This is a genomic window from Brachybacterium phenoliresistens (genome assembly GCF_039530785.1).
GTDB lineage: Bacteria > Actinomycetota > Actinomycetes > Actinomycetales > Dermabacteraceae > Brachybacterium > Brachybacterium phenoliresistens.
On sequence record NZ_BAAAOW010000004.1, the window covers coordinates 53,462 to 110,944 of the forward strand.

Annotated in this window: 45 protein-coding genes, 1 tRNA gene and 1 riboswitch (2 of these 47 only partly in view); of the genes, 23 read left to right on the forward strand and 23 right to left on the reverse strand. The window is 72.5% G+C overall.

Annotated elements, in window-relative coordinates; translation table 11 throughout:
* Window positions 1–628 carry the 5' portion of a phytanoyl-CoA dioxygenase family protein gene (locus tag ABD234_RS10605; protein WP_344355965.1) on the reverse strand. Its footprint begins 224 nt before the window's first position, so the window shows 628 of its 852 coding nt (coding positions 1–628); it begins with the start codon at window positions 626–628; its stop codon lies beyond the left edge, outside the window.
* A gap of 75 nt (window positions 629–703) precedes the next feature.
* Here ABD234_RS10605 and ABD234_RS10610 point away from each other — a divergent pair, with 75 nt between their 5' ends.
* Window positions 704–1,564, forward strand: coding sequence for a helix-turn-helix domain-containing protein (locus ABD234_RS10610; RefSeq protein ID WP_344355967.1), 861 nt, complete (start codon window positions 704–706; stop codon window positions 1,562–1,564).
* 86 nt (window positions 1,565–1,650) lie between these two features.
* Here ABD234_RS10610 and ABD234_RS10615 read toward each other — a convergent pair whose 3' ends face one another.
* From ABD234_RS10615 to dnaA, 11 genes are all read right to left on the reverse strand, one after another.
* Window positions 1,651–2,178, reverse strand: coding sequence for a DUF3566 domain-containing protein (locus tag ABD234_RS10615; protein ID WP_038373778.1), 528 nt, complete (start codon window positions 2,176–2,178; stop codon window positions 1,651–1,653).
* Between the two features lie 3 nt (window positions 2,179–2,181).
* Complete coding sequence (gene gyrA, locus ABD234_RS10620) at window positions 2,182–5,049, reverse strand: DNA gyrase subunit A (protein ID WP_344355970.1); 2,868 nt, start codon at window positions 5,047–5,049, stop codon at window positions 2,182–2,184.
* 80 nt (window positions 5,050–5,129) lie between these two features.
* The gene (gene gyrB, locus ABD234_RS10625) at window positions 5,130–7,160 is read right to left on the reverse strand and encodes a DNA topoisomerase (ATP-hydrolyzing) subunit B (protein ID WP_344355972.1); all 2,031 of its coding nucleotides are present in this window, start codon (window positions 7,158–7,160) and stop codon (window positions 5,130–5,132) included.
* 348 nt (window positions 7,161–7,508) lie between these two features.
* Window positions 7,509–7,985, reverse strand: a complete 477-nt coding sequence (ribH, locus tag ABD234_RS10630) for a 6,7-dimethyl-8-ribityllumazine synthase (protein WP_038373782.1) — start codon at window positions 7,983–7,985, stop codon at window positions 7,509–7,511.
* Window positions 7,982–9,334, reverse strand: coding sequence for a 3,4-dihydroxy-2-butanone-4-phosphate synthase (ribB, locus tag ABD234_RS10635; protein ID WP_344355974.1), 1,353 nt, complete (start codon window positions 9,332–9,334; stop codon window positions 7,982–7,984). The genes ribH and ribB overlap by 4 nt, the downstream gene beginning before the upstream one ends.
* On the reverse strand, window positions 9,331–9,975 hold the full coding sequence (locus ABD234_RS10640; RefSeq protein WP_344355976.1) for a riboflavin synthase: 645 nt from the start codon (window positions 9,973–9,975) through the stop codon (window positions 9,331–9,333). Before ABD234_RS10640 ends, ribB begins: the two co-directional genes overlap by 4 nt.
* A gap of 39 nt (window positions 9,976–10,014) precedes the next feature.
* On the reverse strand, window positions 10,015–11,124 hold the full coding sequence (gene ribD / locus ABD234_RS10645; RefSeq protein ID WP_344355978.1) for a bifunctional diaminohydroxyphosphoribosylaminopyrimidine deaminase/5-amino-6-(5-phosphoribosylamino)uracil reductase RibD: 1,110 nt from the start codon (window positions 11,122–11,124) through the stop codon (window positions 10,015–10,017).
* A 126-nt stretch (window positions 11,125–11,250) separates the two neighbouring features.
* Window positions 11,251–11,380: riboswitch (FMN riboswitch) on the reverse strand.
* Between the two features lie 74 nt (window positions 11,381–11,454).
* Complete coding sequence (locus tag ABD234_RS10650) at window positions 11,455–12,270, reverse strand: DciA family protein (protein ID WP_344355980.1); 816 nt, start codon at window positions 12,268–12,270, stop codon at window positions 11,455–11,457.
* Window positions 12,264–13,550, reverse strand: a complete 1,287-nt coding sequence (gene recF / locus ABD234_RS10655; RefSeq protein WP_344355982.1) for a DNA replication/repair protein RecF — start codon at window positions 13,548–13,550, stop codon at window positions 12,264–12,266. Before recF ends, ABD234_RS10650 begins: the two co-directional genes overlap by 7 nt.
* A gap of 16 nt (window positions 13,551–13,566) precedes the next feature.
* Window positions 13,567–14,691, reverse strand: coding sequence for a DNA polymerase III subunit beta (gene dnaN / locus ABD234_RS10660; RefSeq protein WP_038373786.1), 1,125 nt, complete (start codon window positions 14,689–14,691; stop codon window positions 13,567–13,569).
* 461 nt (window positions 14,692–15,152) lie between these two features.
* On the reverse strand, window positions 15,153–16,838 hold the full coding sequence (gene dnaA, locus ABD234_RS10665) for a chromosomal replication initiator protein DnaA (protein ID WP_038373834.1): 1,686 nt from the start codon (window positions 16,836–16,838) through the stop codon (window positions 15,153–15,155).
* A gap of 363 nt (window positions 16,839–17,201) precedes the next feature.
* Between dnaA and rpmH the strand changes: the two genes are divergently transcribed.
* The 8 genes from rpmH (at window position 17,202) to ABD234_RS10705 (ending at window position 23,697) form a co-directional block, all read left to right on the forward strand.
* Complete coding sequence (gene rpmH, locus ABD234_RS10670) at window positions 17,202–17,339, forward strand: 50S ribosomal protein L34 (RefSeq protein WP_038373787.1); 138 nt, start codon at window positions 17,202–17,204, stop codon at window positions 17,337–17,339.
* 28 nt (window positions 17,340–17,367) lie between these two features.
* On the forward strand, window positions 17,368–17,748 hold the full coding sequence (gene rnpA, locus ABD234_RS10675) for a ribonuclease P protein component (RefSeq protein WP_344355986.1): 381 nt from the start codon (window positions 17,368–17,370) through the stop codon (window positions 17,746–17,748).
* Window positions 17,745–18,032 carry a membrane protein insertion efficiency factor YidD gene (gene yidD, locus ABD234_RS10680; protein WP_344355988.1) on the forward strand — a complete coding sequence of 96 codons (288 nt, stop codon included), beginning with the start codon at window positions 17,745–17,747 and terminating at the stop codon, window positions 18,030–18,032. The genes rnpA and yidD overlap by 4 nt, the downstream gene beginning before the upstream one ends.
* 103 nt (window positions 18,033–18,135) lie before the next feature.
* Entirely contained in the window at window positions 18,136–19,242 is a 1,107-nt protein-coding gene (gene yidC / locus ABD234_RS10685) for a membrane protein insertase YidC (RefSeq protein ID WP_038373789.1), read from the forward strand.
* A gap of 83 nt (window positions 19,243–19,325) precedes the next feature.
* The gene (locus ABD234_RS10690; protein ID WP_425546789.1) at window positions 19,326–19,970 is read left to right on the forward strand and encodes a Jag family protein; all 645 of its coding nucleotides are present in this window, start codon (window positions 19,326–19,328) and stop codon (window positions 19,968–19,970) included.
* A 17-nt stretch (window positions 19,971–19,987) separates the two neighbouring features.
* Complete coding sequence (gene rsmG, locus ABD234_RS10695; RefSeq protein WP_038373791.1) at window positions 19,988–20,656, forward strand: 16S rRNA (guanine(527)-N(7))-methyltransferase RsmG; 669 nt, start codon at window positions 19,988–19,990, stop codon at window positions 20,654–20,656.
* A 52-nt stretch (window positions 20,657–20,708) separates the two neighbouring features.
* Entirely contained in the window at window positions 20,709–21,572 is an 864-nt protein-coding gene (locus ABD234_RS10700; protein WP_232226458.1) for a ParA family protein, read from the forward strand.
* A 64-nt stretch (window positions 21,573–21,636) separates the two neighbouring features.
* The gene (locus ABD234_RS10705; protein WP_344355992.1) at window positions 21,637–23,697 is read left to right on the forward strand and encodes a ParB/RepB/Spo0J family partition protein; all 2,061 of its coding nucleotides are present in this window, start codon (window positions 21,637–21,639) and stop codon (window positions 23,695–23,697) included.
* 3,601 nt (window positions 23,698–27,298) lie between these two features.
* On the opposite strand, the gene ABD234_RS10710 is transcribed toward ABD234_RS10705, so the two are convergent.
* The 6 genes from ABD234_RS10710 to ABD234_RS10735 all read right to left on the reverse strand — a co-directional run bounded on the left by ABD234_RS10710 (window position 27,299) and on the right by ABD234_RS10735 (window position 36,644).
* Window positions 27,299–27,784, reverse strand: a complete 486-nt coding sequence (locus ABD234_RS10710) for a hypothetical protein (protein ID WP_344355994.1) — start codon at window positions 27,782–27,784, stop codon at window positions 27,299–27,301.
* A gap of 181 nt (window positions 27,785–27,965) precedes the next feature.
* On the reverse strand, window positions 27,966–29,051 hold the full coding sequence (gene trxB / locus ABD234_RS10715) for a thioredoxin-disulfide reductase (protein WP_344355996.1): 1,086 nt from the start codon (window positions 29,049–29,051) through the stop codon (window positions 27,966–27,968).
* 141 nt (window positions 29,052–29,192) lie between these two features.
* The gene (locus ABD234_RS10720; RefSeq protein WP_232226459.1) at window positions 29,193–29,687 is read right to left on the reverse strand and encodes a hypothetical protein; all 495 of its coding nucleotides are present in this window, start codon (window positions 29,685–29,687) and stop codon (window positions 29,193–29,195) included.
* 47 nt (window positions 29,688–29,734) lie between these two features.
* Complete coding sequence (locus ABD234_RS10725) at window positions 29,735–32,446, reverse strand: protein kinase family protein (RefSeq protein ID WP_344355999.1); 2,712 nt, start codon at window positions 32,444–32,446, stop codon at window positions 29,735–29,737.
* A gap of 38 nt (window positions 32,447–32,484) precedes the next feature.
* Window positions 32,485–34,293: a murein biosynthesis integral membrane protein MurJ gene (murJ, locus tag ABD234_RS10730; RefSeq protein WP_344356001.1), complete on the reverse strand. Its 1,809-nt coding sequence runs from the start codon at window positions 34,291–34,293 to the stop codon at window positions 32,485–32,487.
* Complete coding sequence (locus ABD234_RS10735; protein WP_344356003.1) at window positions 34,290–36,644, reverse strand: DUF6049 family protein; 2,355 nt, start codon at window positions 36,642–36,644, stop codon at window positions 34,290–34,292. Before ABD234_RS10735 ends, murJ begins: the two co-directional genes overlap by 4 nt.
* An 11-nt stretch (window positions 36,645–36,655) precedes the next feature.
* Between ABD234_RS10735 and ABD234_RS10740 the strand changes: the two genes are divergently transcribed.
* On the forward strand, window positions 36,656–38,158 hold the full coding sequence (locus ABD234_RS10740; protein WP_425546790.1) for a CCA tRNA nucleotidyltransferase: 1,503 nt from the start codon (window positions 36,656–36,658) through the stop codon (window positions 38,156–38,158).
* Between the two features lie 217 nt (window positions 38,159–38,375).
* Window positions 38,376–40,985, forward strand: coding sequence for a transglycosylase domain-containing protein (locus tag ABD234_RS10745; RefSeq protein ID WP_344356005.1), 2,610 nt, complete (start codon window positions 38,376–38,378; stop codon window positions 40,983–40,985).
* Window positions 40,986–41,046: 61 nt separating this feature from the next.
* On the opposite strand, the gene ABD234_RS10750 is transcribed toward ABD234_RS10745, so the two are convergent.
* A complete protein-coding gene (locus tag ABD234_RS10750; RefSeq protein ID WP_344356007.1) occupies window positions 41,047–41,691 on the reverse strand; it encodes a TetR/AcrR family transcriptional regulator in 645 nt (214 codons plus the stop codon).
* Between the two features lie 172 nt (window positions 41,692–41,863).
* Here ABD234_RS10750 and ABD234_RS10755 point away from each other — a divergent pair, with 172 nt between their 5' ends.
* On the forward strand, window positions 41,864–42,484 hold the full coding sequence (locus tag ABD234_RS10755; RefSeq protein WP_344356009.1) for a hypothetical protein: 621 nt from the start codon (window positions 41,864–41,866) through the stop codon (window positions 42,482–42,484).
* A 134-nt stretch (window positions 42,485–42,618) separates the two neighbouring features.
* Here the strand turns inward: ABD234_RS10755 and ABD234_RS10760 are convergent, their stop codons facing one another.
* Complete coding sequence (locus ABD234_RS10760) at window positions 42,619–44,826, reverse strand: prolyl oligopeptidase family serine peptidase (RefSeq protein ID WP_344356011.1); 2,208 nt, start codon at window positions 44,824–44,826, stop codon at window positions 42,619–42,621.
* A gap of 232 nt (window positions 44,827–45,058) precedes the next feature.
* Here ABD234_RS10760 and rpsF point away from each other — a divergent pair, with 232 nt between their 5' ends.
* The 5 genes from rpsF (at window position 45,059) to ABD234_RS10785 (ending at window position 47,354) form a co-directional block, all read left to right on the forward strand.
* Window positions 45,059–45,349, forward strand: coding sequence for a 30S ribosomal protein S6 (rpsF, locus tag ABD234_RS10765; protein ID WP_038374515.1), 291 nt, complete (start codon window positions 45,059–45,061; stop codon window positions 45,347–45,349).
* A gap of 89 nt (window positions 45,350–45,438) precedes the next feature.
* A complete protein-coding gene (locus tag ABD234_RS10770) occupies window positions 45,439–46,023 on the forward strand; it encodes a single-stranded DNA-binding protein (RefSeq protein WP_038374513.1) in 585 nt (194 codons plus the stop codon).
* A 75-nt stretch (window positions 46,024–46,098) separates the two neighbouring features.
* Window positions 46,099–46,335, forward strand: a complete 237-nt coding sequence (rpsR, locus tag ABD234_RS10775; RefSeq protein WP_038374512.1) for a 30S ribosomal protein S18 — start codon at window positions 46,099–46,101, stop codon at window positions 46,333–46,335.
* Between the two features lie 17 nt (window positions 46,336–46,352).
* Window positions 46,353–46,820, forward strand: a complete 468-nt coding sequence (gene rplI, locus ABD234_RS10780; RefSeq protein ID WP_038374511.1) for a 50S ribosomal protein L9 — start codon at window positions 46,353–46,355, stop codon at window positions 46,818–46,820.
* A gap of 300 nt (window positions 46,821–47,120) precedes the next feature.
* Complete coding sequence (locus ABD234_RS10785) at window positions 47,121–47,354, forward strand: hypothetical protein (RefSeq protein ID WP_344356015.1); 234 nt, start codon at window positions 47,121–47,123, stop codon at window positions 47,352–47,354.
* Window positions 47,355–47,525: 171 nt separating this feature from the next.
* Here the strand turns inward: ABD234_RS10785 and ABD234_RS10790 are convergent, their stop codons facing one another.
* Both ABD234_RS10790 and ABD234_RS10795 read right to left on the reverse strand, forming a co-directional pair.
* Window positions 47,526–48,827 carry an MFS transporter gene (locus tag ABD234_RS10790; RefSeq protein ID WP_344356017.1) on the reverse strand — a complete coding sequence of 434 codons (1,302 nt, stop codon included), beginning with the start codon at window positions 48,825–48,827 and terminating at the stop codon, window positions 47,526–47,528.
* The gene (locus ABD234_RS10795) at window positions 48,824–49,264 is read right to left on the reverse strand and encodes a MarR family winged helix-turn-helix transcriptional regulator (RefSeq protein WP_344356018.1); all 441 of its coding nucleotides are present in this window, start codon (window positions 49,262–49,264) and stop codon (window positions 48,824–48,826) included. The genes ABD234_RS10790 and ABD234_RS10795 overlap by 4 nt, the downstream gene beginning before the upstream one ends.
* Before the next feature lie 67 nt (window positions 49,265–49,331).
* Between ABD234_RS10795 and ABD234_RS10800 the strand changes: the two genes are divergently transcribed.
* Both ABD234_RS10800 and ABD234_RS10805 read left to right on the forward strand, forming a co-directional pair.
* Window positions 49,332–50,792, forward strand: coding sequence for an amino acid permease (locus ABD234_RS10800; RefSeq protein WP_344356020.1), 1,461 nt, complete (start codon window positions 49,332–49,334; stop codon window positions 50,790–50,792).
* Between the two features lie 207 nt (window positions 50,793–50,999).
* Window positions 51,000–51,083: transfer RNA gene (locus ABD234_RS10805), tRNA-Leu, on the forward strand.
* A gap of 181 nt (window positions 51,084–51,264) precedes the next feature.
* Here ABD234_RS10805 and ABD234_RS10810 read toward each other — a convergent pair.
* On the reverse strand, window positions 51,265–51,768 hold the full coding sequence (locus ABD234_RS10810; RefSeq protein WP_344356022.1) for a heme-degrading domain-containing protein: 504 nt from the start codon (window positions 51,766–51,768) through the stop codon (window positions 51,265–51,267).
* Between the two features lie 150 nt (window positions 51,769–51,918).
* Between ABD234_RS10810 and ABD234_RS10815 the strand changes: the two genes are divergently transcribed.
* The 4 genes from ABD234_RS10815 to ABD234_RS10830 all read left to right on the forward strand — a co-directional run.
* Window positions 51,919–52,386 (forward strand): GNAT family N-acetyltransferase, encoded by a 468-nt coding sequence (locus ABD234_RS10815; RefSeq protein WP_344356024.1) that lies wholly within the window; start codon window positions 51,919–51,921, stop codon window positions 52,384–52,386.
* Between the two features lie 160 nt (window positions 52,387–52,546).
* Window positions 52,547–53,860 carry a mechanosensitive ion channel gene (locus ABD234_RS10820; RefSeq protein WP_344356026.1) on the forward strand — a complete coding sequence of 438 codons (1,314 nt, stop codon included), beginning with the start codon at window positions 52,547–52,549 and terminating at the stop codon, window positions 53,858–53,860.
* A 114-nt stretch (window positions 53,861–53,974) separates the two neighbouring features.
* The gene (locus tag ABD234_RS10825) at window positions 53,975–54,604 is read left to right on the forward strand and encodes a hypothetical protein (RefSeq protein ID WP_344356028.1); all 630 of its coding nucleotides are present in this window, start codon (window positions 53,975–53,977) and stop codon (window positions 54,602–54,604) included.
* 361 nt (window positions 54,605–54,965) lie between these two features.
* On the forward strand, window positions 54,966–57,483 hold the 5' end (the start) of the coding sequence (locus ABD234_RS10830) for a hypothetical protein (protein ID WP_344356030.1). It continues 4,517 nt past the right edge of the window; 2,518 of the gene's 7,035 nt are visible here — the first part of the coding sequence; it begins with the start codon at window positions 54,966–54,968; its stop codon lies off the right edge, out of view.

Genomic DNA, 57,483 nt, shown 5'->3' on the forward strand with positions numbered 1-57,483 from the left:
CCGTGATCGAGGCCGCCGGGCGCCGCAGCCGCCCCTGCGCCTCCTCGCGCAGCACGCGGCGGTGGCTGCCCTCGAGATAGGTGAGACCGCCCCGCTGCCGCGGGCAGTCCCCGAGGGGGATCCACAGGGAGAGCACCCGATCGGTCCCCTCCCGCAGGTAGACCAGGTCGTAGTGCGCCTGCGTCGCCGTGCCGATCCCGGACTCGCCGGGGCGGGTGTGCCGGATGATCCGGCGCCGATGCAGGTGGACGCGATCCCCGAGCAGCCAGGCGAACCAGTTCCGGATCCGCGGCAGCGTGCACAGGCGCTCGTACTGCGCCGAGGGCACGATCTCCTCGAACAGCCGGCGGCGCAGCAGGGCCCGGTCGATCTCCTCGCCGGCGTCGATCCCCGCGGGAGCCCGGTCATCGTCCGGGACCAGGCCCGTGCCGCGCATCGCGGAGAAGTAGAAGCGACGGAAGTCGAGGACCTCCCGGGCGGGGAGGTGTCCGGGCAGGTACAGATACCCGTCCCGTCGCAGGCGGTGCCAGAGGGCGTCCCGGTCCTGGCGTTCGTCCGCCGGCACCGGCTCCAGCGGGCCCAGCCGCTCCGGTCGCTCGTCGAGGACATATCCGTTCGAGGTGAGCATGCATCCAGCCTCCGCGCCGCCGACGGGCATGTCCCGGACTTCTCGCGACAGAGAACCAGGACTATCCTCACGGGCATGCCGCAGCCCGAGGCCAGGCCGTGGGCGCACTACGCCCCGATATCGCACATCCTGCGCGATTCCGGTCTGTGCTGCCTGGGTGCCGGGGAGCAGCAGGGCACCCCCGCGCCGGTGCGGCGCCGCGTGCTCGGCCACCACGCGATCCTCGTCATCACCGCGGGGACGGGCCGCTTCGAGGACACCGCGGGGAGCCACCGGATCGACGGCCCGTCCTGGCTGTGGCTGGATGCCGGCCGATGGCACAGCTACCGCCCCGATCCGGCCGGCTGGAGCGAGCACTGGGTCCTCCTGGACGGGATCGGTGCTCGGGCCTATCGCCCAGCCGTGCGCGGCCCCGGAGACGCCGTGGTCCGGCCGCTGCGGATGCCCGAGGGGCAGGTCGCGACCGTGTTCGAGCAGCTGCGCTCCGCGACCGGCACCCCGGGTCGCACGGCCGCGCTGCGGGCCTCGGCCCTGGTGCACCGCCTCCTCGGGGAGCTGCTCCCCGCCGACGGGGACGATGCCGCGGCCTCCGTGGTCGACGAGGTGGTGCGATCGGCGGCCGAGCACCTCACGGTCCTGCAGCGAGCCGCGCGCGCCGGGATCAGCCCTGCGCAGCTGCGCGAGGAGATCCACGGGCGCACCGGGATGACGCCGCACGAGCTGGTCCTGGCCGTGCGGCTGCGCAGCGCCCAATCTCTCCTGGCGGGCACCGATCTGAGCATCACCCGGGTCGCCGCGGACGTCGGCTTCGAGGACGCCTCGTACTTCGCCCGTCTGTTCCGCCGTCGCATCGGCCTGACGCCGCGGGAGTTCCGGGCGCAGCACCGCCGTCCGGACGTGCCGCCGGACCCCGCGCCGGGGACGCCCTCGCCCTGACGCGCATCACGGCAGCTCGGCATCGGGCCGGAACGGCAGCGGGCCCCGTGGATGTCCACGGGGCCCGCTGCGCGACGACGAGGTTCTCAGTCGTCGGTGAAGGTCATGGTCAGGCCGCCCAGCAGCGCCGCCACGATGTTGTAGAGGAACGCCAGCAGCGTGCCCAGGGCGGTGATGATGACGACGTTGACCGCCGCGATCACCGTGCCGTAGCTGACGAACTTGGAGAAGGTGAAGAACTCCATGAACGGCAGCGGATCGCCGCCGGTGAGGTCGCGGCCCAGGCTGTCGATCGAGGCCCAGATGCCCATGGCGTTGACGATGTTCCACAGCAGGATGATCGCCACCACCGTCGCGATGCCGATCGCGATCGCGATGAGGAAGCTGAGCTTCATCACCGAGAACGGGTCCACGCTGGACAGGGTCAGCCGGACGCGGCGCACCACCCGGGCGTCGGCGTCGTCCGCCGCCGCCTTCTTGGCGGGGCTGCGGCTCGAGCCCTTGGACGCATCGCCCGATCCCTGAAGGGACTCGCCCGTCCCCTCCGCCGGGGAGGCGGCGGACGGCGCCGCCTCGGCCTCCGGCGTCGAGGTCTGCTGATCATTGCTCGCCACGGGTCACTCCTCGGGATCTTCGTCGCCTGCGCGCAGGGCGTCGGACTCGTCAGAGCCTAGAGCATCGGCCTGGTCCTCCGGCGCCTGTGCTCCCCCGGCGTCCGGCGCCTCGTCGATGGCGCCCTGCTCCTCCACGCTACCGCCCGGCTCCTGGGAGCCCGGCGCCGGCGCGCCCTCGGGGCTGCCGTCGCCGGCGCCCTCGGCCTCGTCCTCGTCGACCTCCGACTCGGCCGAGGTGGTCACGAGCATGATGCGGTCGCCCTTGTCGGGCTTGGCGAAGATGACGCCCATGGTGGTGCGGCCCTTGGCCGGGACCTCGGCGACCTTCGAGCGGACCACCTTGCCCTTCTCCATCACCACGAGCAGCTCGTCGGACTCGGTGACCACGGCCGCGCCCACCAGGTGGCCGCGGTCGTCGGGCAGCTTGGCCACGCGGATGCCGAGGCCTCCGCGGCCCTGCAGGCGGTACTCGTCGATCGGGGAGCGCTTGGCGTAGCCGCCGTCGGTCACGGTCACCACGAAGGTGTCGGGACGGACCACGTCCAGGGCCAGCACCTCGTCGTCGCCGCGGAACTTCATGCCGGTGACGCCGCTGGTGGCGCGGCCCATCGGCCGCAGGACCGCGTCCTCCGCGGGGAAGCGGACGGACTGCCCGCCGGTGGAGACCAGCAGCAGGTGGTCGTCGCTGTTGACCACGCGGGCGCCGACCACCTCGTCGGTGCGCAGCCCCTCGGGGCCCTGCACCTCGCGCAGGTTGATGGCGATGATGCCGCCCTGGCGGCTGGAGTCGAAGGCCGTCAGCGGCGTCTTCTTGACCAGGCCGGACTTCGTGGCCAGCACCAGGTACTCGGCGTCCTCGTAGGAGGAGATCGCCAGCACCGAGGCGATGCCCTCGTCGGGCTGGAAGGCCATCAGGTTCGCCACGTGCTGGCCCTTGGCGTCGCGCGGCGCCTCGGGGATCTCGTAGCCCTTGGCCCGGTACACGCGCCCGGCGGTGGTGAAGAACAGCAGCCACTGATGGGTGGTGGTGGTGAAGAAGTGCTCGACCACGTCGTCGGCGCGCAGCGTCGCCCCGCGCACGCCCTTGCCGCCGCGCTTCTGCGCCCGGTACTGGTCGGTGCGGGTGCGCTTGACGTAGCCGCCGCGGGTGATCGTGACGACCACGTCCTCCTCGGGGATCAGGTCCTCCATCGACATGTCGCTGTCGAAGGGGAGGATCTGGGTGCGCCGGTCGTCGCCGAAGCGGTCGACGATCTCGGCGAGCTCCTCGGAGACGATCTCGCGCTGGCGCTGCGGGGAGGCGAGGATCGCGGTGTACTCGATGATCAGCGCCTCGAGCCGGTCGTGCTCCTCGATGATCTTCTGGCGCTCCAGGGCGGCCAGGCGGCGCAGCTGCATCGACAGGATGGCGTTGGCCTGGATCTCGTCGATCTCCAGCAGCTCCATCAGGCCGGTGCGCGCCTCATCGGCATCGGGAGAGCGGCGGATCAGGGCGATGACCTCGTCCAGGGCGTCCAGGGCCTTGAGGTAGCCGCGGTAGACGTGGATCTGGCGCTCGGCCTCGGCGAGCAGGTACTGGGTGCGCCGCACGATCACGGTGATCTGGTGCTTGGTCCACTCGCGCACGAAGGAGTCGATCGACAGGGTGCGCGGCACCCCGTTGACCAGCGCCAGCATGTTCGCGGAGAAGTTCTCCTGCAGCGACGTGTGCTTGTACAGGTTGTTCAGCACGACCTTGGCGACGGCGTCGCGCTTGAGGGTGAGGACCAGGCGCTGGCCGGTGCGGCCGGAGGTCTCGTCGTTGATGTCGGCGATGCCCTGCAGCTTGCCGAGCTTGACGAGCTCGGCGATCTTCCGGGCGAGGGTGTCGGGGTTGACCTGGTAGGGCAGCTCGGTGATCACCAGCGCCATGCGCCCGTTGATCTCCTCGGTGGAGACGACCGCGCGCTGGGTGATCGAGCCGCGCCCGGTGCGGTACGCCTCCTCGATGCCCTTGGTGCCCACGATGGTCGCGCCGGAGGGGAAGTCGGGGCCCTTGATGCGCGCCAGGCACGCGTCGAGCAGCTCCTCCTTGGTGGCCTCGTAGTTGGTCAGCAGCCACTGCACGGCGTCGGCGACCTCGCGCAGGTTGTGCGGCGGGATGTTGGTGGCCATGCCCACCGCGATGCCGGCCGAGCCGTTGCACAGCAGGTTCGGGAAGCGGGCCGGCAGGATCTCCGGCTCCTGGAGGGTGCCGTCGTAGTTGTCCCGCATGTCGACGGTGTTCTTGTCGATGTCGCGGACCAGCTCCAGGGCCAGCGGCGCCATCTTGCACTCGGTGTACCGCGCGGCGGCGGCGCCGTCGTCGCCGGCCGAGCCGAAGTTGCCCTGCCCGAGGATCAGCGGGTAGCGCATGTTCCACGGCTGCACCAGACGCACCATGGCGTCGTAGATCGCGGAGTCGCCGTGGGGGTGGTACCCGCCCATGACCTCGCCGACGACCTTCGCGCACTTGGAGAAGGAGCGGTCGGGGCGGTAGCCGCCGTCGTACATCGCATAGGTGATGCGGCGGTGCACGGGCTTGAGGCCGTCGCGGACGTCCGGCAGGGCGCGGTCGACGATCACGCTCATGGCGTAGTCGAGGAAGGAGCGCTGCATCTCGTGGTTGAGGTCGACCTGCGTGATGAGGTCGCCCTCGCCCTCGTCGAGGGGGTCGACCAGGGTCACGGTGCGGTGCTCGGCCTCGGCGGCGCTGACCTCGTGGCCACCGGCGGGCGCGCTGTCGGGGCCGACGGGGGCGCCGGAGCCGGTGGCGTCCAGGGCGGGGTCGGGCAGGTCGCCGGGCAGGTCCTCCTGGCCGGGGTTCTCGGGGGTCTGGGGGGTGTCGCTCATGCGGAGCCACCTTTCACGCGAAGACGGAGGTCACGGGTGCACGTCTCGGGGCGGCCGGGCGGGGCCGCGCGCCGAGCAGGTCAGATGTCCAGGAAGCGCACGTCCTTCGCGTTCTCCTGGATGAAGCGGCGGCGGGACTCGACGTCATCGCCCATGAGCACGGAGAAGATCGCGTCGGCATCGGCGGCCTCGTCCACGGTGACCTGCTTGAGGGTGCGGGTGGCGCGGTCCATCGTGGTGTTCTGGAGCTCCTTCCAGTCCATCTCGCCGAGACCCTTGTAGCGCTGGATGCCGTTGTCCTTGGGGATCCGCTTGCCGGCCGCGCGGCCCTCGACCAGGCGGGTGTCGCGCTCCTCGTCGCTGAAGACGTAGTCGTGAGGGGCGTTGGACCACTTCAGGCGGTACAGCGGCGGCATCGCGATGAACACGTGGCCCAGCTCGATCAGCGGGCGCATGTAGCGGAAAAGCAGCGTGAGCAGCAGGGTGCAGATGTGCTGGCCGTCGACGTCGGCATCGGCCATCAGGATGATCTTGTGGTACCGCAGCTTGGAGGCGTCGAAGTCGTCGCCGATGCCCGTGCCGAAGGCCGTGATCAGCGAGCGGACCTCCTGGTTGTCCAGCGCGCGGTCCAGGCGGGCCTTCTCCACGTTGAGGATCTTGCCGCGGATGGGCAGGATCGCCTGGGTGCGGGGGTCGCGGCCCTGCACGGCGGAGCCGCCGGCGCTGTCGCCCTCGACGATGAAGATCTCCGACTCGCCGGGGTTGCGGGAGGCGCAGTCGCGCAGCTTGCCCGGCATGCCGCCGCTCTCCAGCGGGGACTTGCGGCGGGTCGCATCGCGCGCCTTGCGGGCGGCCTCGCGGGCCATCGCCGCGGACTGCGCCTTGCGGACGATGTCGCGGGCCTCGTTCGGGTGGGACTCGAACCAGGCGCCGAGCTCCTCGGTCATCACCTTGGAGACGAAGGTGCGGGCGATGGTGTTGCCGAGCTTCGTCTTGGTCTGGCCCTCGAACTGGGGCTCGCCGAGCTTGACGGAGACGACGGCGGTCAGGCCCTCGCGGATGTCCTCGCCGGTGAGGTTGGCGTCCTTCTCCTTGAGCACGCCCTGCGCCCGGCCGTACCGGTTGACGATGCCGGTCAGAGCGGAGCGGAAGCCCTCCTCGTGGGTGCCGCCCTCATGGGTGTTGATGGTGTTGGCGTAGGTGTGCACGGACTCGGAGTACGCGCCGGTCCACTGCATGGCGATCTCCACCGAGATCATCGCCGTGGTGTCCTCGGCCTCGAAGCCGATGATGTCGGGGTGGATGACCTCGGCGCGCTTGGCCTTGTTGATGAAGTCGACGAAGTCCGCCAGGCCCCGCTCGTAGCGGTAGGAGACCGTCTTGGGGCCGACCGGCTCGCCGGCGTGCTCCGCCTCGCGCTCGACGTCGAGGGCCTCGTCCTCGTCCTGCTCCGGGAGCCGCTCGTCGGTGAGGGAGATGCGCAGGCCCTTGTTGAGGAAGGCCATCTGCTGGAAGCGCTTGCGGAGGGTCTCGAAGTCGTAGACGGTGGACTCGAAGATCTCCGGGTCCGCCCAGAAGGTGATGGTGGTGCCGGTCTCCTCGGTGGCCTCGCCCTTGTCCAGGGGCGCGGCGGGCACGCCGCGGTGGTAGGCCTGGCGCCACACGTGGCCCTCGCGGCGGATCTCGACCTCCATGCGGCGCGAGAGCGCGTTGACCACGGAGGAGCCCACGCCGTGCAGGCCGCCGGAGACCGCGTAGCCGCCGCCGCCGAACTTGCCGCCGGCGTGCAGGACCGTGAGCACGACCTCGACGGCGGGGCGGCCCTCGGTGGGGTGCATCTCCACCGGGATGCCGCGGGCGTGGTCGACCACGCTCACGCCGCCGTCCTCCAGCAGCGTGACCTCGATGGAGTCGCCGTGCCCGGCCATCGCCTCGTCGACAGAGTTGTCGACGATCTCCTGGACCATGTGGTGCAGGCCGCGCTCACCCGTGGAGCCGATGTACATGCCCGGCCTCTTGCGGACGGCCTCGAGGCCCTCCAGGACGGTGATGTCCGAGGCCTCGTAGTGCTCAGGGGAATGGGCGGCGGTCTGGGCTGCGCTCTGGCTCACGGAAGGATCCGCTCCTCGGGGTCCGGCGTCCCCGGCGAGGTGCCGCGCCGGGGTGGTCCGCGCCGCCGCCGGGGGCGCCGCCGGATGCCGGTGCGAGACGGCGTCCGCGGCCGCGCGAGAGCGGTGGCCGAACCTTCTCGATCCTACCGGAAACCGGTCCCGAAATCACGTCGACGGGCCGTCGACGCGGGGTCTCTGAGACGCACCAGATGCCCCTGAGAGCCGCGCAAGGGCCGCTGCGAGCGATTCGCGCCCCGGGAGACGAGGGCCTGTACGTCTCCCCGGGCGCTCGGCCCTCACAAGGCCGCTGGCGCGCTCGGGCCGGCGGCCGATGGGGCCGGCGGCCGCTCAGCCGAGGCCGGCGAGCACGCGGGCGGTCGCGATCGCGGCCGCCGCGGCCTCGTGGCCCTTGTCCTCCCGGGAGCCCTCCAGCCCCGCGCGGTCCAGCGCCTGAGCATCGTCGTCGCAGGTCAGAAGCCCGAAGCCGACGGGGACGCCGTGCTCCAGGGCGACCCGGGAGAGCCCGTCGGTGGCGGCGTGGCACACGTAGTCGAAGTGCGGGGTGCCGCCGCGGATCACGACGCCGAGCGCGACGACCGCGTCGTGGCTCGCCGCGAGGCGGTCCGCGATCACCGGCAGCTCGAAGGATCCGGGGGCCCGCACCAGCAGCGGCTCGACGCCGGCCTCGGCGCAGGCGCGCTGCGCGCCGGCGATGAGGCCGTCCATCACCTGCTCGTGCCAGGACGAGGCGACGATCGCGACCGACAGCGCGGGGGCGTCGGCGGCGGGGGCGAGGTCGAGGGTGGGGCTTCCGTGTCCGCTCATGCGGTCTCTCCGTTCATGCGGTGCGCGCCCGGGAGGGCGGCAGGTGTGGTGGCAGGGGTGATGGGGGCAGGGGTGGTGGGGGCAGGGGTGCTGGCGGGGGACGCGGTGCCCGGCAGGCCCACCAGGTGGTGGCCCAGCCGGTCGCGCTTGGTGGTGAGGTAGACGAGGTTCTCCGCGGTGGGGTGCACGTCGAGGTCGACGATCTCGGCGATCTCGACGCCGCCCTCGCGCAGGGCCTCCGCCTTGACGGGGTTGTGGCTGAGCAGCGCGATCCGCTCCACGCCCAGGTGGGAGAGGATCCGCGGGACCACCGCGAAGGAGCGGGCATCGGCCGGCAGCCCCAGCTCGAGGTTCGCCTCGACGGTGTCGCGGCCCTGGTCCTGCAGCGCGTAGGCGCGCAGCTTCTCCACCAGGCCGATGCCGCGGCCCTCGTGCCCGCGCAGCAGCACCAGCACGCCGCGCCCGGCGGCGGCGATCCGGGCCAGGGACTCCTCCAGCTGGGGGCCGCAGTCGCAGCGCCGGCTGCCGAAGACGTCGCCGGTCACGCACTCGGAGTGCACGCGGGTGAGGACGGGATCGGCGGTGGTGACGTCCCCGCGCACCAGCACCAGGTGCTCCGCGGTGCCCTCGCGCACCGCGAAGGCCGAGAAGGTGCCGTGGGGGGTGGGCAGCTCCACCGGCGCGGTCGCCTCGAACGCCACCGAGGCCGGGATGCGCGCGGACGCCGCCCCCCGCACCTCGGAGCGCCGGTGGGCGACGAGATCCTCGATGGAGATCATGGCCAGGCCGTGCGCATCGGCGAACTCGCGCAGCGCCGGGGCGCGCATCATCTCGCCGTCGTCGTGGACCAGCTCGACCAGCACCCCGGCGCGGGGGCGCCCGGCGAGGGTGACGAGGTCCAGCGCCGCCTCGGTGTGGCCGCGCCGCTCGAGCACGCCGCCGGGACGGGGCCGCAGCGGGAACACGTGCCCGGGCCGGGTGAGGTCGTGGGCGACGGACCCGGCATCGGCGAGCACCTGCAGGGTGCGGGCGCGGTCCGCGGCGCTGACCCCGGTGGTCACGCCCTCGCGGGCGTCGACGGTGAGGGTGTAGGCGGTGCGCAGCGGATCCTCGGGGTCCGGGACCATGGCCGGCAGCTCGAGCGCGTCCAGCCGCTCCCCGGGCAGGGAGACGCAGATGATGCCGGTGGAGAACCGGACCGCGAAGGCGAGCAGCTCGGCGGTGGCATCGGCCGCGGCGAAGATGATGTCGCCCTCGTTCTCGCGGTCGGCGTCGTCGACCACGACCACGGGGCGGCCCGCCGCGATCTCGGCGATCGCGCGGTCGACGGGGTCCAGGCGCACGCTCATCGCTGCGCCGCCTCGCCCTCGGCCGTGCCCGGGGCGGGACGGGTCCCGGGCAGCAGCCGCTCGACGTGCTTGGCCAGCACGTCGACCTCGATGTTCACGCCGGCGCCGGCCGTGCGCAGGCCCAGGGTGGTGCGGGCGAGGGTCTCGGGGATCAGGCCGATGGTGATCTCGTCCGCTCCGAGGGCAGCGACGGTCAGGCTCACGCCGTCCACCGCGATCGATCCGCGGTCCACCACGTAGCGGCCGGTGCCGGCGGGCAGGGCGATGCGCAGCAGGTGCCCGCCCTCGCCGCCGCCGTTGGCCAGCACGGTGCCGACGCCGTCGACGTGGCCCTGGACGATGTGGCCGCCCAGGCGCCCGTCGGCCCGCAGGGAGCGCTCGAGGTTGACGCGGTCCCCGGCGGCGAGGGTGCCCAGGGTCGTCGCGGCGAGGGTGGTGGCGATGACGTCGGCCGTCCAGATCTCGCCGTCGATCGCGGCGACGGTGAGGCAGCAGCCGCTGACGCTGATCGAGTCGCCGAGGGAGACGCCCTCGAGCACGTGGGCGGCGCGGATGCGCAGGCGGGCGGGGCGGTCCTCGCCCGCGGCGGGCAGCTCGAGCGACACGACGGTGCCGAGCTCCTCGATGATTCCGGTGAACATGGGGGTCCTTCTTCCTGGGGGCTTCCGGGCTGGGGCGGTTCAGCGCTGCGCCGGGGCGGGCCGGCGGGGGCGCGGACGGAGGGTGAGCTGGAGGTCGGTGCGGCCGTCGGCGGATGTCAGCGGGGCCACGTCGAGCAGATCGAGGTCGAGGGCGTCGCCGATGCTCGTGATCCCGAGGTCGCCGAGGGCGGGCGCGCCGGCCCCGAGCAGCTTCGGGGCCAGGTGCACGAGCAGCTCGTCCACGCAGCCCGCGCGCAGGAAGGCGGCCAGCAGCGTCGGCCCGCCCTCGAGCAGCACGTGACGGCGGCCGCGGGCATGGAGGTCGGCGAGGGCGGCGTGCGGGTCGCGGGTGCGCAGGTGCACGGACTCGCCGGCGCCCTCGACGGCGAGCAGCTCCGGCGCCGGGCCGGTGCCCATCACGGCCCGCAGCGGCTGGCGCGGGTGCAGGGTGCCGTCGCTCCGGCGCGCGGTCAGGCTCGGACGGTCGATGCCGGCGGTGCCGGTGCCCACCAGCACCGTGTCGCAGGCGGCGCGCAGGCGGTGGACCTCCTCCCGCGCCGCAGGGCCGGTGATCCAGCGGCTGCTGCCGTCCGCGGCGGCGGCCCGGCCGTCCAGGGTGGCGGCGATCTTCGCGGTGACCAGGGGACGGCCGGTGCCCAGGGCGTGCTCCCAGCCGCGGTTGAGCTCCGCGGCGCGGGCGGCCAGATCGGCGGGGACGTCGAGGTCGACGTCCAGGCCCGCGGCGCGCAGCAGCTCGGCGCCGCCGGCGGCGACGGGGTTGGGGTCCCGGCGGGCGATGACGACGCGGGCGATCCCGGCGCCGATCAGGGCCTGCGCGCAGGGACCGGTGCGGCCCGTGTGGGTGCACGGCTCGAGGGTGACCACGGCGGTGGCGCCGGCGACGTCGACGCCGTCCGCGGCGGCGCGGGCGAGGGCATCGGCCTCGGCGTGCGCGGTCCCGGCGCCGCGATGGAATCCCTGGGCCAGCACGCGACCGGTCGGATCCAGCAGCACGCAGCCCACCCGGGGGTTGGGGCCCAGGGGAACGCGGGGATCGGCGGCCAGCTCGAGGGCGCGGCGCAGCGCCTCGCGCTCGGCGCCCTGCGGCCCGGTGCCGGGGTCGCGCCCGGCGGTGCGGTGCTGCGGCATACTCGTCCTCCTCCGTCCGCGCTCGCGGCTCGGAGGGAGGAAAGGGTTCGCGCAGTGCACGACCACGGGAGGCGGCTCGCCGGGCGCGCGGGAGCCGCGCGACCGAGAGTCGTCCCGAGGACGTGTTCGCGTGCTCTTCCCATCCGGACTCTCACCGTCGGTCCAGGAGTTCCACCTGGTCAGCCGAGGGCCAGAGGCCATCGGGTCGCGGACTGTCACCGCCGGCTCGGAATTTCACCGACCCCAGTGCACGCGAGCTTCTCAGCTCGTCGATCAGTCACGCTAGCACTGCCCGGGCCGCCGTGGCATGTGAGCTGCCCGTCACCGCGCTCAGCCGTAGGTGTCGCGCGGACCCCTCCAGGTGACGGTGCGCCGGCCCTTCTTCCAGGACTGCGCGGCCGGTCCGGTCACCTTCAGCTCGCTGATGACGTGGGCGCCGACGTGCTCCTCGATCGCGGTGATGAGCTGGGCGGAGATCATGCGCAGCTGGGTGGCCCAGGCCGAGGAGGAGGCGCTGACCACGAGCACCCCCTCGTCCAGGGACACGGGCCGGCAGTGCTGGGCGACCTGCTCGCCGACGATCGTGTCCCATTCCTCCAGCACGCGCCCCGCCCGGACGCCCTCGTCCCAGCCGAGGTCGCCGAGCACGCGGCGCAGCACCAGCTCGATGCCCTGGGGATCGCGGGGATCGGGCCGGGCGCCGGAGTAGCCGGGGGCGTGCGTGGAGCGGTCGCGCGGGCCGCGGGCCTGGGTCGCCCGGGAGATGGGGAACAGCCCGCGGTCCCGGGCCGCGGCCCGGGAGCGGTTCACCGTGCGCCGGGCGAGCTCGAAGGGATCGTCGGGCCGCGCCAGCTCCGGCGGATCGGCGGGGTCGGGGTCGACCGGATCCTCCCGCGGGCCGTCCGGGTCCGGGGCGGCCGCGGGATCCGCATCGGCCGGCGGGAGCGCCGGACCCGGCCGGCGACCGGAGGCGGCGGGGCGCGCGGCGGCGGGGCGTGCGGCGGCGCCCCGACGCTCGGGGGCGGACGGACGCTCGGGATCGGCGGGCCGCTCGGGGACGCCGGGACCCGACGGCGCGGACGGCTCGGGCCGGCGCCAGGTCGAGAGGTCGTACGGGTTCGGGGCGCCCCCCTGGGGCCTCACCATCCGGACACCGCCGAGCTCGCCGACCCCGTCGCCCCCGCATCCCGCGGCACCGCGCGGCCGCTGGTCACGTCGACCACGTGGATCGCGCCGTGCAGGGAGGCGGGGATGTCGGTGTCGTTGGCCGTGGTGATGAGGACCTGGTCCGCGCCGGTGACGATGCGTCCCAGGCGCTCGCGACGGTGCACATCCAGCTCGCTGAACACGTCGTCGAGGATCAGGATCGGCTCGCCGTCGCCGAGGTCGCCCTCCTCCAGGCGCAGCAGGTCGTAGGAGCCCAGCCGCAGGGCCAGGGCCAGGGACCAGGACTCGCCGTGGCTGGCGTAGCCCTTGGCGGGGAAGTCGTGCAGACGGATCTCGAGGTCGTCGCGGTGCGGTCCCACCAGGGTGACCCCGCGGTCGACCTCGTCCTCCCGGCGCGCGGCGGCGATCTCGAGGATCGCGTCGTGAATCTGCTGCAGCCCGGGCAGCTCGCCCGGCTGCGGGGCCAGCACCTCGAGCGCGGCGGAGGTGTAGGCGATGTCGGCCGGGGAGCGCACCTCGCCGCGATCCTGCGGCGGCAGGTCCAGGGCGAGCTCGGCGCCCTCAGCGGTGGCCACGCGCAGGTACGAGTAGCCCACGTGGGGGCGCAGACGATTGACCAGGTGCAGCCGGGCCCGGGTGAGCTCGGCGCCGAGACGGGCGAGCTGGGCGGTGAACACCTCGAGGGTGGACTCGGCGGCCTCGGCCGGATCGAGACCGCCCACCGGGCGGGCGCCGCCGCCGCGGCGCATGCTGCGCATCTGCTTGAGCAGGCCGGAACGCTGCTTGACGACGCGGTCGTAGTCGGCCTTGACCCCGGCATAGCGCGGGGCGATGAGGAACAGCAGCTCGTCCAGGAAGCGGCGCCGCCCCTCGGGATCGGCCTTGACCAGGCCCAGGTCCTCGGGGGCGAAGAGCACGGCCCGCACCTCGCCGAGCAGGTCCCGCAGCCGCGCCACGTTCTGCCCCTGCAGCCGGGCGCGGTTGGCCTTCCCGGGCGTGATCTGCAGATCCACCTGCAGGTCCCGGCCCGCGCGGCGGAAGCTCGCCCGGATGATCGCCGTCTGCGCCCCCCGATGCACGAGCGCCGCGTCGTGCGGGACGCGATGGCTCGAGAGGGTCGCGAGGTACCACAGCGACTCGACGATGTTCGTCTTGCCCTGGCCGTTGGCCCCCACGAAGACGGTGATGCCCGGGCCGAAGCCCAGCTCGAGACGCGGGTAGGAGCGGAAGTCGGTGAGGTCGAGGGCGGTCAGCTGCACGCCGGCACCTCGGGGCTCAGATCCGCATGGGCATGATCAGGTACTTGTACGTGCTCTCCGGCGCGCCCTCGAGGGACTCCTGGCCGCTCATGACCGAGGGCTTGATGGAGTCGGTGAAGGTCAGCCGCGCGAAGTCCGCGCCCAGCGCGCCGAGCCCGTCGAGCAGGAAGCCGGAGTTGAAGCCCACCACGAGCTCCTCGCCGTGCAGATCGGCCTCGAGCACCTCGGAGGCCTGCGCGTCGTCGCCGGCGCCGGCCTCGAGGGCGACCTGGCCGTCGCTGAAGGACAGCCGCACCGGGGTGTTGCGCTCGGCCACCAGGGACACGCGCTTGACGGCGTCGATCAGCGGGGCGGTCGCGACCACGGCCGTGATCGGGGAGGAGTCCGGGAACAGGCGGCGCACCGGCGGGTAGTCGCCGTCGACCAGGGTCGAGGTGGTGCGGCGGCCGGCCGACTCGAAGCCGATCAGGTGCGCCCCCGACTCCTCCGACAGGGCGATGTCCACGCTCGAGCCGGTCGACAGCGACCGGGCGACCTCGTGCAGGGTGCGGGCCCGGACCAGGGCCGTGAGCTCGACGCCGGGGTTGGTCGGATGCCAGGTCAGCTCCCGCAGCGCCAGGCGGTAGCGGTCCGTGGACATGAGGGTCATCTTCTCGCCGGAGATCTCCACCCGCACGCCGGTCAGCAGCGGGAGGGTGTCGTCCTTGGAGGCGGCGACGGTGACCTGGGAGATGGCCTCGGCGAAGACGTCCGCGGCGACGGTGCCGGCGACCGGCGGCATCGTGGGCAGCTGGGGGTACTCCTCGACCGGCAGCGTGGCCAGGGCGAAGTGCGCGCTCCCGCAGCGGACCTGCAGCTTCGTCCCCTCCAGGGCGATGGAGACGTCCTTGTTCGGCAGCGCCCGGACGATGTCCGAGAGCATGCGCCCCTGGACCAGCACCTCGCCCGGGGTCTCCACCTCCGCCGCGATCGTGATCTGCGCGCTGACCTCGTAGTCGAAGGTCGAGAACTGCAGCTCGCCCGCAGGATCGGCGATGATCCGCACGCCCTGCAGGATCGGCATCGCCGGACGGACAGGGAGGGTGCGGGTGGCCCAGGAGACGGCGTCACCGAGGACACCGCGATCAAGGTGGAACTTCACCGTCGCCACTCCTTCGCAGTGGTTGAGAGCTGATGGAGCCCTAGCGTATCCGCACGTTTCGGCTTCCCGCGACACGCCGGGCGCATCTGCGCCGGTCCCCGGCCCCTGCGCAGCTCCCCGGAGCCGCCGCGAGCCCTCGCTCGACGACCCGACTTCTCCACAGCACACGGGGAACAAAGACAAGAATCCTCTTATTCACAGCTGTGCACTCTGGGGAGAACTGCCATCGTCGCAGGTCATGCGCATCGAACGGGTCGTGGAGAGGTTCTGGACCTCTCCGCCGCCCCTGTGGGCGCGGTGTGCACAGCAGCGCTCGAGCGGTCCGGAGACGTCATTCGCCCGTGCACATCGCCTCTTGGGCAGATGCTCGGTTCTCCACACTGTCCACAGAGTTGTCCCCAATTGGGGATGACCTGCATCGGAGCATCCCCGGGATTCCGGATGTGATCCGCGACCGATCCTCAGCGGACCTGGTCGGCGCTCGAGTTCTTGATCCGCGCGGTGAGCTCGGTGACCTGGTTGAAGATCGCCCGGCGCTCCTTCATGAGCTCGGCGATCTTCTTGTTCGCGTGCATGACCGTGGTGTGGTCGCGGCCGCCGAACTCCTTGCCGATCCGGATCAGCGGCATGTCGGTGAGCTCGCGGCACAGGTACATGGCGATCTGCCGCGCCGTGACCAGCACGCGGGTGCGGGCGCCGCCGGTCACCTGATCCACGGTCAGACCGAAGTACGCGGCCGTCTGGGCGATGATCGTGGCGGCGGTGATCTCCGCCCCCGAGTCATGGGTGAGGAGGTCCTTCAGCACGCTCTCGGCCAGGGAGACGTCCATCGGCTGCCGGGACAGGGAGTGCAGCGCCTGCACGCGGATCAGCGCGCCCTCGAGCTCGCGGATGTTCGTCGAGATCCGCGAGGCGATGTACTCCAGGACGTCGCGGGGGACCTCCTGGGTGTTCTCCATCTCGACCTTCTTGCGCAGGATCGCGATGCGGGTCTCGAGGTCCGGCGGCTGCACGTCGGTCATCAGACCCATCTCGAAGCGCGAGCGCATGCGGTCCTCGAAGCCGCCCAGCTGCTTCGGCGGCAGATCCGAGGTGATGACGATCTGCTTGTCCGCGTTGTGCAGCGTGTTGAAGGTATGGAAGAACGCCTCCATCGTCTCCGGCGCGCGCTGCAGGAACTGGATGTCGTCGATCAGCAGGATGTCGATGTCGCGATAGCGGCGGTGGAACTCCTGCGCCTTGCCGAACTGGCCGGACTGGACCGAGTTGATGAAGTCGTTCGTGAACTCCTCGGAGTTCACGTACCGCACCTCGATGCCGGAGTACATCGACTGGGCGTAGTGGCCCACCGCATGCAGCAGGTGCGTCTTGCCCAGCCCCGAGCCGCCGTAGATGAACAGCGGGTTGTAGGCCTTGGCCGGGGCCTCGGCCACGGCGGAGGCCGCGGCCTGCGCGAAGCGGTTGGAGGCGCCGATCACGAAGGTCTCGAAGGTGTACTTCGCGTTCAGGCGCGAGTCCGAGCCCAGGGTCGAGTCCCCGCCGTCCTGCGGGGCCGGATGCGGGGAGGCGGCCGATGCGGGCCGCTGCTGGAGGTGGCGGCGCTCGAACAGGGCCGCGGGCTCGTCGTCCCGGACCGGCTCGGGGCGCGCCGGCCGCTCCGCGAACGGCGAGTCGTCGTCCTCGCGGACGCGCTCCTCCCGGCCGCGCGGCGAGGAGGCCTCGCGCGGCTCCCTGCTCTCGCGCGGCTCGCGGTGCTCCCGCGGCTCCGGGCGGCGCAGCGGCGGGTTGTCCACAGCATCGTCCACAGCGCTCTCGCGGCGCGGGGCAGGGGCCGGGGAGCTGGTCGCCGGGCGGTCCTCGTCCTCGGAGCCGGACATCAGCAGCGTCGCGTCGATGGTCACCGCGAAGCGCGTCTCCCGGCCCACGGCCTGCGTGAGCGCGGAGCTCAGGGCCGCGGCGTAGCGCTGCTCGAAGACGTCCTTCGCCCAGCTCGAGGGCACGGCGAGCAGGGCGGTGTCCGCGACCACGGCCATCAGGCGGGAGAGCGTCAGGAAGGCCATGGCGCGCTCGTTGACCTCGTCCTCCCGGCGCAGGACGCGCAGGGTCTCGTCCCAGGTCGCGTCGAGGTCGAGGGTGCTGTCATCCATGGTGGTCTCCGAGGGCAGTGGCCGGTTGTCCACCCAGTTTTCCACATCGCCGAGGGCGCTGGGGACCTCGGGCAGGCGGTTGTGCACATCCTCGCGCCGCGGGCCGCGCGGCGGGGGCCCGACCGGCCCGCCGCGGATGAGAATCCCGCCACAGTCCGCGTGACCTGCGCCGCTGTGATTGACCGCGTCGATGCTCGCTCCTAGACTCGTGCAGTCAGTCCTGTGCGCCGTGTCGCAGCAATGCGGCGGGCGGCATGCGGTTGCAGCCCCGTTCCCGCGGGTGCGCCCCGGTCGTCTCCCGATCGCACAGCAGACCACCAGCCACCGTGGGGGCACACCCGTGCCCACGACCGAGGAGAACCGATGTCCAAGCGCACGTTCCAGCCGAACACCCGCCGCCGCGCCAAGAAGCACGGCTTCCGCGCCCGCATGCGCACCCGCGCCGGCCGCGCCATCATCAACGCCCGCCGTTCCAAGGGCCGCGCCGAGCTCTCGGCCTGAGCCCGGCGCGTCCGGGCAGGCCCGGCCCATGTCCTGGGCGCGGCACCGGCTTCGCACCGGCGACGACTTCCGCGCGGTCTCCCGACAGGGAAGCCGCAGCGCACGATCCCACGTGGTGGTGCATCTGGCCCTCCTCCCGCAGAGGGGGCCGGAGCCCCGCGTGGGATTCGTCGTGTCCAAGAAGGTCGGCAACGCCGTGGTGCGCAACCGGACGGCCCGGCGGCTGCGCGAGATCTTCCGCGCCCGCATGGACTGCCTGCCGCCCGGGACCGACGTCGTGATCCGGGCGCTGCCCGGCATCGACGGCCTCGCCTTCGCCGAGCTCGAGGACCAGGTCGCCGGCGCCCTGGACTCCGCGCTCGACAAGGCCCGGCGACGTGCCGGGCGCTCCGCAGGAGCCGCGCGGTGACCGCCGCCGTCCGCCCGGGCCCGCTCTCCTGGATCCTGCGGGCCCCGCGCCGGCTGCTGCTCCTGCCGATCCGTGCCTACCAGGTGGGGATCTCGCCGTACACGCCGCCGGCCTGCCGGTACTACCCGGTGTGCTCCCAGTACGCCGTGGACGCCCTGCACGTGCACGGCGCGGTGAAGGGGACCCTGCTGGCCACCGCCCGGATCGTGCGCTGCAACCCGATCAGCCGAGGGGGGACCGATCCGGTGCCCGCTCCCGGCATGTGGAGGAATCCACGCCGATGACGGCCGCACAGGCCCCAGGCCCTACCCTTGACGAAGACTCCGACCCGCAGCTGTCACATCGCATGGACGTCATGCGCGTACCGACAGCAGGAAGATCAGGCCGATGAACATTCTGTACCCCATCGAGTGGGCCGTCGCATGGATCATGGTGCGCTTCCATGACCTGCTCTCGCTCTTCATGGATCCCCACTCGGGATGGACCTGGCTGCTGTCCATCGTGGGCCTGACGGCCGTCGTCCGCACGCTCATCATCCCGCTGTTCGTCAAGCAGATCCGCTCCTCGCGGGCCATGCAGACCGTCTCCCCGCAGCTGCAGGCCGTGCAGAAGAAGTACAAGGGCAAGACGGACCAGGAGTCCCGGCAGAAGATGGCCGAGGAGACCATGGCCATCTACAAGGAGGCCGGGGCCAGCCCGCTCTCGTCCTGCCTGCCGATCCTGCTGCAGATGCCGATCTTCTTCGCCCTGTTCCGGGTGCTGTTCTACAAGCTGCCCGAGGCGGCCGAGCAGAACGTGGCGTTCGGCCCGCTCTCCGCCGATCTCGCCGACAGCGCGCACGACGCGATCCTCATCGGCACCACGACCATCTCCCACAGCTTCCTGGCCGGGGACATCTCCGCCAAGATCGTCGCCGGGGTCATCATCGCCCTGATGTCCTTCGTCACCTTCATCACCCAGAAGGAGCTGACGATGCGCAACATGCCGCCGGCGGCCCTCGAGGGGCCGATGGCGAGCACGCAGAAGATGATGATGTACATGCTCCCGTTCATCTACGTGATCACGGGACCGGGCATGCCGATCGGTGTGCTCATGTACTGGTTCACCACCAGCGTGTGGACCCTCGTGCAGCAGTGGATCGTCATCCGCTCGACCCCGACGCCGGGCTCCGCCGCGGAGACCGCCCGCCATGAGCGCATCAACGCCAAGCGCGCGCGCAAGGGCCTCGAGCCGCTGGACTTCAAGCCCAAGAAGCCCGTCGTCGCCGAGCCCGAGGAGGAGGCGCCCATCCGCGTCCAGCCCTCCGGCAAGAAGCGCGCCGGCGGCAAGAAGCTGTCCGATGAGGAGAAGCTCGCCCAGGCGCGCGAGGCCCGTGCCCGCGCCGCCGAGGAGCGCCGCATCAAGGCGCAGGAGTCCCAGAAGGACAGCGACTCCGACTTCCTCTCCGGCGGGTCCTCCGCCGTGGACAAGCGCAAGAAGAAGCGCCGCAGCTGAAGCTCCCCGCCCCGGGGCATCGACGCCCCGGGGCCCGGTCGTCCCCGTTACCTCGTCCCGAGCACTCCCTTGGAGGACCTCCCATGAACGACATCACCGCGCCCTCCGTGACGGACGGCGAGACCCCCGACGCCCCCGAGCCGGCCGTGGCCGATGCCGCCTCCCCGTCCGCCGCCGAGGAGCCGGCGGCCGAGGCCGCAGTCGCATCGGCCGCAGATCCCGAGGCCGACGAGGAGGAGGCGCGCCCGGCGGAGACCGCCGAGGAGCGCCTGAAGCGCCTCGAGGAGGAGGGCGACATCGCCGCCGACTACCTCGAGGAGCTGCTGGACATCGCCGACATGGACGGCGACATCGACATCGACGTGGACGGCGACCGTGCCTCGGTCGAGATCCGCGGATCCGACCAGCTGTCCCGGCTCAACAAGCCCTCCGGCGAGCTGATGGACGCCCTGCAGGAGCTCGCGCGGCTGGCCGTGCAGACCCGGACCGGGGAGCGCTCGCGCCTCATGCTGGACATCGGCGGCTTCCGCGCCGAGCACCGCACCAGCCTCGAGGAGCTCGCGGCCGGCGCGATCGCGAAGGTCGCCGAGAGCGGGGAGTCCGTCCCGCTGCGGCCGATGAACCCCTTCGAGCGCAAGGTCGTCCATGACGTCGTCAAGCGCGAGGGCCTGCGCTCGGAGTCCGAGGGCGACGGCAAGGGCCGCCACGTCGTCATCTACCCCTCCTGATCGCGAGCACCTCACCGATGTCCGCGCAGCTTCCCGATTCCCTGCGACCCCTCGCCGAGCGCCTGTTCGGCGAGCGTCTCCCGCTGGCCGAGCGCTACACCGGCATGCTCGCCGTGGCGGGTCCCGAGCGCGGACTCATCGGCCCGCGCGAGGTGGACCGGCTCTGGGAGCGGCACGTGCTGAACTGCGCGCTGCTCGTCGAGGCGATCGGGCCCGACGCCCGGACCCTCGCGGACGTCGGCTCCGGGGCAGGGCTGCCCGGGGTGGTCGTCGCGATCGCCCGGCCCGACCTGCAGGTCACGCTCATCGAGACGATGCAGCGCCGCGCCACCTGGCTGGAGGAGGTGGAGGCGGAGCTGGGTCTGGGCATGGAGGTGCTCCGGGCCCGCGCCGAGGATCTCCACGGCCGGCGCACCTTCGACGTGGTCACGGCCCGCGCCGTCGCCGCCCTGGACAAGCTCGCCAAGTGGACCCTGCCGCTGGTCGCCGAGGGCGGCGAGCTGGCCGTCATGAAGGGCTCCTCCGCGGCGGAGGAGATCGACGCGGCGACCAAGACCCTGCGCCGGCTGGGCGGCGTCGACCCCCGCGTCGAGATCCATGGGGGGTCCGAGGTGGAGGTTCCCACTACAGTGGTCAGGGTGCAGCGCCGTGCCGCTGGTTCGAGGAAGGGAGATGCCCGTGGCTGAAGCCCGCGACCGTTCCTCCGGCGGAGGGGATCCCCTGGAGGACACGCCCCTCATGCGGCAGCTGACACGGGACCATGCCCGTCGTCAGGAGCTGGAGGGACTTGTGTTCCAATCCCCGGAGCGGACCCGCATCATCACCATCGCCAACCAGAAGGGCGGGGTGGGCAAGACGTCCACGACCGTGAACCTGGCCGCGGCGCTGGCGCTGGGCGGTCTGAACGTCCTCGTGGTCGATGCCGACCCGCAGGGCAACGCCTCGACCGCGCTCAGCATCGAGCACCACAGCGAGGTCGCGAGCATGTACGACGTGCTCGTGGACTCGATGCCGATGGCCGAGATCGTGCAGGACGTGCCGGATTTCGAGACCCTGCAGTGCGCGCCGGCCACGATCGAGCTCTCGGGTGCCGAGATCGAGCTGGTCTCGATGGTGGCCCGCGAGAACCGCCTGCGCAACGCGCTGCAGGAGTACCAGGCCGCGCGCGAGGAGTCGGGCCGGCCCCGGCTGGACTTCATCCTCGTGGACTGCCCGCCGTCCCTCGGGCTGCTGACCGTGAACGCCCTGGTCGCAGCGCAGGAGGTGCTGATCCCGATCCAGGCGGAGTACTACGCGCTGGAGGGGCTGTCGATGCTGCTGCGCAACATCGACCTGCTGCGCCAGCACCTGAACCCCTCCCTGGTGGTCTCCTCGATCCTGCTGACGATGTACGACGCCCGCACCCGCCTGGCGGCCCAGGTCGCCCAGGACGTGCGCGACCACTTCCCCGATCAGACCCTCGAGACCACGATCCCGCGCTCGGTGAGGATCTCCGAGGCGCCCAGCTACGGGCAGACGGTCGTGTCGTACGATCCCCACAGCACGGGTGCGCTGGCGTATCGGGCCGCGGCGAAGGAGCTGACCACGAGGCCCGCCCCGTGACTCTCGCGGCGCATCGATGCGCCGGGACGGCGGGCACACGAATCATCACGGACGAAGGAAGAGCATGACGCAGAGACGAGGTCTGGGGCGCGGACTGGGCGCGCTGATCCCGGGGGCGGGCGTGAGCGCCCCGCGGGCATCGGACCAGGATCCGGAGCTGCGCACCCGCCGTCCCGCCGAGCCGGAGGCCGCGGAGGCGGCCGAGTCCGCCGCCACCGGCCCTCGCCCGGTGGACATGTTCTTCTCCGGGGATCCGCTCCCCGAGTCCGGGGAGTCCCGGGCACGCCGTCGCCCCGGCGGCCCCGACCTGGCGGGTGCGATGGCCCGCGCCGCCGCCGAGCGCCGCTCCGCCGCCCGCGGCACCTCCCGTCGTCGCTCCGCCGAGGAGGACTCCGCCGACGCGGCAGAGAACGGTGCCGGAAGCTCTGCCGAGGCCGCCCCCGAGAAGGGCGCCGGCACCACGGCCGCCCGATCCGGCCGATCCTCCGGAGCGAAGTCCGCAGGGACGAAGAAGGCACCGGCCTCGGCTGCGTCCTCCTCGGCCCCGAAGACGAGCGGCGCGAAGTCGACGGGGACGAAGTCGACGGGATCGAAGTCGACGGGAACGAAGTCTGCGGGCGCGAAGTCGTCGGCGGGCACCAAGGCGTCCGCGGGCGCGACGTCGTCCTCCGGCGCGAAGGCGTCGGCCGGGTCGACGTCGTCGACCAGGTCCAAGAGCGCGGCCGGGACCGCGGCGAAGTCCGCCGGCACCTCCGGCCGCTCCACCGCCGCGAAGAAGACTTCCGCGAAGATCGCCGCATCGAGCCCTGCGGTGTCCGACGAGGCCGTCGAGAACGCCGGCGGCGCGACGGCGGCCGTCGCCCGCGACGTCCGGATCGCCGAGGCTGCCTCGACGGCGGCCGCGGCCGAGCCCCGTGTCGAGCCCTCGACCGCTGCCACCACCCCTGCGGACAGCCGCGGGGCGGAAGATGCCGCTGCGGAGGACCGGGTGGAGGACAGCCCGATCGTGGACGTGGAGAAGGTCGAGCTGGTCCCGGCGCGCCCGGCTCCCGAGCCCGCGACCGAGGACACCGCAGCCTCTGCCGAGGACTCCGCAGACTCTGACGCGGCCGAGGGGGATCCTTCGGGCGAGCAGATGACCAGCGAAGAGACCTCCCGCGAGGAGACGGCGAGCGAGAAGGCGTCGGCAGATGCATCGTCCGCCGCTGCGGAGCCCTCCTCCTCGGACGCGCAGGACGCCTCCTCGGCGACGGGCCACGCCGGCCTGTCCGAGGGGCTCGTGAAGGTTCCCGGTGCCGAGTTCGCCGAGATCCCCATCCACGAGATCCGGGAGAACCCGCGCAACCCGCGCACCATGTTCGATGACGATGCGCTCGACGAGCTCGCGTTCTCCCTGCGCGAGGTCGGCGTCCTGCAGCCGGTCGTGGTCCGCGGGATCCCCGTCACCGAGGACGGCGAGTCCTTCGAGCTCGTCATGGGCGAGCGTCGTTGGCGGGCCGCCCAGCGCGCCGGCCTCACGTCCATCCCCGCGATCATCCGCGAGACCAGCGACGACGATCTCCTGCGCGACGCCCTGCTGGAGAACCTCCACCGCACGCAGCTCAACCCCCTCGAGGAGGCAGCGGCCTACCAGCAGCTGCTCGAGGACTTCGGCTGCACCCAGGACGAGCTGTCGTCCCGGATCGGTCGCTCGCGTCCGCAGATCTCCAACACGCTGCGCCTTATGCGCCTGCCGGCCCTCGTGCAGAGGCGCCTGGCCAGCGGTGCGCTGAGCGCCGGCCACGCGCGAGCGCTCCTGACGCTGGAGGACCCGCGGCTGATGGAGGAGCTCGCCGGCCGCATCGTCGCCGAAGGACTGTCCGTGCGCGCCGTCGAGCGTCTCGTCGCCCGCGGCGCGGAGCCGGGGACCCGTTCCGCCCCTACCCGTCGGACCACCTACAACCCCCGGGTCGTGGACATCACCAGCCGGCTCTCGAACCAGCTCGAGGCCCCGGTGCGCATCGATGTCGGCAAGCGCAAGGGCCGCATCACTCTCGAGTTCACGAATCTCGACGACCTCGAGCGCCTCGTCGAGCGGCTCGGCATCGAGCAGGACGCCGAAGAGCACACCGGAACGGACGACTGACCCGTCACGACACCTCGGCTACGCCCCTCTCCTCGTCATCGAGGGGAGGGGCGTTCTCGTTCCTCGACGCAGGCGCCCCTCGCCGGTTCCGCGAGCCCTGGCGCGCGCTCGAGGCTCTCTGCTCGTCGGGACCTCCGGGGGCCGGGTCCGGGGGGGGCCGGGCTCCCAGCGGGCCGCGCAGGGCCGTCCAGAGCTCTTCTGAGGGGCGCTCCGCGGCCTCGCTCGGAGGCGGTGGTGCTGCCCTCGTCCATGCGCGCTCAAGCGCACTGTCGCCTTGCGCGCGTTTTCGGGTAGGGCGGGTTCGCACGGTCGCCTCCCCCAGCGATCCAGGTCTGGCCCTGGCGGGGTGAGCGTTCCGGCGGGCCGACGAGAGGCCGACGCGTGTGCGTTCACTCGGAGGAGCACCGGGGAGGGCAGCGAGGAACACTAGGGAGGGCAGAGTAGCGCCTGTGTTATCAACGTTATTCAGTCTCTGACTGAGGTGGCCGCCCGCAGCGGATCATTCGGACCCATGGTGCAGCTATCCTCACGCCGGGGACGGAGCGTTTGGGCGGGCGCCGGCGCCGCGGCTCCGGACTGCACCCGCGGGGCTCCCCGGGGTTCTCTGATTGTGGACAGACAGATGTGTTTCCTGTGGGGACCGCCTGGGGGCGCGCGTGCCGACGTTGTCCACACTGGTGATTACTCTGTGGATTGTTCACCCTGGCGCCATCCGGCAGCCCAGTCCTCCCTGGCGCAGCTCGGCTACGGGGCCTCCCCTGGGGTGCTGACCAGGAGCGTCCGTCCCTACGCAGTGCTCGTTCCGCTCAGTGTGCTGCCCCTGCGTTTGTCCGCTGCCGCCGTCGTGGCCGACGTGCCGGGACCATCTGGGGTGGGGCTCTGTGGATCGCTGAGCTCACGCGAAGTCTGGGAAGCGGGCAGGTTGAAGCGCTGGTGGCACGCCGTTTCACGGGAAACGGCCCACGTGCGGCTGGTCCGGTGGGAACTGATGTGCCGTGGACGCACGAGGTGCCTGGGCTCTCGCCTTGAGCTGCGCTGGTTGATCGGTCGGTGGTGGCCTTCCTGAGGCGCTGAGTGGTGTCGTTGACTCGTCCCCGCCGACGCGACATTGCGCTCCCGCGATAGCGGACCTTCATGGGCGGGCTGCTCCCGTTGCCCGATCTGGCAGGTTTCCCGTGAAAGCTCGGGCGCTGCACCGTGGATCCTGTCGGCCGAGGACGAAGTTGATGTCCGCCCCTACTGGGCTTGATCCATGCATCATCAGAAGGAAGCTGCTGGATGTGAGCTCCGTTCGGGCGTTCCGACTGCGCCGTTTCACGTGGAACCGCTCGGTCAGCGGAGGGAGTAGTGCAGATGGAGCATGACGAGAGCTTGCGCCAGACGGGCGACACTCCGCTGCATAGTGCCGAGAGATGCGGAATCTGCCGCGCGTTGCCTGGTTGTGCACCCCTGTGTTGCACGTGAAACGCGCGTCAGGTCGTGGGCCACTCCGCTCGCGACCCCTCGCCGTGCGTTCGGCGCCCTGTGGCTCGGGGCTCCCCGCGCCCAATTCCGCCGGGTGGCCGGTCCGACGTCTGGTGTGATTGGGCGCGCCGCGAGGGAGGAGACTCTCCCAAAGTTCGTCGTGCATACCGAGGGCTCCGCAGCTGCAGGGTGCAGGTGCTACGTCGGCGTGTTTCACGTGGAACTTGCACAACACACGACCACTCTGCGCGCAACGCAGTGCTGCGCGGCGCTCGCGTGGACTCCTCTCGGCTTGGCCTATGCCAGTTGTGGCCGTGTGTCGGCGCGGACCGTTTCACGTGAAATCTGGACTCTCCAAGCAGTGCGGCGCGCGCACAGGACGGATGGTGCTGGACCCTGATGATGCACCCGTACTGCGGCCGAGCCTGTGCGGTACGCCCGTGTTGGTCTCGGCGAGAGTCACGTTTGGTGCGGATGGGGCGCTTGGACGCCCCGGCTCCCGTGCTCGTTGGAAACGGTCACCACCGGTCGCTTCGAACTCGAGAACGCGCGTTGCACGTGAAACGGTGACCCAGGAGCCGTGGACCGGAGAGGGGGTGCACCGTGTGCCCAAAGCAGTTTCACGTGGAACGTCCAAGGTTGTGTGTCGTGGGGCGACTCAGGATTGTGGGCCTCGCGCTTCGTGGGCAGCCGGTGCAGCCCGCACTGCTTCGGAGCTGCCTGCGGTGTGGTTTCCCGTGAAACACAGTACGGCGGCGCGTTGCGCGTCTCGTGGCGAGCTGCTCTGTCCCGTGTCGACGGCCGGGGGCGTTCATTTGTCCAGCCCTCCTCGCCTCCGGCGAGAAGCTCAGGAAAGCGCACGGCCACGGCAGCGACAAGCCTATGACCTGGGGGTTCTCATCGCGGCAGAGCGGTGCTAGTGTCACAGGGTGCGCTGGCGCCAGCGAGAACGGCTTCGAGAGGAGCCTTGCCGGCCCTCATAGGAGAGGGGTGCGGCTTGGCGACGTTGGCGCGAGAGAGGTGACAATCCTTCCTCGACCCGCTCCTGCGCCGACCGATGTTTCACGCGAAACGCTCCGCCGACTCGTGCCGGCCGACAGATCCTTGTACGCGCTCTGGTGACGCCCGGGAACCTGCCTGCCGAAGAATCGAGAAGTTCTCCCGCGATCCCGGCCGCAGCACGGAGAGTAGCTCGCTGCGACGGCGCGAGTCCGCTTCCCTCCGGCCCGCCGCAGCCCAGCCGCGCACGCCCGGGCTCAAATTACTCGCCGGTAACTGGATGTCCTGCCACAGGCACCCCTCTCCTGGTTTCACGCGAAACAGGCGCTACCTCGTTTCACGCGAAACCAGGCATGTCGCATCGGAGCGAACCACCCATCCTCGAGGGAGCGTCGGGCCGGCGCGCCTCGGACTGTGGTGCTGCGGCGCTCCAGTACGCAGCATCGGGCGGGCATGATGCGCGCCGCTGTGCTTCCGCGACCGGTGTTCCCCGTGAAACTTCCACGCCTCGGCGACCGCCGAATACATGTCGTGCTCCCAGGCGCAGCCGATCTCGACGCTCGGAGGCGGCTGCATCGCATCAGCGGATCCGGAAGGCGGGCGGCGCGGCTGCATCAGCGTCGGGGATGTGTATGGAGCGGGTGCCCCTGTTCCCCGTGGACAGCGTAGGTATTCACAGTGTGCGCAACGATGTGGAAATCCAGGTTGCGACGCGGACACGATATCCACAGCGCACCTGTGGGCAGGAGTCCGGGCGAATCGGGCGTTCTCGACATCGGCGCATCGGTCCCAGCATTCGTGCAGGTCAGCGCGCCGAAGAGGGGTATGCGAAGGCTGTCACGTCTATCCCCACTCTCCACATGCTGCTGTGGATAACCCTGGGGACTGCCCCGCGTGTCGGTGTGGACAACTGTGGGGACAGGTGGGGAACAGTGCTCTGACCGGCGCACCTCTGGGCTGAACGAGCCAGATTGACAGTGGGGACAAGTCCGCCCGTCGACGATTCTGGACGGAGGACCTCGCCCTCGCGCTGCTGGGCCTGGTAGGGCTCGTGCCGGGGTTGCCGGGGTTGCCGGGGTTGCCGGGGTTGCCGGGGTTGCCGGGGCGGGCGGAACAGGGCGAACGGGGCGGGGCGGGTCTACTGGTCGTACAGAGTGCCCGCGACCTCGTGCTTGGGTGCCGCTCCCCGCAGGCGGCGCACCTCGCGGAAACGGCGCAGCGCGGCGTCGCCCGCCCGGTAGAGCTCGTCCCCTCCCGCGGACTGTTCCTGGAGGCGGAGCTCGCGATCCCCTGAGGCGGCCGTCTGCGCGGCCGTCCGTGCGGCCGGTGCATCGGCCGGAGGCGCGACGGGGACGTCGGCGGCTGCGGGAACGAGCCGAACCGCCGTCACCGCCCCCAGCACGGCGCGGGGCGCGGCGCCGGTGCCGGCCTCCTCCGCTGCGTCGGCATCGGCCGGGACGGACCCATCCCCCAGGTCGCCCTCGTCCACGACCGGCTCGAAACGGATCCACGTCGGGAGGGCGTCGATGTCCCAGGCGTCGAGCTCCTCGTCGCTCGGATCGTCCAGGCGCAGGCTCAGCACATCGGCCCCTTCGCGGCGCAGCCGCCGATCCAGCTCCCGCATCACCGTCGGAGCGGGGCGGCTGGGAGCGGACCACGCCGCGGTGACGAGGACGACGACCGCGCGGGGAAGCGCCGCTCCGTCCGCGCCGTGATCCCGCGACGGACGGGCGCCAGAGGAGGCATCCCGGGGCACGCGGAGGGCCCCGGAGGCGTCGCGCGTCTCCGGGGCCCTGCGTACCGGATCAGAGGGAGGAGCCACCGGCCTGGGCGGTGACGGGGACCGGCTGCAGATCGGCGTCGTCGACGGCGAGAGCCGCCGTGTCCGAGAGCCACCGCTCGGCATCCAGCGCCGCCTGGCAGCCGGAGCCGGCGGCCGTGATCGCCTGGCGGTAGGTGTGGTCGACGACGTCCCCGGCCGCGAAGACGCCCTCCACGCTGGTGCGGGTGGTCCGGCCCTCGACGAGGATGTAGCCCTGGTCGTCCAGCTCCAGCTTGCCGCGGAACAGGTCCGAGCGCGGCACGTGGCCGATCGCCTCGAACACGGCCGAGGTCGGGAGGGTCCGCTCCTCGCCGGTGACGGTGTCGCGGAGCGTCACCGACTCGACCTGCTCCTCCCCGTTGATGCTGGCCACCTCGGAGTTCCAGGCGAAGCGCAGCTTCGGGTCGGACTCCGCGCGACGCGCCATGATCTTCGAGGCGCGCAGCTCGTCGCGGCGGTGCACCAGGGTGACCTGGGTGCCGAAGCGGGTGAGGAACGTGGCCTCCTCGACCGCGCTGTCGCCGCCGCCGACCACGACGATCTCCTTGTCCTTGAAGAAGAAGCCGTCGCAGGTCGCGCACCAGCTGACGCCCTTGCCCGAGAGGCGGGCCTCGCCGTCGATGTCGAGGCGGCGGTAGGCGGAGCCGGTCGCGATGATCAGCGCCTTGGCGCGGTGCACGGTGCCGTCCTCGAGGGTGACCGTCTTGACCGGCCCCTCCAGCTCGACGGACACGGCGTCCTCGAGGAGGATCTCGGCACCGAAGCGCTCGGCCTGCTCCTGCATGGTGGCCATCAGCTCGGGGCCCTGGATGCCGTCGGCGAAGCCGGGGAAGTTCTCCACGTCCGTTGTGGTCATGAGCGCCCCGCCGGCATCGAGCTGCCCGGCGATGACGAGCGGCTGCATCTCGGCGCGGGCGGCGTAGATCGCGGCGGTGTACCCGGCCGGGCCGGAGCCGACGACGATGACCTCGCGGACGGTGCCGTCGTCCTCGGCCGCGGGCGCGGAGGCGGTCTGGGGCGCGAGAGAGGGGGCGCCGAGGATGTTGAGAGCCTGGATCGGCTGGGTCATGGGAGGTCCTTCCTGAGGATTCTGCGGCGGAGGAGGCGAGGCCTCGGATCCGGGTGACGGCGAGGATGTCGGGCGGGCGCGCGACGGGGAACGGGTCGGGACGGTGGGGCGGAGGTCAGCGGTCGGGCAGGATGCGGAGAGTCAGACGGCGCCGATCATGGCGGATCCGGACCACAGCAGGGAGCTGTCGGGACCCTCCTCGGTCGCGATGCCGCAGGAGGGCAGCACCACGGTCGCATTGACGACGCCGCCGTTGGAGTTGAGCGTGTTGCGGTCCACCGGGCCGTGGATGATCAGCCAGGCGCGTGTGCCCTCCGGTCCCCATGCGACCTCCTCCATCGTCAGCAGCGTCTCGGTGATGCCCTGTTGCTCGAAGCAGCGGTTCACGTCGAAGCTGGCCGGCGCGCGCAGCACCGTGCCCGAATCGAGCACCCGCTGCACCTCGAGGCCCAGGGTGCTCTCGGATATAACGGGCAGACCCGCCGCATTCTTCCCGGGCGCCCCCGGGGAGTCCATCGAGGTCCCGCTGATCGTGCTCGATCCCGTGGTCGACACCTCGAGGGCCTTGGACAGCATGAGGCCGATGCTCGAGGAGATCACCAGCGCGACCACGATCAGCGGGATGGGAAGACCCATCACCGTCGGCAGGGGCCGACGGCGGGCGCGATCGGGCCGCGCTCGCATCACTGGACGCGCACCTCGGCGATGCGCGCCCGGAAGCCGTCCCCGCCCGAGTCGCCGGGGAGCTCGGGGATCCACAGCACCACGGAGGACGCCTCGGAGAGCGGTTCCTGCGGAGTCAGGGTGACCTCCCCGTCGCCGGCGAACTCGCCGGTGGCGAGGACCTCGCCGAGCTCCCCGTTGCCCGGGTCCGCGCGCAGCTCGAGGACGCCGCCGCTGTTCTCCGCGGTGGTGACGACGACGGAGTTCAGGGTGCCGGGCTGATCGAAGGACAGCCGGACGCCCAGGCCCTCCTTGAGGTTGCCGTACTGCGCGCTGCGGTAGATCTGCGAGGACCAGGCCGAGGAGGGATCGCCGTCGGTGAGGCGGTCCTGGCGATCCAGATGGTCCGGCTCGCGGTCCGTGCCGCGCGCGAACAGCTCGGCCGATGCGAGGGTGACCACCGGGAGCGCCTCGGGCGTCGTCTCCGGCTCCGCGGTCTCCTCGGCCGGGGCCGATGTCTCCTCGGAGGCGGCGGAGGTGGTCGCCTCGCCGACGGGGTTGGTGTCCCCGCGCAGCGTCGAGGTGATGGAGGTGACCGCGAAGACGAGGGCGACGATCACGCCGAGCACGGCGAGGACCAGGACCCACTGGGCGGTGCGGGAGCGCTGGTCGCGCGGCACCGGGGTCTGCGCGTAGGTCACGGCCTCGTCGCGATCCATTGCGACGCCGACGACGTCCCGCAGCAGCGACCCCGGACCGGAGGCGGGTCGGATCTCGGTGGGCTCCTCCGCGAGGGAGGTGTCGCGGCCGCGCACCACGATCGGACCCGTGGGCGGCTGCGGGACCTGATCGGTCGACGGCTCGGCATCGTCCGGGCGCGGGGCCTGCGGCGGGGTGCTCAGCGCGTCCTGGGCGGCGTGGGCCGCCGGGACCGCGGCGCCGGCCACGGGGGCCATCGGCGCCGTGCGCTGTCCGGCATCGGCCGGACCGGGAGCCGGTGCGGGGACGGGGCTCATCGCGGCCGTCGGGGCCAGCGCGGCGGTCGGCGCCTCCGAGCGCTCGGGGCCTGCGGCATCGGCGGCGGAGTCCTCGCCGTCGGCCCCGGCCGGCGCACCCTGAGGGCCGGCGGGCGCGGTCTCGGCCGGGTCGGGTCGGGTCGGGTCGGTCCGGTCCGGGTCGGTCGTGGCGGAGCCGGTCTCCGCGGGGGCGCCGTAGGCGTAGGCGGCGGGAGGCTCCGGCGCGGCCTGCACGGGAGCGGCGGACCCGTCCCCTGCGGAGGGTCCGGCGGGAGCGGAGGGATCGCTGGGTACGGAGGAACCGGCCGGGGCGGCGGCCCCGGGGGCTGCGGCCACCTCGAGATGGCCCGGGAAGGCCGCACCGCGACGGGGCTCGTCCAGGTGGAGGTCGCGGATCAGGGTCTGCGCCTCCTCGGAGGTGCGGGCGCGATCGACCGGAGCCGCGGCGCCGGCGTCGTCCCGGGAGGGCTCGGCTGCGGAGGCTTCGCCCGGGGAGGCATTGCCCGGGGAGGCGTCCCCCTGGGAGGGATCACCCTGGGTGGGGCCGCTCTGGGCGGGACCGCTCTGGGAGGTGTCGCCCGCCGGCACGGCGGGCTGCTCTGCCCCGGTGGGGCTCGGGGCCGATGCCGAGGCGTCCGGGGACCCGGCACCGGGGCTCACGGCCGGGGCGGGCAGGGGCTGGGACGGCTCCGGTGCGGCCGAGGTCGCCGTGGGCCCGGCGGCGACGGCCGGAGCCAGCGCCGCGGTCGCGGCGGCCCCGGCAGGGGCGTCCCTGTCGGCGGGGCTCTCGTCGGCGGAGCCCCCGTCGGCGGGGCTCGGGGCGGCGGGGCTCGGGGCGGCGGACTCCTCGGCGGGCGGGACCGCCGCGGGATCCGCGGAGGTCCCGGCCGCGGCGGCCGCGGCGTCGTCCGCGTCGAAGGCCTCGAGGGTCACCGGGATCGACTGCCAGGGCGAGAGCTCGGTGACGAGGTCGCGCACGGTCACGGGCATGGCCTCCCCGGACTCGTTGAGCACCAGGTCGCACAGCACGTCCAGGTCGTCGGGCACCGTCCGGGGGCTGATGCGGGAGGCGCGCGGCACCAGGCCGTCCTGCCCGCGCACCGGGCGCGAGCCCGTCAGGGCCTTGTACAGCAGGGCGACCAGCGCCGCGGTGTCGCGGAAGCCGGTGTCCTGCTCCGCGGCGGTCTCCAGCGCCGCGGCCGCCTCGACGCCCGCGCCGAGCACGTGGACGGTGCCCGCCGCAGGATCGACGAACACCCGGTTGGAGTCGAGGTGCTGGTGGCGGATCCCGCGACGGCGCGCGGTGTCGAGCCCGGCCGCGGTCTCGCCGATCACCGATCGGGCGGTCTCCGCGCGCAGCGGGCCGTCGGCGTACATCGCGGCCAGCGGCGGCGCCGGCGGCACCGGGTACTCCACCGCGGTGACCGGGGCGGGCGCACCGGGGGCGGCGGCCCGCGGGTCCTCCCGGGGATCGCCGAACACGCGCACCTCGCGCACCGGGATCAGCCGGGGGTCCTCCACGAGGAAGGCGCGGCGCGCGGCATCGGCCACCTCGAGGGCCGCCGGTCCCTGCACGAGGAGCAGGACGACGCTCTCCCCGCTCGCCGCCGATCGTGCGCGATGCCATGAGGCTCCCGCGGGCACGCCGGACAGAGGGATCGTCCCCTCCAGGGTCCAGTGCGCGCGGAGCGCGTCGTCATGGGGTCCAATGGTCACGGATAGTCCTCCGTCGTTCGTCAAGGCGCCTCACCATGCTACGAGGTGGTCGCCGGGGACTTGCCGGATCGTCGCAGCTTCCGCGTCACCAGGGACATCGCCCAGGTCAGCTCGTCGACCCGCAGCAGGCGGGCGACCGCCACGAACACCGCGGAGACGAGCACGGCCACCGCCGCGCCGAGGGGGACGGTGAGGAGCCGGTGGATCCACAGCGCATCGCCCAGCAGATGCACCGCCCCCGCCCCCACGGCGATGCCGGCGATCGCGGCGATCAGCAGCTTGAGATAGGCCATGACGCTCGCCCGGGTGCCCGTGGTGCGAGCCCCGAGCGCCGTGGCGCGGCGGCGCAGGAGGTACAGGCCCAGCGCCCAGCCCAGCACATTGCCCAGCGAGCTGACGGCGGCGGCCGTCGCCGTCGCATAGCGCGGATCGACCAGCCACAGGATCGGCCCCACCGCCGCGAGGGACACCAGCGTGTTCGGGATCTGCATCCAGAACGGGGCACGCGCATCCTCGTAGGCATAGAAGACGCGCTTGACCAGGTATGTCGCGGCGAAGGGCACGAGGCCGACCATGTACCCGATGAGCACCCAGCCGTTGGCCCGCGCCCCGACCGGGCCGGTGCCGCCGCCGATCACCCACATGATCGGCCCGGCCAGCGCGATGAACACCGCGGCCGAGAGGAACATCGGCACCGCGAGCACGCGCCCGGTGCGGGCGTACTCGGCCAGCGCCGAGGTGTGCTCGTCATCGGCCGCATGGCGAGAGATCCGCGGGAAGATCGCGGTCACGATGGTCACGGCGATGATGCCCTGCGGGATCATGAACGCCATGTAGGCCCAGTCGATCGAGGTCAGCGCCGGGTAGGACTGGGCGGCGCTGCGGTCGATCTCGTTCAGCCGCTCGACCTCGTGGGCGGCGTTGCCGGTGGACCAGCGGGTCGCCCAGATGCCGAGCTGCGCGATCCCGAGCATGGCGAGGGTCCACAGGCCCAGCCGGGACAGCTTCCCGAAGCCCAGCCCGCGGAACCCCCACTTCGGGCGCAGCCGCAGGCGGAGCTTCCTCACGTAGACGATGAGGAACGCGACCTGCGCCCCGGAGCCGCCCACGTTGATCGCCGCCAGGGCGATCACCATGGGGATGGTCCAGGCGGTCGCATCGCCCTGCTTGCCCCAGACGACCAGGAACAGCAGCCCGCCGACGATGCCGACGAGGTTGTTCATCACCGGCGCCCACTGGTACGGGCCGAAGGAGTCGTGCGCGTTCAGCAGCTGCCCGCACATGACGTACAGCGCCGACAGCATGATCTGCGGCATCATCCAGTACCCCAGCTGCACCGCCAGGGCGTAGGTCGCCGGCGGCAGATTGCCGCTGGTCAGGGTGAGCAGCAGCGGGACGCCGGCGATGCAGATCGCGGTGAGCCCGCCGGAGACCAGCACCACCAGGGTCATCAGGCGCGAGATGTAGTCCGAGCCGCGATCGGGCTGCTTGGCGGCCTTGACGATCGCGGGCACGAGGATCGCGTTGAGGGTGCCACCGCCGACCAGGATCCAGATGGTGTTGGGCAGCTGGTTGGCGGCGCTGAACGAGCTCGCCGCCGCGGTCATCGACCCGGCCGTGATGAGGCCGAACAGGAAGTTGCGCACGAAGCCCAGCAGGCGCGAGACGATCGAGCCGGAAGCCATGAGCATGCTCGCGCGCATCAGCCCGGTGCGGGGCCGGGCAGGCTCGGGGGCCGATGGCGCCGCGGGCCGCGCCGGCCCGGCCGCCGGGGCCGGGGCCGGGGCGGTGCGCAGATGCCGCGGGATGTGGGCCGTGCGCCGCGCTCTGGTCGCTGTGCTGCTCATCGGCCCTCCTCCTGCCCCTCGGTGCCCGGTCGCGGAGGGTCCATGGTCCCGGCAGCGGGCTGGGAACGGCCCGTGCTCGCCAGCACCGCCGGGTCCTCGGGCACCTTCACGCCGGGGGCGCGGCGGGAGGACCCGGTGCGCCGGGCCCGCAGCACGCCCACGACGACCAGCAGGCCCATCGCGATCACCAGGGCCATGGTCGTCCAGTTCTCCCAGGCGGGGTTCACGCTGAGCGGCACGCCCACCGGATCGGTCAGCGGCACGCCCTCGGCCGTGGTGAGCGTGGTCGAGAGGGTGACGGTGCCGTTGGCGATCGCCTCGACGGGGACGGTCACCTGGGCGCTGCCGCGGGCGGGGACCCGCACCGTCTCCGGATCGCCGATCCGCACCACATGGGTGTCCGAGGAGACCAGCACCTGCACGGTGATCGGGGTGGGCAGCGCGTTGCGCACGGTGATGGGCACCCCGGCCGCATCGGCGACCAGGGTGTACTCGGAGACGGGCACCACCTGGACCGCGGCGGTGAGCTCGTCGGTGCGCGCCACGGCGGCGTCGGCGCCCTGCCGTGCCTCCTGCTCGTCGCCGCGGTGCCCGGTGGAGGCGGCGGCCAGCAGCAGCAGCTCCGCGGCGTCGGCGGCGGCAGGGTCCTCCATCACCGAGGTGATGTCGCCCAGGCGCTCGGAGGCGGCCTCGAGATCGGCCGTCGCCCGGGGGTCGAGGCGCTGCGCCGCGGCGCCCTCGGCGACGGGGACGTCCTCGGGGCGCAGCGTGCCGGCGCTCAGCACGGCCCCGCTCTCGTCCCCGGGATCGGTGGTCACCGAGCCCTGCTCGGCGGCGTCCAGCAGCTGGGACAGGGGCACGCGCTCCACCCACGGGGCGTCCCGCAGGTCGCGCATCATCGCGTCGACGGCCTCGGGGTCCAGGGCGGAGGCGTCCTCGGGCACGATCACCAGGTGCTGGCGCGCGGAGACGTCCTGGGAGGCGACCGCGGCCGTCTCGGCGAGGATGCGCTGGCGGGTCAGGACCGGATCCGCGGACTCCGGGGTCAGCATCGAGACCTGCGCGGACAGGCCCTCGTCGGGGGCGATCAGCGGCGTGGAGCCGGCGTCGGACTCGAGCATCACGACGGAGGACGGGGTGACGTGGTCGCTGCGACCGGCCGCGGCGAGGGAGGACGGGACCACGATCGCCTCGCTGCCCTCCTCCTGCCAGGCCTGCAGCTCCCCGCCGGTGAGCTGCTGCTCGGGCACCGCGACGGCCTGGCCGTGCGGGGTGACGCCGGATCCGCCCCAGGCGTCCTGCGCGGCGATCCGCGCCCGGCCGCCGAGGTGCGGGGCATCGGCCTCGGAGAGGGAGACCAGGTCGGCGCCCGCGTAGGGCGTGCCGAGCACGGTACGTCCCGCGGCGCCCTCCTGGAGGGCGAGGCGCATCTGGTCGGCGGCCTCGAGCGGAGCGGGCGGCCCGGCCGTCCCCTCCTCGGCCGGGGTGGTCGGCTCGGCGGTGGCATCCGGGTCCGGGTCCTCGGTCGGCTCCTCCTCGGGCTCCTGCGGGTCGACGAGGGTCGCGGGGTCCAGCAAGGAGGGGTCGAGCATCCAGTCGACCCCGTCGACGAGGGCCGTATCGCGGGTGCGGGCCAGTGCGCCCGCGGTCACATCGGCCGTGAAGGCGGTGGGATCGGTGACCTGGGCGGCCGGGTCCGCCGCGGAGATCGGCACCAGCATCGAGGCGCGGATGCCGCCGCTGACCCCCGAGGGCCGCCAGACGGTGAAGCTGCGCAGGCTGACCAGGGGCGTCTCCTCGGACACCAGGGTGAAGGACAGGCGACGCACCCCCCACAGCTCCGGGGCCTCGGAGTAGCCGAGCTCCTCCGCCGGGATCGCGACCCGCACCTGCGTGCTCGCCCCGGGGGCGAGGTCCCCGGCGACGCCGGAGGTGCCCACGGGGGTCCCCGAGTCATCGGGTGCGGTGACCGCCTGCCACTGCTCGAGCTGCTCCCGCTCGGTGATCCGCGGGGTGCGCGTGCGCACCTCGAGCTGCGGGGCGAGGAGGGTCTGCGAGGAGGTGTTGGTGATGGTGATCTCAGCGCTGAGCGTGCCGCCGGGCTCCAGCGCCGCCGGGCCCAGGGAGTCCAGGCGCAGCGCCGTGTCCGTGCCGTCGAAGTCCTCCGGCTGCGGGACCGCGTGGGCGGCCCCGGGGCCCAGCAGCATCACCAGGCACATGACCAGGGCCGATACCAGGGTCCGGAGGATCGGGCGGGCAGCGGCGGGCTGTCGTCCGACCGGTGCGCCGGAGCGGGGACGAGGCGATCGCCCCGTCCCGAGGGCAGGCGTGGTCGGTACGGGCTGCGACATGGGGACACTGTATGCGTCCTTATACGGTAGGCCCTGTGACTGATGCCCCCCACGACACGGACGAGACGCGCGCTCGCCTCGAGGTCGCCCGCACCCGCGCGGCCTCCATGTTCGCGGCGCTGCCCGCGGAGATCCACGAGCTCGGCCGCGCCTTCGAGGCGGCCGGCCACGAGCTCGCGCTGGTGGGCGGTCCCGTCCGCGACGCGGTGCTGGGCCGGTCCAGCGCCGACCTGGACTTCACGACCTCCGCCCGGCCCGAGCAGACCGAGGGGATCCTGCGGGCCTGGAACCGCGGCGGCGCCCTGTGGGACATGGGCCGGGAGTTCGGCACCCTGGGCGCGGCCCGCGGGGGCCTGCGCGTGGAGGTCACCACCTACCGCACCGAGTCCTACGATCCGACCAGCCGCAAGCCGCAGGTCGTCTACGGCGACACCCTCGCCGGGGACCTGTCCCGGCGGGACTTCACCGTCAACGCCATGGCGGTGCGCCTGCCGTCCCTGGAGCTGGTGGACCCCTTCGACGGCCTCGCCGACCTCGCCGCCGAGGTGCTGCGCACCCCCGTCGCCCCCGAGCAGTCCTTCGACGACGACCCGCTGCGGATGATGCGGGCCGTCCGCTTCGTCTCCCAGCTCGGCTTCCGCATCGAGCCGGGGACGGCCGATGCGGTGCGCGCCCTCGCCGAGCGGATCGGCATCGTCTCGGCCGAGCGGGTGCGCGAGGAGCTGGTCAAGCTCCTGATGGGAGCCCACCCCCGCGCGGGGCTCGAGCAGATGGTCGAGCTGGGCCTGGCCCGGCACGTGCTGCCGGAGCTGCCGGCCCTGCAGCTGGAGATCGACGAGCACCACCACCACAAGGACGTCTACCAGCACTCCCTCACCGTGCTCGAGCAGGCCATCGACCTCGAGTCCGCGCCCGGCAGCGGCGGCCCCTGCGAGGGCCCCGACCTGGTGCTGCGCCTGGCCGCGCTGCTGCACGACATCGGCAAGCCCGCCACCCGCCGCTACGAGGCCGGGGGCGTGGTCACCTTCCGCCACCACGACGTGGTCGGAGCGAAGCTCACCGCGAAGCGGATGAAGGCGCTGGCCTTCGACAAGGACACCACCAAGCAGGTCGCCCGGCTGGTGGAGCTGCACCTGCGCTTCCACGGCTACGCCGACTCGGCCTGGACCGATTCCGCGGTGCGCCGCTACGTCACCGACGCCGGCCCCCTCCTGGAGCACCTGCACCGCCTCACGCGGGCCGATGTCACCACCCGCAACCGGCGCAAGTCCCGCGCCCTCGCGCGGGCCTACGACGAGCTCGAGGCGCGCATCGCCGAGCTCGCCGAGCAGGAGGAGATCGGTCGGATCCGCCCCGACCTCGACGGCAACGAGATCATGCAGATCCTCGACCTGGCACCGGGCCGCGAGGTCGGCGAGGCCTACAAGCACCTCCTGGAGCTGCGGATGGAGCACGGCCCCCTGGGCCGTGAGCGCGCCGAGGAGGAGCTGAAGGCGTGGTGGGCCGCGCGCTGACCGCGCCGGCACCGTCGATGAGCATCCGCTGAAAGCCCTGCGGGGCGCCCGGCGTCTACTGTGAGCGGCGTCGCACCAGTCGTGGAAACCGTGTGAGAGTCCCCGCCGGGTCGTATCCGTGCCTGCCGTGCGCGCCCATACTGAATGATCGCGGACCCCTGGCGGTTCGTGCCCCAGATCGTCCAGGAAGCCAGTCGGCCAGGAAGCAGGAGCCACCATGAGCGATTCCCGCGGCTCGTCCAGCCCCGGTTCGGGCAAGCCCGGCGCGCGACGCGCAGCCGGCGTCCGCCGCAGCCCCGCCGCTGCCGGGGGCAAGACCCCTGGTGAGGTGAAGGGCACCTCCCGCACCAAGCGCAACGCCGCGGCAGGAGCCGGGGCCGCCGGCGGCGCCGCGGCACGGTCCGGGGCGAAGGGCGGCTCCGCAGGCTCGTCCTCGCGCACGGGCTCGACCAAGGGGACCTCCCGCTCCCAGGGCGCGGCGACCACCGCGGCCGCCGCGGGCGGGGCGGGACTGGCGCGCGCGAAGCCGCGCAAGAACCTCCTGAACTATCCGCGCGCCGGGAAGAAGGGCGTGTGGCGCTGGTTCCCCTCGCTGCGCATGATCATCGGCGCCTTCGCGCTGCTCGTGATCGCCGGCGTCTCCTTCGCCGTGTGGATGTACAAGACCACCGACGTGCCCGAGCCCAGCGATGTCGCCGTCGCCCAGTCCTCGCGCGTCTACTTCGCCGACGGCACCACGGAGATGGGGAAGTTCTCCCAGGTCAACCGCACGATCATCCCCAGCGACGAGATCCCGGACAACGTCAAGGAGGCAGTCGTCGCGAGCGAGGACTCCACCTTCTACGAGAACCGCGGCGTCTCCCCGCGCGGCATCGTGCGCGCCCTGGTGAACAACCTCTCCGGCAACGCCCGCCAGGGCGGCTCGACGATCACCATGCAGTACGTCGAGCGCTACTACACGGGCACCAACACCTCCTACTGGGGCAAGGCCCAGGAGGCGATGATGGCGCTGAAGGCGGATCAGTCCCTGTCCAAGGACGAGATCCTCTCGCGCTACCTCAACACCATCTACTTCGGCCGCGGCGCCTACGGCGTGCAGGAGGCCTCCCAGGCCTACTTCGGCAAGGACGCGAAGGACCTCACCGACGCGGAGGCCTCGCTGCTGGTCGCCGTGATCCCGGCGCCCTCGGTCTACGACCCGGCGAAGAACCCCGAGCGCGCCGCGTCCCTGTGGGACCGCGTGATCGAGCGGCAGGTCAACGTGACCGGCACGCTCACCGCCGACGAGGCCGAGGCGCTCGAGTTCCCGGCGACGGTCGACAACGCGAACTCCAACGCGCTCGCCGGCCCCAACGGCTACCTCATCGCGTACGTGAAGTCGGAGCTGAAGCGGCAGGGCTTCGACGAGGACGACATCGACACCGGCGGCTACACGATCGTCTCCACCATCGACCCCGCGATCCAGCAGAACACGGTCGATGCGATCGAGGACCTCCCCGACGACAGGCCCGCCAACAACCGCATCGGCACCATCACGATCGACCCGTCCACCGGCGCGATCAAGGCCATGTACGGCGGCGCGGACTACGTCACCCAGTCCTACAACGACGCCAGCCAGTCCCGGATGCAGGCCGGCTCGATCTTCAAGACCTTCACGCTGGTGGCCGCCCTCGAGGACGGCTACAGCCTGAACTCGCGGTTCAACGGGAACTCGCCCCGCACCTTCGACGTCCCCGGCGACGACTGGCGGGTGAAGAACTTCAGCGACGTCTCCTACGGCAGCGTCACCCTCACCGAGTCGGTCACGCACTCGATCAACACCGCCTTCGCGGAGCTGAACCTCGAGATCGGGCCGGAGCGCACGCGGGACGTCGCGATCCAGCTGGGCCTGCCCGAGGACACCCCGGACCTGGACGCCTACCCCTCCAACGTGCTCGGCTCGGCCAGCCCGACGGTGCTGGAGATGGGCGAGGCCTATGCGACGATCGCGGCGCAGGGCGACTACAACCCCTCGTACATGGTCAAGTCCGTGACCAACCCCGACGGCAGCACCGAGTACGAGCACGAGAAGGCCCCCAAGGAGGTGCTCGACGAGGGTGTCGCCATCAACGCGACCGTGGCCCTGCAGGGCCCGCCCAGCACCGGGTCCGCCCGCTACATCCGCCAGAACATGGACGGGCGCCCCGTCGCCGGCAAGACCGGCACCTCCGAGAGCTTCCGCTCGGCCTGGTTCGTCGGCTTCACGCCCCAGCTGGTGACGGCCGTGGGCATGTTCCAGCCCGGCGAGGACGGCTCCCAGCAGTCCCTCACGCCCTTCGGCGGCGTGGACCGCATCACCGGCGGCTCGTTCCCGACCCGGATCTGGACCGGCATCATGAAGCCCTCCCTCGAGGGCCAGGAGAAGCTCGACTTCCCGGAGGCCGTGCGCCTGGACAACCAGCGCCCGCGCGAGACCCAGGACGACGACGAGGACGAGCCCTCGCGCACCACCCAGGCCCCCGCGACCGAGGAGCCCACGACCCAGGAGCCCACCGAGGAGCCGTCCGAGGAGCCGACCGAGGAGCCCAGCTCCGAGGCGCCCACCACGGAGGAGCCCAGCTCCGAGGCCCCGGCCACCGAGGAGCCGTCCTCGGAGGCTCCCACGTCGGAGGCCCCGACGTCCGGGGAACCCGAGGCCGACGCCACCGAGAAGTCCGAGGACGACGGGGAGGAGCAGGCCGGCGGCGAGACGGAGCAGGGCGACGGCTCCCCGGGCAGAGGCGACACGAGGAGGGACCGCGGCCAGCCCACCGACGCCCCGACCGAACGGGCCGGCCGGACCGCCTGATCCCGCGACGTCTCCCGCTCCGCAGCGCCCTGCACCGCCCTGGTGCAGGGCGCTGCGGCGTTCATCGGCCGCTGGGAGAACCGCTGGCCGGGCCCGGCTCCCGGACGAAGATGCCGGCGCGGACCGCTGCCGTGGTGGCTGCGGCGCAGCGGCGGGCCACGTCCGTGTCCAGGGGCTCGCCGGTCAGCAGCAGGCGGAAGTACAGCGGCGCGACGAGGTGGTCGATGACCTCGACGTCGACGGTCCCGCGGGGGGCCTCTCCGCGGGCGACGGCCCGCCGCACGATCTCCGAGGAGAGGGGCCGGCGCGTGGTGAGGACCTCGCCGAGGATTCCGCGCACCCCGTCCAGGCGCGCCGCCTCGGAGCCGAGCACCGCGCTGATGATCCGCCCGGTGTCCGCGGCGAGGACCTCCACGATGTCCTGCGCGTACGCCGCGAGATCCGAGGCGAGGGCGCCCGTGTCCCGGGGCACGACGGGATGCCCGGAGCGGTCGCGCAGCGCCTCGACGAGCAGGGTGTCGAGGTCGGACCAGCGCCGGTAGATGGTCGTGCGGTGCACGCCGGAGCGTTCGGCGACCGCGCCCAGGGTCGCCTTCGCGTAGCCCTGCGCGACGACCTCCTCGAGCACGGCGGCGAAGACCGCCTGCTGGATGCGTGCGCTGCGGCCGCCCGGGCGGCGCTGCGGGGTCTGCTCCTGCTCGGCCATCGCCCCAGTATCCCTGCGGGCCGACCCCGGCCCGCACCCGCGCTCACTAACGCAACGTGATGTTGCGTTAGTATGGCTTCGGCGCACGCTCCGCCCCTCGCGGTCCGCGGGCATGCGTCCCGGCCCGGCCGAGGGCCCGGCCGGCCCATCCCGCATCCGAGAAGGACACCCCATGCGCGCAACCCTCCCGCGGAGCACGGCCCGCGCCGCCGCCGCCATCCTCCTGACCGCCGCCCTCAGCTCCTGCGGGGTCCTCGGCATCGGCGACAGCGGCGACGAGGCCCCGACCTCCTTCCAGGACGCGAAGGCGGGTGCGCAGGCGGATGCCGCGACGTTCCTGAGCGACCTCACGGCCGAGGAGGTCGATGCCGCGATCACCGCCCTCGAGGACCGGGTGGGCGCCTCGCCTGCGCAGCTGACCCACATCACCCTGGCCAGCGGCTACATCACGTTCGACGCCGTGGACCCTGCGGCCCCGGACGAGCTGAACTCCTGGTCGTACACCGACGGCGAGCTCTCCGAGGAGCCCGTCCCCGTGGACTACGGCGGCGATGTCGAGGCCCTCGAGCAGAACGTGTTCAGCACCGAGGACATCGATCCCGCCGGGGTCGTCGCGGCGGTCGAGGCCGCCCCGGGGGCCTCCGAGATCGAGGGCGGGCAGTCCACCGGGATCAGCATCAGCCGGAACACGCCGACGTCCCTGGACCTGCAGATGCTCGTGAGCGTCGCGTCCGAGCGCGACAGCGCCACCGTGCGCACCGACCTCACCGGCGCCGTCGTCGAGGTGTTCTGAGCCGACGCAGACCACCGGCCCGGCCGCCCGAGGGGAGCGGCCGGGCCGGACGGGGGAACCGGTCGCACCGCCCTCGGCGGCCCGGCCGGTTCGGGGGATCGGCCCGGCCGGGGGACGGCCGGGCCGATCGGGTGTCAGGCGCCGCCGAGGCGGCGGTCCCACCAGTCCAGGACGGCCTCGAAGCGCTCCACCCGGTGCCGGGGGCGGCCGGAGCGGGTGAGCTCGTGGTCCTCTCCGGGGAAGATGAGCATCTCCGTGTCCACGCCCGCGCGCTGCAGCGCCGCGTAGTAGCGGGTGCCCTGCTCGAGCGGGCAGCGCAGGTCCTGCTCGGAATGGATGACGAGGGTCGGCGTGCGCACGGCTCCGGCCCGCGCGAAGGCGCTCTGGCGATCGATGTCCTCGCGCTCGGTGCCGATGTACTGGTCGCCGAAGTACGAGCCGATGTCGCTGGTGCCCTGGAAGCTCACCGGGTCCAGGAAGCCGCGCTCCACGATGGCCCCGCGGAACCGGTGGTCGTGGGCGATGATCCAGGCGGTCAGGTAGCCGCCGTAGGAGCCGCCCATGATCCCCAGGCGCCGGCCGTCCAGCCGCGGATCCGCGGCCAGCGCCCCCTCGAGCAGATCGATCACGTCCTCCGCGTCGACCGTCCCGAAGGCCCCCTTCACGGCGCGCCCGTGCGCACGGCCGTAGCCGGCCGAACCGCGCGGGTTGCCGTGCACGACGGCGTACCCCGCCTCGACGAGGGTCTGCACCTCGTCGAAGACGGCCACGTCGTAGGCGGCGTACGGGCCGCCGTGGATCAGGAGGATCAGCGGGATCGCGCCGGAGCCTGCCGCGGGGGCGCTGGGCGGCAGGGTGAGCCAGCCGTGGACGGGGTACCCGCTGCGGCCGATGATCTCCAGCTCCTGCGAGGGAGCGATCTCCGTGACCTCCCGGAGCGAGGCGCCGGCGTCGACGAGCAGCGCGGGCGCGGCCGGATCATCGCCCGCCGCGACCAGCACACCGGAGGAGACCGGCGAGGCCAGGGACGCCAGCACGATCTCGCGGGGACCGCGGCGGCCCGTCTCGACGTCGCTCCCGTCCTCGCCGTCGCTCCCGTCCTCGCCGGCAGCGGGTACGGCGGCGAGCAGCACCGCATCGGCGCCGCCCACCACCACGTCGCCGGCGACGACATCGCGCACGATCTTGTCGGCGGACACCCGCACCAGGTGCACGCGGCCGCGGCGGGTGGCGCGCAGCAGCACGTCCTCGCCGAGCGCGATGATCTCCGATCCGGCCGCGCCCACGTCCAGCGTCTCCGGATCGGTGAGCCGGCGCGGCCCCGCCTCCTCCAGCAGCCACAGGGCCACGTCCGGCGCGATCGGGTCGCGCCCGTCGATCGGCCGGCTGGCGAGGATCGCGGGGACCCCGCCGGGGCCGATGCCGATCCGCTGGATGCGCAGCCCCTCCTCGCGCGGGACGAGGATCCGGGGCTCGGCCGTCGCGCACTCCCCGTCGGAGCCGTCCCCGTCGGGACGGTCCCCGCCGGACCCGTCCCGGTCGGGACCGTCCGCGAGGCCATCCGGCCCCGGCGCGGGCGCAGGAACCGGGATCGCGATGACCTCGGTGCGCAGGTCGCCGATGTCGGCCGCAGGATCCTCGCGGACCGCCAGCACCTGCGCGCCGTCGGCGGCGAAGCAGACCGGCCCGTGCTCGGCGCGGCCCGCCGTGAGCTGCACGCACCGCACCGGCGGCACCGCAGCCAGCGGGCCGTCGGGATGCGGGGCCACGGGGTAGGCCGGCTCCTCCTCGACGGAGACGGCCGGCACCACGAAGACGTGCGCGGGCCGGTCCGCCGTCCACCCGACGCCGTTGGCGTGCCAGCGCGGGCCCGTCACGCGCCGCGGACGCTCCGCCTCCGGCGCCAGGCCCGGCACGTCGCCGTACCGTCCCGGCTCGGCCGACCGAGCCGTGAACGCCAGGCAGGAGCCGTCGGGCGACCAGGTGAAGGCGTCCACCCCCAGCAGCTGCGTCGTGATCGCCCGGGGCTCGCCGCCGCGGGCGTCGACCAGGTGGATCTGGCGGCGGCCCCGGTCATCGGCCCGCAGGAAGGCGATGACGCGGCCGTCGGGCGAGAGCGCCGGGCTCGTGTCCGACACCCCGCGGGTCAGGCGGCGCGGCGGACCCGCCGCGCCCGTGCCGTCGGCGAGATCGGGCGGGAGCAGGTCGACGCGCCAGAGCTGCCCCACCGCGCGGTCCGCGCGCAGGTCAGGGCGGGACGAGGCGTAGACGGCGAAGCTGCCGTCGGGCGCGAGGACCGGTCGGGACAGGGAGGTGAGGTGGGTGATGTCGCCGGGGAGCACCCCGTGAACCTATCAGCGCGTGTCGCAGGTCACGGGGCGCCGCGGAGAGCGTGATCGCAGCCGTGCTGTGATCCGGGGCGCACCGGCTGATCGTGCCCTATCGGAGGTCCCGGGCGACGGGTAGGCTTGCACGGTCCGTCCCGCGCGTCGCCGATGCGCGGCCGGATGGCATGAACCCTCCTGCCACGGAGAGACCGTGGCCGCGAAGACCACAGGAGGTGGGTACTCGAACATGCGCACATACGAAATGGTCGTCATCCTCGACCCGTCCGTCGACGAGCGGACCGTCACCGGGACCTTCGAGAAGCTTGTCCAGGTCGTCCCCAACGAGGGCGGCACCGTCGACAACGTCGACGTCTGGGGCAAGCGGAAGTTCGCCTACGAGATCGACAAGAAGACCGAGGGCATCTACATCGTCCTCACCTTCACCGCGACCTCCGCGACCGCTCAGGAGCTGGACCGCCAGCTGGGCCTGAACGAGTCGGTCCTGCGCACCAAGCTGATGCGCCTCGACGCCAAGTGACGTCCTCCGCGACCGGCCTCGTCTGAGGGCGGTCGCGACCACCACGGATCCAGATCCGTCACCCCCGCACCCGGAGCACAGGAGCATCCATGGCCGGAGACACCGTCATCACCGTGATCGGCAACCTCACCGCTGACCCCGAGCTGCGTTTCACGCAGTCCGGCATGGCGGTCGCCAACTTCACCGTCGCCTCGACGCCTCGGACGTTCGATCGTCAGGCGAACGAGTGGAAGGACGGCGAGGCCCTGTTCCTGCGCTGCTCGATCTGGCGCGACGCCGCGGAGAACGTGGCCGAGTCCCTCGAGAAGGGCACCCGCGTGGTCGTGCAGGGTCGCCTCAAGCAGCGCTCCTACACTGACCGCGAGGGCAACAACCGCACCTCCATCGAGCTCGATGTGGAGGAGATCGGCCCCTCGCTCCGCTACGCGACCGCCAAGCCCACCAAGGTGCAGCGCGGCGGCGGTGGCGGCTTCGGCGGAGGCCAGCGCGGAGGCGGCGCCCCCCAGGGCGGCGGCTTCGGCGGGGCGCCCCAGGGCGCACCGCAGGGCGGTGGCTTCGGCGGCAACCAGGGCGGTCAGGGCGGCTACGGCGGCCAGGGCAACCCCGGCGGCGCCGGCGCGGATCCGTGGGCAGGCGGCAACCAGCAGGGCGGGTACGACGACCCGCCGTTCTGATCGGCCGCCACCCCGTAGAGAACCAATCCATCCCGGGTGCATGCCCGGGCTCCATACAGAAGAAGGAGCACCACGATGGCGAAGCCTGTTCTTCGTAAGCCGAAGAAGAAGCAGAACCCGCTGAAGGCAGCGGGCGTCGAGACCGTCGACTACAAGGACGCAGCTCTGCTGCGCAAGTTCATCTCCGACCGCGGCAAGATCCGCGCGCGGCGCGTCACCGGCGTGTCCGTGCAGGAGCAGCGCAAGATCGCGAAGGCCGTGAAGAACGCCCGCGAGATCGCCCTGCTGCCCTACTCGACCTCCGGTCGCTGAGCGAGGAAGGGAAGCACATGACCAGCAAGCTCATCCTCACCCACGAGGTCACCGGCCTCGGCACCGCGGGCGATGTCGTCGAGGTCAAGGACGGCTACGCGCGCAACTTCCTGCTCCCGCGCGGTCTCGCGACCCCGTGGACCAAGGGCGGCCAGCGCCAGCTCGACCAGATCCGCGCCGCCCGTGGCAAGCGCGCGATCGCGACCCTCGAAGAGGCGCTGTCCCTCAAGGACCTGCTGCAGTCCAAGCCGGTCGTCGTCGCCGAGCGCGCCGGCCAGGGCGGTCGCCTCTTCGGCGCCGTCACCTCCAAGGAGGTCGCCGAGGGCATCGCGGCGGTGCACGGCAAGAACATCGACCGCCGCGCGGTCGAGTTCGTGGCCCCGATCAAGTCCCTGGGCGAGCACAAGGCGACCGTGCGTCTGCACGAGGACGTCTTCGCGAACCTGGTGATCCAGGTCGTCGCGGCCAAGGGCGCCACCGTCTGATCACGCTCGCGCGCTGATCGCCGGGCTCCGGCCCGACGGCGGACATCGGAAGCGCCCCGCACCCTCACGGTGCGGGGCGCTTCTGCATCCCCGGCGCGCCTCTCGGTGCGCCCCTCGGTGCGCCCTCGGCGTGCACGGATGGCGGTCTGAGAGCCGCGAGCCAGGCGATCGCCTGGCTCACGGCCCTCACGCAGCCGTTCGTGCACGCCCGCGCCCACGGCCGGGGCTCTGGGCCCAGGCCTCGTCGTCGGCACGCCCGGCGGCACGCCCGCCGGCGCGGCCGGCGATAGTGTGAGGAGCATGCTGATCATCGGGAACAAGGGGATCACCCTGATCGTGGGGGCACTGCTGGCAGCGACGGCGCTGATCGCGTACCTGTCGCCCCTGGCGGGGAACGACAAGGTGACGGTCACCCTGATCGGGGTGCTGGTCTCCCTCGTCGTGGCCGATCTCCTCAAGCGCCGGCTGTACGGCGACGCCCGCCCCGACATCGCCCCGCGGGACGAGGATGAGGACGCGCCGGGCGCGAGGTGACCTCGCGGGAATCACGAGCAGCGGGCCTCGCGACGCCCACGGGGCCGGGCCGGGCCGAGCCCGGCGGGCACGGATGGCGGTCTGAGAGCCGCGAGCCAGGCGATCGCCGGGCTCGCGGCCCTGACGCAGCCGTTCGTGCCCGCGCCCGCGCCCACGGCCCGGGCTCCGGGCTCAGGCCTCGTCGCCGGCGGTGATGGCCTCGGCCTCCGAGCGGGCGTCGAGGTGGGGCGCGGCGCCGTGGTCCGCGCCCACCGCAGCGAGGTGCCGGCGGCCCACCAGCAGCATGACGATCGAGATCACGATGGCGAGGGCGGCGAGCTCATAGGGGGCGGCGGCCCCGGCGGCGGCCGCGAGGGGGCCGGCCACGGCGGGGGCGACGGCCCCGCCGAGGAAGCGCACCCCGGAGTAGGCGGAGCTGGCCACGCCGCGCGGGAGGTCGGTGGCCTCCATGACCGTCTCGGTCAGCGCGGTGTTCAGCACGCCCAGCAGCAGCCCGCCGATCACGATGCCCACGATCATGCCGACCATGGAGGTGTGCAGCAGGGCCAGGGCCAGCAGCACCAGCGTGAGCAGGCCCAGGGTCGCCACGAGGGTGGGCAGGAGTCCGAAGCGGCGGGTGAGGACCGGGGCGACCAGCACGGAGGTGATCGCCAGGGCCAGGCCCCAGCCGAAGAAGACCCCGCCGATGCCCATGGCCCCGAACTCCGTGCCCTGCGCGGCGGCCGCGGCCTCGAGCGGGAAGGGCGAGTAGGCCAGCAGGGTGAAGAAGCCGAAGTTGTAGAACACGGCGGTCAGCGCGAGGGTGCGCAGCGCGGGGTGGGCGAGGGCGCGGATCGAGGCCAGCGGGGAGACCCGGGCCGGGCGCGGCTCGGCGCGCAGGAGGGCGGTGATCGCGAGGAAGCCGACGGCCATCAGCACGGCCGTGCCGGCGAAGGGGGCCCGCCAGGACACCGAGCCCAGCAGTCCGCCCAGCAGCGGCCCGACCGCCATGCCGAGTCCCAGGGCGGCCTCGTAGAGGATGATCGCCCCGGCGCTCGGCCCGGCGCTGGCGCCGACGATCGCGGCCAGGGCGGTGGAGATGAACAGGGCGTTGCCCAGGCCCCAGCCGGCGCGCAGGCCGATGATCTCGCCGACGGAGCCGGACGCCGCGCACAGCGCCGCGAAGACGACGACCAGGGCGAGCCCGGTCAGCAGCGTCCGCTTCACGCCCAGCCGGGAGGAGGCCCAGCTGGTGAAGAGCATGGCGATCGCGGTGATGAACAGGTAGCTGGTGAACAGGAGCATCGCCTGGGTGGGCGAGGCGTCCAGCTCGGTGGAGATGGCCGGGAGGATCGGGTCGACCAGTCCGATGCCCATGAAGGACACGGTCGCCGCGAAGGCGATCGCCCATACCGCGCGCGGCTGACGGAAGGCGTCGCCCAGCAGCGAGGAGGAGGGGGAGGCGGTGGTCGAGGGGGGCGAGGTGGTGCTCATGCGGGGGGCAGCGTTCCTTCCGAGGAGTCGATGATGCGGTGGAGGACCTCGCTCGCCTGCTCGAGCGCGGCGCGGTCCTCGGCGGGGACGTCGGCGAGCAGCTCGGCCACCGTGGCGGCCAGGCGCTCGCGCCAGGCGGCGAGCCGCTCGCGTCCCGCGGGGGTCAGCTCGATCAGGGCCGAGCGGGCGTCCTCCGGGTCGGGTCGGCGCGAGAGGATCCCCTCCGCCTCGAGCCGCTGGACGGCGGCGGTGGCGGTGGGTCGGGCGACCTGCTCGCGGGCGGCGATCTCCGACAGCCGCATCGGCCCGCGGGCCTCGAGGGTCGCGGTGATGCGCCAGGTCACGGAGGAGACGCCGACATCGGCCATCCGGGTGGAGAGCCGGGCGAAGCGGCTGCACGCCAGGACCAGGGAGAGGGCAGGGTCGGGGGAGGTCACGTCTCCCACTGTAGTTAGGATTACTAACTACTGCAAGCGGGGGCGCCGCGCCCGTAGGATCCCTGGGGTGAACTCCGCACCCTCCTCCTCCGCATCCCCCGCGGCGTCCGCCGGAAGCTCCCTGTCCCGTTCGCTGACGCACGGGCAGATGGCCATGATCGCCATGGGCTCGGCCCTGGGCACCGGCCTGTTCCTCGGCTCGGGCGCCGCGATCGGCATCGCCGGTCCCGCCGTCATCGTCTGCTTCGCCCTCGGCTCCGCGATCGCCGCGACCATCGCCCTGAGCATGGGCGAGATGGCCTCGCGCTACCCCGTGCGCGGCGGCTTCGGCACCCTCGCCGCCCGCTTCCTCTCCCCGTACTGGGGGTACCTGACCCGCTGGCTGTACTGGTTCGTCACCATCTGCGTGACCGGGGCCGAGCTCGTCGCCTGCGCCACGTACCTCACCTACTGGGCGCCCGGCGTCCCGCTGTGGGCCGGGATCGTGCTGTTCGCCGCCATCATCGTGGGCATCAACCTCGCCAGCGTCGGCTCTTTCGGCGTGATCGAGTTCTGGCTCTCGAGCATCAAGGTCGTCGCCGTGCTGGTGTTCATCCTCATCGGCGCGTTCCTCGTGTTCGCAGGGCTGCCCAGCTCCCCGGCCCCGGGGCTGACGCACCTCACCGGCGACGGCGGCTTCCTCCCGAACGGCGCGGCCTCGATCTGGATCGCCATGAGCGTGGTGATGTTCAGCTTCGGCGGGATCGAGCTGCTGTCGATCACCGCGGCCGAGGCGAAGGATCCCGGCACCGCGATCCGCACCGCGGCGCGCACCACGATCATCCGCCTGGCCTTCTTCTACGTCCTCGCGGTGGGCCTGGTCGTCGCGCTGCTGCCGTGGCAGCAGGCCTCCGGCGCCGGGGAGGACGTCACCGCGAGCCCCTTCGTGCTGGTCTTCGACCGGATCGGCATCCCGGGCGCCGCCTCGCTGACGAACATCATCGTGCTCATCGCGGCGCTCTCGGCGGCCAATGCGAACCTCTACGCCGGTAGCCGCATGCTCCACTCGCTCTCGGCCGATGCGATGGCCCCGGCCTTCCTCCACCGGCTCTCTCCCCGCCACGTTCCGGTGCGCGGGATCGCCATGAGCACCGCCGGCATCGTCCTGGCGGCGGTGCTCGCCTTCACCGGTGCCGGCGGCGTGTTCGGCTACATGATGAGCCTCGTGGTGTTCTCCGTGCTGCTGGTGTGGGCGCTGATCCTGATCAGCTACATCTCCTACTGGCGCGGCCGCGACGGCCAGGAGACCTTCCGCCTGCCCGGCGGCGTCGCCACCGCCGTCGCGGGCCTGGTCGGAGTGGTCGGCGTGTTCGCGACCATCGCCGTGGTGCGCGACCTGCAGCTCGCGGCCCTGGTCGGCGTGCCGGTCGTGCTGCTGGTGACGGTGCTGTACGTCGTGGTGGTGCGCCACCGGATCGACCCCGCCGCGACCGATGCCGCCTTCGCGGAGGCCGCCGAGGCCGAGGCGGAGGCCGCCGCCGTCCGGTGACGGAGGCCGCCGTCCGCCGGCGGAGGGCGCTGCTGCCCGCCGGCGGAGGGCATCGGCGCCCGCTGGCGGAGGGCCTCTGCCGCCCTGTCGCGGCCGGCAACGTGATCGTCGTTACCATCGGCCCCGGCGGTTTGGGACTTCGCAGACCAGCAGGTAAGCTGAAGGAACCTTCGGCTTCGGTGGGTTACAACCCGGCGCCGGAGAGATGCGCGAGTGGCGGAATAGGCAGACGCGCACGGTTCAGGTCCGTGTGCCCGAAAGGGCGTGGGGGTTCAACTCCCCCCTCGCGCACCGCATGAGAACCCCGGCTCACCTGGTGAGCCGGGGTTCTCGCATTCCCGGCCGCAGCGCTGCGCGGGCGAGGAGCCGCACCTCCGCCACGGCTCCGTGAATCTCCAGGGCACTACGACCCTCCAGGGCCTTACGACCCAGGGCCCTACGAATCTCCCGGGCCCCACCGCCCTCGTCGGGCTCACGACCCCGCGTCGGCCCCCTCCTGCGCCGCGCCCCCGCGCTGCTCCGCGAGGAGCGCCTGGAGCCCCTCGACGACCAGGGCGTGGTCCTCGACCTGGGCGAGTCCGGAGACCGTGGCGGTCCCGATGATGCCGGCCCCCGCGACGATCAGGGGGAACGCGCCGCCGTGGGCCGCATAGCGGTCCCGGGGCAGGCCGGTGGCCTCCTCGAAGGTGGTCCCGCGGTCGCGGTACTTCTGCCCCATCAGCAGCGAGGAATGGCCGAAGCGCCGCACCACGGCGTTCTTCCGCGCGACCCAGGAGGCGTTGTCGGGGCTGGTGCCGGGGCGGGCGTGCTGGAACAGCTGCAGCTCGCCGCGGCGGATGTCGATGAGGATCGGCAGCTCCCGCTCCCGGGCGAGGTCCACCAGGCGCCCGCCCAGCCACCAGGCGTCGTCATGGGTGAAGCGGGGGAGGACCAGCGCGTCCTCCTGGGCGAGCAGCTCCGGGAGCGTGGGCGTCATGCCGGCGAGTGTGGCAATCCCGGCCGGACCGGTCAAGGCGGTCCGGCCGCGGCCGCGACGTCACGATCGGATCTCGCGCCGCCCCCGGGTGAGGCTCGCGCAGCGGTCCGTCCGATACTGGCGGGCGATCCCACGCCACGAAAGGACCCCATGATCATCTCCGCGGACGACCCGCACCGGGCCGACGTCCTCGCCCTGCTCGCCCAGCACCTGGGCGAGATGCACCGCACCTCGCCGGCCGAGAGCGTGCACGCGCTGGACCCGGACGCCCTCGCCGATCCGTCGATCACGCTGCTCTCGGCCCGGGAGGAGGACGGCACCCTGCTCGGGATCGGGGCGCTGCAGCGCCACGACGGGCGGCTCGGCGAGGTGAAGTCGATGCGCACCGCCCCGCCGGCGCGGGGCCGGGGCGTGGGCGCCGCGGTGCTGGGCCGGATCATCGCCCTCGCGCAGGAGGAGGGCCTGGAGACGCTCGCCCTGGAGACCGGGACCGATCCCTTCTTCGCCGCCGCGCACCGGCTCTACGCGCGGCACGGATTCGCGCAGACAGGGCCGTTCGCCGAGTACCGGGAGGACCCGTGCTCGGCCTATTTCTCCCTGTCCCTGCACCCGGCATGACCCATCGGTCACCCCTGACACCGCAGGTCGTAGCCGATTCGTAATCAAATTCCCAGGAACCCCTGGTCAACAGATTGCCAGGTCATTACCCTGAAGTGGCTCGCGCGCTGCGACCGAGGTCACATCCCCGGACGCGGCGCACTCCAGAACTGCTGAGGAGATGACCGCTGTGGACACCTTGACCTCCTACGACTGGGTGGGGCTCGGATTCAGACTTCTTGCCGCCATCGCCATCCTGATCATCACGGCCATCCTGGCCGGAGTCGTGAAGAACCTCGTGGCGAAGGCGGCCACGAAGCTGAGGTTCCTGCATCGGCCGGGCGTCGACGCCGCGTCCCTGGGCCAGTCCCTCGGAGCGATCGCCTCCCTGCTGGTCTGGCTGCTGGGCCTCATCGTCATCCTGGGCATCTTCCAGCTCGACGGCGTGCTGAGCCCCGTCACCGCGATGCTCGGGACGGTGCTGACGTACCTGCCCAACGTGATCGGCGCCGGCGTCGTCTTCATGATCGGCCTGATGCTCGCCAAGATCGTCAAGTCCCTGATCGTCACCGCCCTCGGCGCGGTGGACCTCGGCAAGCTCATGGGCCGCGCCAAGGCCGGCGTCTCGAAGGTCGCCGGCGACAGCGGCGCCCCGTTCGCGCAGGCTCCGACCCATGCCCAGGCACCGGCCGCCGGCCAGGCGCCCGCCGCCGGCCAGGCACCCGGGCACCCCGCCCCGGCCGCCGCGAAGTCCGACGGCCCGAACGTCGCGGAGATCCTCGGCAACGTCGTCTTCGGGATCATCATGATCTTCGTGTCGATCGCGGCGCTGCAGATCCTCGGCATCGCGAGCATCTCCCGCCCCGCGGAGCAGATGCTCTCCACGCTGCTGGCGGCCATCCCCAACATCGTCGCGGCCCTGGTCCTGCTGGGCATCGGCGTGATCATCGCCCGCTTCGCCTCCGACCTGCTGGGTCAGGTGCTGACCGGCGCCGGCCTGGATGCGAACCTGCGCAAGCTCGACATCCTGCCTGCGGACAAGTCGGCCGTCCCCGCCATCACCCGGATCGTGGAGATCGCGATCGTGCTGTTCTTCGCCGTGATGGCGGCCCAGGTGCTCGGCTTCCCGCAGATCACGGCGCTGCTGAGCCAGATCCTCGAGCTCGGCGGATCCATCGTCTTCGGCGCCGCGATCATCGCCGCCGGCTTCTTCATCGCCACCTTCCTGGAGAAGCTGCTCTCCGGCCAGATGGCCACCATCGTCAAGTACGTGACGATCACGCTCTTCGTGGCCATGGGCCTCAAGAGCATGGGAGTGGCCGACTCGATCATCGAGATGGCCTTCGGCGCCCTGGTCATCGGCCTCGCCGCCGCCGCGGTCCTGGCCTTCGGCCTGGGCGGCCGCGACGCCGCCGCCCGCACGCTCGCCCGCATGGAGCAGAAGAAGCAGCAGGGGCCGCCTCCGGCACCGACTGCGGACTCCTCCGGCATCTGAGCACGACTCGCATCCCACGACGGACCCCGGCACCATCGGTGCCGGGGTCCATCGCATTGCGCACGTCGCGGGGACGTCCCGGCTCTGCACGACCCTCCGCGCGAAAGGCTCGTCATGTCGTACTCCGCGTCGCCCCTGCCCGGCCCTCCTGCGCCCCGCCGCCGAGGCTGGCCGATGTACGCCGGGATCGGCTGCGGCTGCCTCCTCGCCCTCGCGCTGCTCGCCGCGGTCATCGTGGTGGTCGTGCTCGTGCTCGACCGCGAGGGGGACGACCGCTCCGGTCCGACCGCGCCGACGCCCTCGGCCGGGACGGAGAGCACGGGCGAGCCGACGGAGGAGGCCACCAGCGCGCTGCCCACCACGCAGGAGCCCACCACGGAGGAGACCTCCGAGGGCGGGGTCTCCGCGCAGGACGAGGAGGATGCGAAGGCGCAGTTCCTCGTCTTCGTCCGGGCGCTCGGCCGGGGCGATCACGACGCCGCGTGCGGCGTCATGCTCGACCCGTTCACGCGGGAGCCCTTCGCCGGAGCCAGGATCCGCGACTGCGAGGAGATCCTCGCCGCGAGCACCGACGCCGACTCCACCGAGGACTTCAAGAACCTCGGGGAGCTGCTCACGCCGGAGGGGATAGACACCGAGGTCCAGGGCGACGGCAGCATCCGCCTGACCGTCTACGGCACGGAGTTCCCCTCGCCGATGGTCCGGGCCTCCGACGGGCTCTGGTACGTCGACTTCGGCAGCTGACATCGGCCCCTCGTGCGGGACATCACACGCTCCGCGGCCGGTCAGGGCGCGGAAGCGATCTGATGGTCCCTGAGGACGACCGCGGGGCCCGCTGCGGCCGCCGCGGCGGCGAACTCCTGGCCTCTCGTCCAGAAACAAGGCTCTGACCTGCGGATTAGTTCACAGTTGTCCATGAAGCCGTCGGTTCCTGGCCAAAAGTCCGGTATGCCGGGGGCCGAGAAAACAGACACCTGCACGAAGAATCCCACGGAGTGGACTCGTGATGAAGCTCTCATGTTAGATGGCTGTGAGGGGGCTGTGCTGTCGCCGAACGATGGGTCACGACGGCGCCCTCGTCTTTCTATCCAGTGGAAGGATTGTCATGCTCGACACTCGCTCCGGACCGGCCTCGGCGCCACGTCCCTCCGATCGACGGGTCGCCTGGCGACCGAAGCTCTTCTCGGGCTTCGCGCTGGGTGTCGTGTGCACCCTGGTCGGCTCCAGCTCGGCATCTGCGCTGGGCCTGAACACCTACCCTGATGAGCCCACCGAGGCGGAGGCCAGCATCGCCGGCCTCGAGCTCGGCGGCGAGGATCTCCTCGCCCTCGCCCAGTCCGACGCGGGCTCCGTGTCGAACCCGGGCCCCAACCGCGAGCCGTTCAGCGGCGATATCGCCGGCGGGGAAGTCGTCGATTTCGGCAACGGCATCACCATCCCGCTGGATCAGCTGCTCGCCTTCGGCGAGGTCGGCGTGATCCAGTCGGAGGCCACCGCCACCGACGGCCAGAACGGTGACGCGATCAGCGGCATCGCCGGGGCCGACGGCGGCCTCACCCTCGACGGCACCGACAGCGACTTCGGCACCGCGCAGATCGACCTGCTCTCCGTCTTCGACGCGACCGGCACCAGCGGCATCACCGATCAGATGATCGACCAGGCGGACCTGTCCTTCGGCCTGGGCGGCGCGCACGTCACCGCCGAGGACGGCACCTTCCTGGACCCCGACGGCGTCGGCGGCGCGGGCCAGTACCGCATCGGCGAGCTGAAGCTGAACCTGCACTCGCCGGCCATCGAGGACGCCGGCGCCGGCGTCAGCGATGCCGCGGGCCAGATGGAGGACGCGGTCGTCGAGGCGATCAACGCCGCCCTCAACTTCGGCACGCTGCTGCCAGGCATGACCGTCGAGACGGAGGTGACCAGCACCATCCAGGAGGACGTGATGAACGCGATCCTCCTGGACGAGATCTCCACCGACGACGGCCTGGCCACGATCAACCTGGGCGAGGGCACCCTGGAGGTCGACCTCGGTCGCATCGGCGGCAACGACGACGGCGTGATCGATCGTCCCGTCGGCCTCAACAACCAGGATCCGAACACCGAGCTGATCGATTCGGACACCTACCCCTTCGTGGCCTCGAGCGTGCACGACGTGATCGAGGAGGTCATCACCCTCGCGGTCGACACCGCGATCGCGTCCCTCGACAGCGTCAACATCCACACCACGGTCACGGCGATCGACGGCACCACCGCCAGCTGGGACATGACCCTCGCCGGGGAGGTCTCCAACTACGAGTGCAACCCCGCAGGCCTGACCGGCTTCGCCACCTGCACGACCATCGACACGGTCGTCGGGACCATGGGAACCGTCATGGCTCCTGTCAACGACGCCCTCTCGGATCCCTCGGGGCTGCTGTACGACGCATTCACCACCATCAAGACGGACATGATCACCGTCCCGGTGCGTGCCGCCGTCGATCCCTTCCTCGAGCTCATCGCGGCCAACGTGTTCTCGGTGCAGATAAACCACCAGCGCGAGGTCGAGTGCACCACCGCCGACGGGCAGACCACCCTCACGGGCCTCGAGGTCTCCGCGCTGAGCTTCGGCGTGGCCGGCGGCGCGGCGCGCCTCGGCTTCGGCAACGCCGGCGTCCGCATCGACGCCTGCGGCACCGCGATCACCCCCGAGGTCCAGGCGACCTCCCCGGTGCCCGCGGGCGGCGAGTCCGAGATCACCTCGGGCGGCTGGTCGCCGAACACCGAGGTGTCGGTGCAGCTGACCGGCCCCGACGGGAACCCCGTCGGCGACCCGATCCCGGTCACGACCGATGCGAACGGCGACCTCCCGGCCGGCACCGTGGTGCCGATCCCCGAGGACGCGGCGGCCGGGGCGTACACGATCACCCTCACCGATCCCGACGGGAACACCGGCGATGCGGCGATCGACGTCTACGCCCCCGTGCTGGAGGCCGGCTCTCCGACCCCGGCCGGCGGCGAGTCCCCGGTGACCTCCTCGGGCTGGCTCCCGAACGACGATGTGACCCTGCAGCTCACGGCCCCCGACGGCTCGCCCGTCGGCGACCCGGTCGTGGTGACCACGGATGCCGACGGCAACGTGCCCGAGGGCACCGTCGTCCCCGTCCCCGAGGATGCGGCGCCCGGCGCCGACTACTCGATCGTCGGCACCGACGCCCAGGGCGCCAACGTCCAGGCTCCTCTCGAGGTGACCGAGGCCGGCACCATCGCCCCGGTCCTCGAGGCGTCCTCCCCGGTCCCGGCCGGCGGCGAGACCGAGCTGACCTCCAGCGGCTGGGCTCCGGCCTCCGAGGTCTCCTTCCAGCTGGTCGACCCCTCGGGCGCCCCGCTGGGCGACCCGATCCCCGTCACCACCGATGACACCGGCGCGATCCCGGCGGGCACGATGCTGCCGGTCCCGGCCGATGCCCCGGCGGGTGCCTACACCGTCACCGGCACCGACGCCGACGGCAACACCGCCGAGGCGGCCGTCGACGTCTACGCCCCGGTGCTCGAGGCCGGTTCGCCGACCCCGGCCGGCGGCGAGTCCCCGGTGACCTCCTCCGGCTGGCAGCCGAACGACGAGGTCTCCCTGCAGCTGACCGATC

What these genes read in the sequence shown, in the direction of transcription:
- ABD234_RS10650 (WP_344355980.1), bottom strand. Translation starts at nt 12,270, where the DNA reads ATGGTGAGGCCCCAGGGGGGCGCCCCGAACCCGTACGACCTCTCGACC.
- ABD234_RS10755 (WP_344356009.1), top strand. Translation starts at nt 41,864, where the DNA reads ATGCGCGCAACCCTCCCGCGGAGCACGGCCCGCGCCGCCGCCGCCATC.
- ABD234_RS10690 (WP_425546789.1), top strand. Translation starts at nt 19,326, where the DNA reads ATGAACGACATCACCGCGCCCTCCGTGACGGACGGCGAGACCCCCGAC.
- ABD234_RS10710 (WP_344355994.1), bottom strand. Translation starts at nt 27,784, where the DNA reads ATGCGGGAGCTGGATCGGCGGCTGCGCCGCGAAGGGGCCGATGTGCTG.
- rplI (WP_038374511.1), top strand. Translation starts at nt 46,353, where the DNA reads ATGACCAGCAAGCTCATCCTCACCCACGAGGTCACCGGCCTCGGCACC.
- ABD234_RS10785 (WP_344356015.1), top strand. Translation starts at nt 47,121, where the DNA reads ATGCTGATCATCGGGAACAAGGGGATCACCCTGATCGTGGGGGCACTG.
- gyrA (WP_344355970.1), bottom strand. Translation starts at nt 5,049, where the DNA reads ATGAGCGACACCCCCCAGACCCCCGAGAACCCCGGCCAGGAGGACCTG.
- ribD (WP_344355978.1), bottom strand. Translation starts at nt 11,124, where the DNA reads ATGCCGCAGCACCGCACCGCCGGGCGCGACCCCGGCACCGGGCCGCAG.
- trxB (WP_344355996.1), bottom strand. Translation starts at nt 29,051, where the DNA reads ATGACCCAGCCGATCCAGGCTCTCAACATCCTCGGCGCCCCCTCTCTC.
- dnaA (WP_038373834.1), bottom strand. Translation starts at nt 16,838, where the DNA reads ATGGATGACAGCACCCTCGACCTCGACGCGACCTGGGACGAGACCCTG.
- ABD234_RS10700 (WP_232226458.1), top strand. Translation starts at nt 20,709, where the DNA reads ATGCGGCAGCTGACACGGGACCATGCCCGTCGTCAGGAGCTGGAGGGA.
- ABD234_RS10735 (WP_344356003.1), bottom strand. Translation starts at nt 36,644, where the DNA reads ATGTCGCAGCCCGTACCGACCACGCCTGCCCTCGGGACGGGGCGATCG.
- ABD234_RS10820 (WP_344356026.1), top strand. Translation starts at nt 52,547, where the DNA reads ATGACCGCTGTGGACACCTTGACCTCCTACGACTGGGTGGGGCTCGGA.
- murJ (WP_344356001.1), bottom strand. Translation starts at nt 34,293, where the DNA reads ATGAGCAGCACAGCGACCAGAGCGCGGCGCACGGCCCACATCCCGCGG.
- ABD234_RS10705 (WP_344355992.1), top strand. Translation starts at nt 21,637, where the DNA reads ATGACGCAGAGACGAGGTCTGGGGCGCGGACTGGGCGCGCTGATCCCG.
- rpmH (WP_038373787.1), top strand. Translation starts at nt 17,202, where the DNA reads ATGTCCAAGCGCACGTTCCAGCCGAACACCCGCCGCCGCGCCAAGAAG.
- ribB (WP_344355974.1), bottom strand. Translation starts at nt 9,334, where the DNA reads ATGAGCGTGCGCCTGGACCCCGTCGACCGCGCGATCGCCGAGATCGCG.
- ABD234_RS10770 (WP_038374513.1), top strand. Translation starts at nt 45,439, where the DNA reads ATGGCCGGAGACACCGTCATCACCGTGATCGGCAACCTCACCGCTGAC.
- ABD234_RS10740 (WP_425546790.1), top strand. Translation starts at nt 36,656, where the DNA reads ATGCGTCCTTATACGGTAGGCCCTGTGACTGATGCCCCCCACGACACG.
- yidC (WP_038373789.1), top strand. Translation starts at nt 18,136, where the DNA reads ATGAACATTCTGTACCCCATCGAGTGGGCCGTCGCATGGATCATGGTG.
- ABD234_RS10815 (WP_344356024.1), top strand. Translation starts at nt 51,919, where the DNA reads ATGATCATCTCCGCGGACGACCCGCACCGGGCCGACGTCCTCGCCCTG.
- rnpA (WP_344355986.1), top strand. Translation starts at nt 17,368, where the DNA reads ATGTCCTGGGCGCGGCACCGGCTTCGCACCGGCGACGACTTCCGCGCG.
- ABD234_RS10610 (WP_344355967.1), top strand. Translation starts at nt 704, where the DNA reads ATGCCGCAGCCCGAGGCCAGGCCGTGGGCGCACTACGCCCCGATATCG.
- rsmG (WP_038373791.1), top strand. Translation starts at nt 19,988, where the DNA reads ATGTCCGCGCAGCTTCCCGATTCCCTGCGACCCCTCGCCGAGCGCCTG.
- rpsR (WP_038374512.1), top strand. Translation starts at nt 46,099, where the DNA reads ATGGCGAAGCCTGTTCTTCGTAAGCCGAAGAAGAAGCAGAACCCGCTG.
- ribH (WP_038373782.1), bottom strand. Translation starts at nt 7,985, where the DNA reads ATGAGCGGACACGGAAGCCCCACCCTCGACCTCGCCCCCGCCGCCGAC.
- ABD234_RS10825 (WP_344356028.1), top strand. Translation starts at nt 53,975, where the DNA reads ATGTCGTACTCCGCGTCGCCCCTGCCCGGCCCTCCTGCGCCCCGCCGC.
- ABD234_RS10640 (WP_344355976.1), bottom strand. Translation starts at nt 9,975, where the DNA reads ATGTTCACCGGAATCATCGAGGAGCTCGGCACCGTCGTGTCGCTCGAG.
- ABD234_RS10810 (WP_344356022.1), bottom strand. Translation starts at nt 51,768, where the DNA reads ATGACGCCCACGCTCCCGGAGCTGCTCGCCCAGGAGGACGCGCTGGTC.
- rpsF (WP_038374515.1), top strand. Translation starts at nt 45,059, where the DNA reads ATGCGCACATACGAAATGGTCGTCATCCTCGACCCGTCCGTCGACGAG.
- ABD234_RS10745 (WP_344356005.1), top strand. Translation starts at nt 38,376, where the DNA reads ATGAGCGATTCCCGCGGCTCGTCCAGCCCCGGTTCGGGCAAGCCCGGC.
- ABD234_RS10720 (WP_232226459.1), bottom strand. Translation starts at nt 29,687, where the DNA reads ATGGGTCTTCCCATCCCGCTGATCGTGGTCGCGCTGGTGATCTCCTCG.
- ABD234_RS10790 (WP_344356017.1), bottom strand. Translation starts at nt 48,827, where the DNA reads ATGAGCACCACCTCGCCCCCCTCGACCACCGCCTCCCCCTCCTCCTCG.
- ABD234_RS10750 (WP_344356007.1), bottom strand. Translation starts at nt 41,691, where the DNA reads ATGGCCGAGCAGGAGCAGACCCCGCAGCGCCGCCCGGGCGGCCGCAGC.